The organism is Azonexus fungiphilus (assembly GCF_003634965.1).
Taxonomy (GTDB): Bacteria; Pseudomonadota; Gammaproteobacteria; order Burkholderiales; family Rhodocyclaceae; genus Azonexus; species Azonexus fungiphilus.
In genome coordinates, this window is record NZ_RBXP01000017.1 from 173,411 (window position 1) to 228,942 (window position 55,532).

The following is a 55,532-nucleotide window of genomic DNA, read 5'->3' on the forward strand; positions in this document are numbered from 1 at the left end:
AGCGCCATCTCGCTCTGCATCAGGCGGACATTGAAGTAGAGGTAGCGCGACTTGCCGTCGTCGATGACGAAGGGCCTGGGGTAGCTTTCGTCGAGCAACTGGGCGCGCAGTTCGCCGGCCCGCGCCCAGGCCGGTTCAAGCATCAGGACCGTGCCGGTCTCGATCTCGAACGGGCTGGGGAGTTCGTAGAGTTTCAAGCCCGCGTCTTAGTCCGGCAGGTCGGCGGCGTTGAGCATGAACACGTATTCGTCGCCGGCCGCGGTGTCGAGCCAGGTGAAGGGCAGCTCGGGGTAGGCGGCTTCGAGCGCGTCGCGGTTGTGGCCGATTTCGACGACGAGGATGCCGTCTTCGCTCAGGTGCTTTTTCGCTTCGGCAAGGATGATGCGGGTGAAGTCGAGGCCGTCGTCCCCCGAGCCCAGCGCCATTTCCGGCTCGTGCAGGTATTCCGGCGGCAGCGCGTCGACCGATTCGGCATCGACGTAGGGCGGGTTGGAGATGATCAGGTCGTAGCGACGGCCGGCGAGCGCCGCGAAGGCGTCGGAATGCACCGGATGCACGCGCTCGCCCAGGTGGTAGTCGGCGATGTTGCGTTCGGCGACGGCGAGCGCGTCCTTCGACAGGTCGACGGCATCGACCCGGGCGTTGGGGAAGTTGAGCGCCAGCTTGATCGCCAGGCAGCCGGAGCCGGTGCACAGGTCGAGCGCGTTTTCGACCGCCCACGGGTCGGCGACCCACGGCGTCAGCTGCTCGTCGAGCAGTTCGGCGATGAAGGAGCGCGGCACGATGACGCGCTCGTCGACGTAGAAGCGGTCCTCGCCGAGCCAGGCCTCGTGGGTCAGGTAGGCGGCCGGCAGGCGATCCTGGCAACGGCGGCTGTAGAGGTCGAGCAGGCGGACCCGCTCGTCCGGCAGCAGACGGGCGTCGAGGAAGGGTTCGAGGCGGTCGAGCGGCAGGTGCAGGGCGTGCAGCGTCAGGTAGACCGCTTCGTCCCAGGCATTGTCGCTGCCGTGGCCGAAAAACAGGTGGGCGGCATTGAAGCGGCTGACCGCGTAGCGGATGAAGTCGCGGACGGTGATCAGTTCGTGCTGGGCGTGGGCAGTCATGCGAGCAGGATCTTTTCCAGGATGCGGCGGTAGATCGCCGAGAGTTGCGCGGGGGCGTCGACGGCGATGCATTCGTCGATCTTGTGGCTGGTCGCGTTGGACGGGCCGATTTCCAGCAGCTGGCCGCAGATCGGCGCGATGAAGCGGCCATCCGAGGTGCCGCCGGTGGTCGACAGTTCGGTCTCGATGCCGCAAACCGCGCGGATCGCCTCGACCGCCGCGTCGGCCAGCGGGCCGCGGCCGGTCAGGAAGGGGCGGGCGCCGAGCGTCCATTTGATCCCGTACTCCAGGCCGTGCTGGTCGAGGATGGCGCACAGCCGTTGCTGCAGGCCTTCCGGCGTGCTGGCGGTGGAAAAACGGAAATTGAACTTGATTTCGAGTTGACCGGGAACGACGTTGGTCGCGCCGGTGCCGCCGTGGATGTTGGAGATCTGCCAGGTGGTCGGCGGGAAGTACTCGTTGCCCTGATCCCACTCGGTCGCGGCCAGCTCGGCGATGGCTGGCGCCGCCTGGTGGATCGGGTTGCGGCCCTTTTCCGGGTAGGCGATGTGGCACTGGATGCCCTTGACCTCGAGCACGCCGGAGAGCGAGCCGCGACGACCGTTCTTGATCATGTCGCCGAGCCTGTTGACCGAGGTCGGCTCGCCGATGATGCAGTAGTCGAGATGCTCGCCACGCGCCTGCAGGACCTCGGTGACGGCGACGGTGCCGTCGTTGGCGTCGCCTTCCTCGTCGGAGGTGAGCAGGAAGGCGAGCGAGCCGGGGTGGTCCGGATGTGCGGCGACGAAGGCCTCGACCGCGGTGACGGCGGCGGCGACGCCAGTCTTCATGTCGGCGGCGCCGCGCCCGTAGAGCTTGCCGTCACGGATTTCCGGGGCGAATGGCGGGCTGGTCCATTTTTCCAGCGGGCCGGTCGGCACGACGTCGGTGTGGCCGGCGAAGACGAACAGCGGTGCGGTCGTGCCACGGCGCGCCCAGAGGTTGCGGGTGCCGTTGCGGTCCAGCCATTCCAGCGTGAAACCGATGGCGGCCAGGCGGCCGCCGAGGATGTCCATGCAGCCGGCGTCGTCGGGCGTGACGGACGGGCACGCCATGATCTGCCGTGCCAGTTCGAGAGTGGGGTCGGTCATTGTCGGGGGTCTTCGTCGTCGGCGAGGCTGAGCTGGAATTCCTTGAACGAGGCACCGCCTTCGTTGGTGCTGTCGAATTCCAGGCTGATGTCGGGCTTCTTCTCTTCCTTGCCGTTATTGGTATTGAATTCGGAGTTGTTGATCAGCCACGACAGGTTGGTCGGCGAATCGGCGTTGGCCAGCGCTTCGTCGAGGGTGATCGTGCCTTCGTGGTAGAGCTTGAACAGGTCCTGCTCGAAGGTCTGCGATCCCGGTGCCAGCGTCTGTTCCATCGCGTCCTTGATGCCCTGGACTTCGCCGCGCTCGATCAGTTCGCTGATGTGGCGCGTGTTGAGCATGATTTCGCAGGTCGGCAGGCGTTTGCCGTCGGGTTTCTTGACCAGGCGCTGGGAGACGATCGCGCGCAGCGCCACCGACAGGTCGAGGAACAGCGCCGGCCGGTTTTCCAGCGGGAAGAAGCTGATGATCCGGTTGAGCGCGTGGTAGGAGTTGTTGGCGTGCAGCGTCGCCAGGCACAGGTGGCCGGTCTGGGCGTAGGAGATCGCCGCCTGCATGGTGTCGCGGTCGCGGATTTCGCCGATCAGGATGCAGTCGGGGGCCTGGCGCATGGCGTTCTTCAGCGCCGTTGCCCAGTCGTGCGTGTCCATGCCGATTTCGCGCTGGTTGACGATCGATTTCTTGTGCTTGAACAGGAATTCGATCGGATCCTCGACGGTCAGGATGTGACCGGTGCGCGTCGAGTTGCGGTAGTCGAGCATCGAGGCGATGGTCGTCGACTTGCCCGAGCCGGTGGCGCCGACGATCAGGATCAGGCCGCGCTTTTCCATGATCAGCTCGCCAAGCAGCGGCGGCAGGCCGAGCGTGTCGAGCGGCGGAATGTTGCCGAGGATGAAGCGGACGACGATGCCGATCGAGCCGCGCTGGCGGAAGATGTTGATGCGGAAGTTGCCGACTTGCGGCACGCCGAACGAGAGGTTCATCTCGTTGTTGGCTTCGAAGGTCTTGGCCTGATCCGGCGACATCAGTTCGTAGGCGATCTTCTCGATCATGTCGGGCAGCATGATCTGCTGATTCACCGGCATGGTGGTGCCCTGGATCTTGATGTGGATCGGCGTGCCGGCGGAAATGAAGATGTCCGACGCCTGCTTTTCCGACATCAACTGGAACAGTTTGTCGAGGATCATGGCAAGACCTTCGCGGGGAGGAGTTTAGGCGCGCAGCAGTTCGTTGATGCTGGTCTTCGAACGGGTCTGGGCATCGACCTTCTTGACGATGATCGCGGCGTAGAGGCTGTACTTGCCGCCATCCTTGGGCAACGAGCCGGAGATAACGACCGAGCCCGGCGGGATCTTGCCATAGGTGATTTCGCCGGTTTCGCGGTCGTAGATCGGGGTGCTCTGGCCGATGTATACGCCCATCGAGATCACCGAGTTCTCGCCGACGACGACGCCTTCGACGACTTCCGAGCGGGCGCCGATGAAGCAGTTGTCCTCGATGATCACCGGGCCGGCCTGGATTGGTTCGAGCACGCCGCCGATGCCGACGCCGCCGGAGAGGTGCACGTTCTTGCCGATTTGCGCGCAGCTACCCACCGTGGCCCAGGTGTCGACCATGGTGCCTTCATCGACGTAGGCGCCGATGTTCACGTAGGACGGCATGAGCACCGCGTTCTTGGCGATGAAGGCGCCCTTGCGCGCGAAGGCGCCCGGCACGACGCGGAAGCCGCCGGCCTTGAACTGCTCTTCGGTCCAGCCCTGGAACTTGGTGTCGACCTTGTCGTAGAAGTTGATGTCGCCGGCCTTCTGGACGCGATTGTCGCGGGTGCGGAAGGACAGCAGCACGGCCTTCTTGGCCCACTGGTTGACGATCCATTCGCCATTGACCTTCTCGGCGATGCGCAGCTTGCCGGCATCCAGATCGGCGATCACCGATTCGATGATCTTGATCGCGTCGGCGGATTGGGTCGTCAGTTCGGTGCGCTTTTCCCAGAGTTCGTCGATGGTGGCTTGCAGCGGATGGCTCATGTGTTTTTCTCTCTCAGAGTTGTTGGGTGAATTCACGGATGCGGCGGCTGGCTTCCAGGCACTCGTCGAGCCCGGCGACCAGCGCGATGCGGATGAAATTGGCGCCCGGGTTGACGCCCTGGGCTTCGCGGGCGAGGAAACTGCCGGGCAAGGCCACGACATTATAGTGTTCGAGCAGGCCGCGGGCGAACTCGGTGTCGGCGACCGGGGTCCTCGCCCACAGGTAGAAGCTGGCATCCGGCATGCCGGTGCCGAGGACTTCGCCGATCAGCGGGGTGCAGGCGGCGAACTTCTCGCGGTACTGGTTGCGGTTGTCGAGCACATGCGCCTCGTCGTTCCAGGCGGCGACCGAGGCGGCCTGGATCGGGGGCGCCATGGCGCAACCATGGTAGGTGCGGTAGAGCAGGAATTTCTTCAGGATCTTCGCGTCGCCGGCGACGAAGCCGGAGCGCATGCCCGGCACGTTGGAGCGCTTGGACAAGCTGGAGAACATCACCAGGCGATCGAACGAGCGACCGAGCAGCCGGGCCGCCTGCAGGCCGCCGATCGGCGGGTTGGCCTCGTCGAAGTAGATTTCCGAATAGCATTCGTCGGCGGCGATGATGAAACCGTACTTGTCGGAGAGCGCGAACAGGGTTTTCCAGTCCGCGAGCGACAGTACCTTGCCGGTCGGATTGCCCGGCGAGCAGACGTAGAACAGCTGCACGCGCGCCCATTCGGCTTCGCTCAGCTGGCTGTAGTCGAAGGCGAAGCCGTTGTCCGGCAGGTTGTTGAGGAAGCGCGGCTCGGCGCCGGCCAGGTAGGCGGCACCCTCGTAGATCTGGTAGAACGGGTTGGGGCTGACGACGATCGGGGTGCCGCCGGCGCGGCTGGGATCGATCACCGTCTGGGCGAAGGAGAACAGTGCCTCACGCGAGCCGTTGACCGGCAGGATCTCGCTCTCCGGGTCGACGGCGATGCCGTAGCGGCGTGCGCACCACTCGCCGATCGCATGCCGCAGCGCCGGGATGCCCTGGGTGGTCGGATAACTGGCCAGGCCGAACAGGTTGGCGTGCAGCGCGTCCATGATGAACTGCGGCGTCGCATGCTGCGGTTCGCCGATGGACAGCTTGATTTCCTTGTATCTGGGATTCGGCGTGACGCCGGCGAACAGTGCGCGCAGCTTTTCGAAGGGGTAGGGCTGGAGGTGGGCGAGATGGGGGTTCACGGGGCTACGGAGACGACGGTCGAAAGCCGCGATTATCGCCGAAATCCGCCGGGCCGGCGCGCTCCCTAGAAATGCGCCAGCGGGTCGATGGCGGGGATGTTTTCGCGGTGCTGCCGATGCCACTCGGGCGTCACCTCGGCGAAGAAATGCAGGCCGGCGTCGACCACCGCCGCATCGTAGATCGTGCCGCGGCCGCGCTGCAACTCGTCGAGTGCTTCCTGCAAGGCGCGCCCGGGGCGGTACGGGCGGTGCGAGATGATCGCGTCGAAGACGTCGGCGACCGCGATGATGCGCGCTTCCAGGCAGATTTCGTCGGCGCGCAATCCTTGCGGATAGCCGCTGCCGTCGAGTCGCTCGTGGTGCTGCCTGACCATGTCGGCGATCGGCCAGGGGAAATCGATGCCGCGCAGGATCTCGTGCCCGGTCTGGGCGTGCTGGCGGATGATCGCGTACTCGGGTTCGCTGAGCAGGCCGGGCCGGTTGAGGATTTCGGCGGGAACCGAGATCTTGCCGATGTCGTGGATGCTGGCGCCGAGATGCAGGGCGAAGCGGCGCTCGGGGTCGAGCCCCATGACCCGGCCTATCTCGCTGGCCAGCGCGGCGACCTGCCGCTGGTGGCCGGCGGTGTAGGGGTCGCGTTTCTCGATCGCCAGGGCGATCGATTCGACCGTGCTGGCAAACGATCCGGCCACCCGCTGTGCCTGCTGGCGGGTTCTTTCCTCGGCGAGCTTGAGCGCGGTGATGTTCTCGTGCGAGACCACGGCGCGAATCCGGTGTCCGGGGGCGAAAGGCGTCACCGTGAGCAGGAACCAGCGCCGTTCCTGCGGCGCGTGGCAGGGGTATTCGAGCTGGAAGCGCTCGCTGGTGCCGGTGAGGACGCTGCGCAAGCCGGCGACGACGGCGCCGGCGATGCGGCTGTCCTCGGGGGCGGCCGGGTTGTCTGACAGGGCGGCAAGCGGGGCGAGCAGCGCCAGGTAGTTGCAGCCGACCCCGTAGTTGGGCAGGCAGCAGCCGTTGCCATCGTAAAAGCGCCGCCAGGCCAGGTTGACCGCGACAATTTCTCCCTCGCCGTCGATCAGTGCGATGTGCGCGGTGAGCGCGTCGATGACCGAACGGGAATCCGCTGATAGTGCCTGCATGCTGTTCGCCGGGCCGGAGGCCGGTTGTCTTGTTATTGCCGTGAACATTACTACTAAAGTAATAGGAATAACAGCTTTGTCAGATTTTTGCCGTGGCTGGCGTTTTTTGCGTTGTCGCCGGTTCTGGGTGGCATGCGCTTTGCGTAGGGTCGGGCCAGATCATTCAATACAGGGAGTTGGCATGCTTTCGATCACCCAGCTTGGCGGCACCCGCGGACTTGCGGCCTATCTGGCGACGAGCCGCAGTAGCGTTGCCGCGACACCGGCGGTGACCACCGCCAGCGCCGCTGCGAGCGGCGAAAAGGTCAGCCTGTCGGCGGCAGCGATGGCCGCGCAGCAAGGCGAGGCGGCGGCAAAATCCGCCGGCATCGCCTTGCCGCAGTCGGTCCGCGACTGGTTCGACAAGGATTTCTCCGAGGCAGTACTGAGCGAAGCCCGGTCGCGGCTGGCGGCGATTCGCGAGGTGGGCCGCTTCGGTGCGGAAGGCCCGCTCGGGCTGCCGCTACTGCCCGAAAGCCAGGCCCTGCTCGACGATTTCCGCGCCGAGATGCGCAGCCTCTCGGCCGGCGGCCACGCCGCCATGGACGAGAACGCTTCGGCCCGCTACAACCTGCTGCTCAACCTGTCGATGCGCGTCCAGATGCAGGGCTGGCGGACGCCGATGGCGAGCGAGGCCGATGCCCAGCACGAATTCGATGTCGCCAATGCGATGGCGGCCCTGGTTCGCGATGACCCGACCCTGGCGCCACCGGTCGATCCGGCGGCGGAGGCTCCGCTCGAGAGCTGGCCGCAACGCTGGCAGGCAGCCGGGCTGGAGATGCCCTCGTTCGAGCCGCTGGCGACGCGTTCGCTGTGGCTGCAGATGGCCGATGCCGCAGGTTTTGCCGAATCCGAGTTCGTCACCGCGGCGCGCGAACTGGCCAGCCGTTTCGACGGCCATGCGCTGACCCGCCAGGTCGAGCAGTTGATCGCCGAACGCTACGCACAGACGCTGGCGGCTGCCGGCTGAGCCTCATCCGGTTATCATCGGGTTCCGTTCCGCGCCGGAGTTCCCGATGTCGCCGCCGCTCGCGCGCCTGTTGTCCTGCCTGCCGTTGCTCGCCCTGCTGGCCTCGCCGCCGGCGGTCGCCGACCAGTGCCCGGAACGCCAGCACTGGTCGCTTGCCCTGCGCGTCGACAACGATCTCTTCGGCGGACGCGGCCAGGATCAGGGGTACAGCAACGGCCTGCAGCTGACCGCAGTGTCGCCGAACATCGCCGATTACGCCGGCGATCCCTGCCTGTCTGCGCCGGCGCGCGCGCTCAACCGCTACCTCGACTGGCTGCAGCCGGGCGCCTTCCACCAGCGCAACATGGTCGTCGGCGTCCAGCAGGCGCTGTACACGCCGGCCGACAAGCTGCCGCGCACGGTGATCGCCAACGACCGGCCCTATGCCGCGGCGCTGCTCTTCAACATCGGCTACAACGCCCGCGCCGGCGACAGCCTGCGCGCCAGTCACCTGCGCCTCGGCGTCGTCGGTCCGGCGGCGCTCGGACACCAGGTCCAGGATGCCTGGCACGACCTGATCGGCGTCAGCCGCTTCCACGGCTGGGACAACCAGCTGCACAACGAGCCGGTCTTCCAGCTTATCCACGAGCGCCTGCACAAATACCGTTTCGCCCCGTTGCCCGCGGCTGCCGGCCACGACCTGATCGTCCACTGGGGCGGCACGCTCGGCAACTTCGGCACGCATGCCAACGCCGGTTTCGAATGGCGCCTCGGCTGGCACCTGCCCGATGACTTCGGCAGCGCCCCGCTGCGTCCGGCCGGCGAGAACGCGGCGCCGCGCGGCGCGCACGATGCCGGCTGGGGCGGCCACCTGTTCGTCAATCTCGACAGCCGCTGGGTGTGGCGCGACATCACCCTCGACGGCAACAGCTTTCGCGACAGCCACCACGTGGACAAGCGCAAGTTCGTCACCGACCTCGGCTTCGGCATGGCTTTCACGCACGGCGAATGGAAATTCGCCTTCGCCCGCTATTTCCGCAGCCGCGAATTCGACGGCCAGCGCGAGCGGCCGGTGTACGGCAGTTTCACCATCGGGCGGCGCTTCTGACGCGGCGGGGCGGGGCGACGATGCTATCATTCGCCCCCACCCATGCGGCATCCGCCGCGCCGCTGACCGCGCATGCGCCTGATCAAACTCAAACTCGCCGGCTTCAAGTCCTTCGTCGATCCGACCCAGGTGTCCCTGCCCGGGCAACTGGTCGGCGTCGTCGGTCCGAACGGCTGCGGCAAGTCGAACATCATGGACGCGGTGCGCTGGGTGCTCGGCGAGTCGAAAGCCTCGGAACTGCGCGGCGAGTCGATGATGGACGTGATCTTCAACGGCTCGACCAACCGCAAGCCGGTGTCGCGCGCCTCGGTCGAGCTGATCTTCGACAACTCGCTCGGCCGGGCCATGGGCCAGTGGTCGCAGTACGCCGAGCTGTCGGTCAAGCGGGTGCTGACGCGGCAGGGCCAGTCGGATTACTTCATCAATAACCTCAAGGTCCGGCGCAAGGACATCACCGATCTCTTCCTTGGCACCGGGCTGGGGCCGCGCGCCTACGCGATCATCGGCCAGGGGATGATCTCGCGCATCATCGAGGCCAAGCCCGACGACCTGCGCGTCTTCCTCGAGGAAGCCGCCGGCGTCACCCGCTACAAGGAGCGGCGCAAGGAAACGAACGGCCGGCTGGAAGACACGCGCGAAAACCTGCTGCGCGTCGAGGACATCCGCGAGGAGCTCGGCCACCAGATCGAACGCCTGGCCTCGCAGGCCGAGGTCGCCCGCCGCTACCACGCGCTCAACGAGCAGCTGGTGCAGAAGCAGCAGCTGCTCTGGCTGCTGAAAAAGCGCGAAGCCGAGGCCGAGCGCCAGCGGCTGGCGCTCGAGGTCGAACGCGCGACGACCGAGCTGGAAGCGCAGAGTGCCGCGCTGCGCGAGACCGAGGCGCGCGCCGAGGCCACCCGCGAAGCGCATTTCGCCGCCGGCGACGCGCTGCACAACGCGCAAAGCGAGATGTACGCGGCCAATGCCGAAGTTGCCCGGCTGGAAGCGGAAATCCGCCATCGCCGCGAATCGCGCAGCCAGCTCGAGGCGCGGCTGGTGCAGCTGGAAGACGAGCTGGCGCGGTGGACGCAAAATGCCGAAAAACTGACGGTCGACCGTGAACATTGGGAAGAAATGCAGGAAGTCACGCGCTTGCGCGTCGACGAGGCCGAGGAGCGCCTGCATGCCCAGATGAACCTGGCGCCGCAGGTCGAGGAAGACCACGCGCAGGCGCTCGAGGAGCTGCAGCGGCTGAAGACGCGTACCGCCAACGGCGAGCAGAAGCTGGAAGTCGAGCTGACCAACAAGGCGCACGCGCAGCGTTCGCTGCAGGCGGTGATCCAGCGCCGCGAGCGGCTGCGCGACGAGACCTTCGGCGAAGCGCCGGACGAACTCGAGGTCGCCGAGAAGGAAGAGGAGCTCGAGCTGCTGCGCGAGGAGCTGGCCGGCGATCAGGAACACCTGCAACAGTTGCAGGAGGAAATTCCCCAGCTGGAAGCCAAACGCAAGGCCGTGCACGGCGAACTGCAAAGGCTGGAGCGCGAACTCGCCGCCGGCCAGGCCCGCCGCGCCGCGCTCGAGCAGATGCAGGCGAAGACCGCCGGCAGCGGCAAGCTGCCGGAATGGCTGGCCCGGCACGGCCTGACCGATGCGCCGGCGCTGTGGCAGCGGATCCATGTCGAGGCCGGCTGGGAAGAGGCGGTCGAAGCGGTGCTGCGCGAGCGCCTCTCGGCGATTCCCGGCGACGATCCGGCAAAGCTCGCCGAATGGCTGCACGACCGGCCGGACGCCCGCTTGTCGGTGATCCTCGGCGATGTCACGGTCGACCTGCCGAATCGGGCAAAAACGCTGCTCGAGCAAGTGCGCTGCGACGATCCGCGCATCGCCGCGGCCCTCGCCGACTGGCTCGGCAACGTCGCCACCGCCGCAACGCTGGCCGAGGCGCTGGCCCTGCGCGAGACGCTGGCGCCCGGCGCCGTCGTCGTCACCCGCGGCGGCGACCTGCTCACCCGCAGCAGCCTGACCTTCTTCGCGCCCGACCAGGGCGAGCACGGCCTGCTCGAACGCCAGCGCGAGATCGAGGCGCTCGCCGAGGGCATCGCGCTGGCCGAGGAAAAAAGCGAGAACCTGCGCGAACAGGCGGCGATGTTCGACGAGCAGTACGCCGACAAGCAGGAAGAAATCGACGAGACCCGCCAGTACGTCACCGACCGCCAGCAGCGCGTGCACCACGTCCAGCTCGAAGCGCTCAAGCTGAGCCAGGCGCTGGCCCGCTACAACGAGCAGAAGGAACGCATCGCCGAGCAACTCGCCGAACTGGCCGAGGAAGAAGAGGGCGAGCGCGAGCGCGAGATGGCCGCCGACGAGCGGATCGAGGAAATCCGCGACGGTCTCGGCCGCATCCGCGTGCTGGTCGCCGGCGCCCAGGCCCGGCTCGACGAGTGCGAACGCGCCGTGCGCGCCGAACGCGAGCGCAATGCCGATTTCGACCGGGCGCTGCGCGAGGCGCAATTCTCGGCCCGCGAGGCCGAGGGCAAGCTGCAGGACATCTTCGCCCAGCAGGCGATCGCCCAGCGCGAACTGGCCCGCATCGAGCGCGACCGCGCCGCCTGCGCCGAGCAGGTCGAGGCGGCACCGGCCGACGTCATGGAAGAACAGCTGCAGCAGGCGCTGGCCGCCCGCCAGCAGGCCGAACTGACGCTGGCGGCGAAGCGCGACGCGCTGGAAACGGCGACCAACGCGCTGCGCGCGCTGGAAGAGCAGCGGCTGAAGATCGAGCAGGGACTGGAGCCGCTGCGCACCCGGATCGGCGATCTCAAGCTCAAGGAACAGGCGGCGGCGCTCAACGCCGAGCAGTTCGCGCTGCAGCTGCTCGAAGCCGGCGCCGACGAGGCGGCGCTGCTGCCCTTGCTCGGCGAGGCGCGGCCGCCGTCGCTGCAGGGCGAGATCACCCGGCTGGGCAACGCCATCGCCGAACTCGGCGCGGTCAACCTGGCGGCGCTGCAGGAACTGGAGACGGCGAGCGAGCGCAAGGGCTACCTCGACATGCAGGCGGCCGACCTGACCGAGGCGATGGAAACCCTGGAAAACGCCATCCGCCGCATCGACCGTGAAACCCGCGACCTGCTGCAGAACACCTTCGACACGGTCAACGGCCATTTCGGCAAGCTTTTCCCCGAACTCTTCGGCGGCGGCCGCGCCGAGCTGGTGATGACCGGCGAAGAGATTCTCGATGCCGGCGTCCAGGTCATCGCGCAGCCGCCGGGCAAGAAGAACTCGACCATCCACCTGCTTTCCGGCGGCGAGAAGGCCTTGACCGCGATCGCGCTGGTCTTCTCGATGTTCCAGCTCAACCCGGCGCCGTTCTGCCTGCTCGACGAGGTCGATGCACCGCTCGACGACTCGAATACCGAGCGTTTCTGCAGCATGGTCAAGAAAATGTCAGGGGCAACGCAGTTCCTGTTCATTTCCCATAATAAAATCGCGATGGAAATGGCCGAACAGCTGGTCGGCGTCACCATGCAGGAAAGCGGCGTCTCGCGCGTGGTGGAAGTGGACATCGAGGAAGCCTTGAAGATGAGGGATGCGTGACTGAACTTCAAATCGGACTGATCGGCCTGAGCCTGACCGTGGTGGCCGGCGTATACGCCTACAACAAGTGGCAGGAATACCGGCACCGCAAGGTCGCCGAGTCGGTGCTGCGGCCGCATCCCGACGACGTCCTGCTCGACCCGGTGCGGCGCCCCCCGGCCGAGCCCGTGGCCGAGCCGGCGCGGCCGGCGGTCGAGCGGGTCGAACCGATGTTCGTCCGCGACGAGCCGGTCTTCGTCGAGCCGCCGGCAGTCGCCGAGCCGGTCTTCGTCAATCCGCCGGCGCAGCCCGACGACCTGCCGCCGCCCTGGGAGGCGCCGGTGGTGGTCGAGGAAATCACGCTGGCGCCGGTGGTCGATGCGCGCGAGCCGGACCTCGGCATCGCCGCCGCACCTGAACCCGAGCCCGAACCGGAGCCCGAGCCCGAGCCCGAGCCGGTCGTCGCCGTGCCGGCGCCCCCGGTCGCTGCCGTCGAAACCCCGCCGGAGCAGCCGGCCGGCCCGCTGCCCGAGGCGCTGCTCGATCCGCGCATCGAATTCATCGTCGCCATGGAACTGGTCGAGCCGGTTTCCTCGCACCAGATACTCAATTCGCAGCGCGACGTCCTCCAGCGCCTGGCCAAGCCGGTGCACTGGATCGGCTTCAACGAGCGCACCCGCGAGTGGGTCAGGTTGCGCGGCGACCACGACGTTGCCGTGCGCAGCCTGCGTGTCGGCCTGCAGCTGGTCAATCGCCTCGGACCGGTCGCCGACGGCGACCTGGCGCTGTTCACCGGCGCCATGCAGGCGCTCGCCGACGAACTGATGGCGGTCGCCGACATGCCGTCGACCCGCGTCCTCGACCAGGCCGCCGAAATCGACCGCTTCTGCGCCGCCGTCGACCTCGAGATCGGCCTCAACCTGGTCAGCCGCGGCAACGCCTTCCCCGGGACCAAGATCCGCGCGCTGGCCGAAGCCGCCGGCATGGTCCTCGGCCTCGACGGGATGTTCACCCGCTACGACGACGACGGCCGCCCGCAGTTCAGCCTGCAGAACTACGAAAGCACGCCGTTCACCGCCGAAGGCCTGCGCACGCTGACGACGCACGGGCTGACCTTCCTCCTCGACGTGCCGCGCGTCGATCACGGCGAGCGCGTCTTCATGCAGATGACCGAGCAGGCCCGGCGCTTCGCCGAAACCCTGCAGGGCGCGCTGGTCGATGACAACCGCCAGCCGCTCGGCGACAGCCAGCTCGAGCACATCCGCCGCGAGTTCATCGGCAAGCCGCAGGCGACCATGCTGTCGTTCGGCATGCCCGCCGGTTCGCCGCAGGCACTGCGCCTGTTCTCGTGATGGCGGCAGCGGAAATCGCCGCGCGCGCCGCCTGGCTGCGCGCCGAACTGGAACGTCACAACCACGCCTACTACGTCCTCGACGCACCGACCATTCCGGACGCCGATTACGACGCGCTGTTCCGCGAGTTGCAGGGGCTGGAAAATGCCCATCCCGAGCTGTCGACCGTGGACTCCCCGACACGACGCGTCGGCGGCAAGCCGCTGGCGCAGTTCGCACCGGTGGTGCATGACGTGCCGATGCTGTCGATCCAGACCGAGACCGACACCGAGTCGAGCGGCGCGCTCAACTTCGATGCCCGCGTCCGCCGTGAGCTCGAACTGCCGGCCGACGCCCCGGCCATCGCCTACGCTGCCGAGCTCAAGTTCGACGGCTTGGCCGTCAGCCTGCGCTATGAGAACGGCGTGCTGGTGCGCGGCGCGACGCGCGGCGACGGCGCCACCGGCGAGGATGTCACCCAGAACCTGCGCACCATCGGCCAGATACCGCTGCGCCTGCAAGGCGAAGCGCCGCCGCTGCTGGAAGTGCGCGGCGAGGTGTACATGCGCCGCGACGATCTCGAGCAATACAACGCGGCGGCCGCGGCGCGCGGCGAAAAGACCCTGGTCAATCCGCGCAACGCCGCCGCCGGCAGCGTTCGCCAGCTCGACCCGGCGATCGCCGCCAGCCGGCCGCTGAAATTCTTCGCCTACGGCATTGGCGCGGTCGCCGGCTGGGACGAGCCGAAGACGCACAGTGGTTTGCTCGACGCGCTCGCCGCCTTCGGCCTGCCGGTTTGCGAGCACCGCGCCGTGCTTGCCGGTGGCGAGGCGCTGGCCGGCTTCCACGCACGCATCGCCGAATTGCGCGAGCGCCTGCCTTTCGACATCGACGGCGTGGTGTACAAGGTCGACGACCGCGAACTGCAGCGCCGCCTCGGTTTCCGCTCGCGCGAGCCGCGCTGGGCGGTGGCGCACAAATATCCGCCGCAGGAGGCGTCGACCGTGGTCGAGGCAATCGACATCCAGGTCGGCCGCACCGGCGCGCTGACGCCGGTGGCGCGGTTGCGGCCGGTCTTCGTCGGCGGCGTCACGGTGACCAACGCGACGCTGCACAACGCCGACGAAGTCGAGCGCAAGGGCGGCATCTGCGTCGGCGACACGGTGGTCGTGCGCCGTGCCGGCGATGTCATCCCGGAAGTCGTCGGCGTCGTCGCCGAACGTCGGCCGGCCGACGCGCAGCCTTTCGCCATGCCCGACGCCTGCCCGGTGTGCGGCGCGCACACGCTGCGCGAGCCGGGCGAGGCGGTGACCCGCTGCTCCGGCGGCTTCTCGTGCAGCGCCCAGCGCACCCAGGCGATCCTGCATTTCGCCGGCCGCCGCATGATGGACATCGAAGGCCTCGGCGACCGCTACGTCGAGCGCCTGGTCGAATTCGGCTACGTGCATGGCGTTGCCGACCTGTACCGGCTGACGCTGGACGATTTGCTGGAAATGAAGCGGCGCGCCGACGAGCGCGATGGCACGGTGCCGGAAACGGTCAAGGCCGGCCAGACGCCGACGCGCTGGGCCGAGAACCTGCTCGCCGGGATCGCCGCGAGCAAGACGCCGAAACTGGCGCGACTGCTTTTCGCTCTGGGCATCCGCCACGTCGGCGAGACCACCGCCAAAACCCTGGCCGACTGGCTGGGCAGCCTCGAACGCGTGCGCCGCGCGCCGGCGCCGCTGCTCGCCGTGCTGCCCGACATCGGCGCGACGGTGGCGGCGGCGATTGCCGATTTCTTCGCCGAGCAGCGCAATCTCGACGCCGTCGATGCCTTGCTTGCCGCCGGCGTCACCCCGGCCGACGAACATCCGCCGCATCCCGGCCTGGCCGAACGCCTGGCCTGGGCCGACATCTACACGGCGCTGGTGGTGCCCAAGCTGACCGCCAAGCGCGCCGGCCAGCTGGCCGCCGTCGCCGACGGCGCAGCGCTGGCCGACGGCAGCGTCGACGCCGCCACGCTGTCGGTCGCCGGCCTGCCCGGCGAGGTGATCAGTGCCTTGTTCGCCTGGCTCAATGAGAGCGGCCGGCGCGGCCTGCTCGCCGCCGTCGCCCGTCGCCGCCAGGAACTGCTCGACGCCTTGCCGCAGGGCGTCACGGCCGCTGCACCGGCACCGCTGGCGGGTAAGACGCTGGTGCTGACTGGCACGCTGCCGACCTTGAAACGCGACGAAGCCCAAGCCATGATCGAGGCAGCAGGCGGCAAGGTTTCTGGCTCGGTGTCGAAGAAGACCGACTACGTGGTCGTCGGCGAGGAAGCCGGCAGCAAGCTCGACAAGGCGCGCGAACTGGGCGTCGCGGTGGTCGATGAGGCCGGCCTGCTGGCGCTGCTTGAAATGCGATGAACAGGGGTCTACCATGCCGGCCCCCGTCGGATTGACCGAACAACAGGGAGAGAGAGAATGAATACCCAACAAGCCCGGGCCATGCTGGCCGATGCCGAAGTGATCCACAGCGCCGAAGCGGTCAATGCCACGCTCGACCGGATGGCGGCCGAGATCCGCGACCGTCTGTCCGAGAGCTACCCGCTGGTGCTCTGCGTGATGACCGGCGGCGTCGTCTTTTGCGGTCAACTGCTGACCCGCCTCGATTTTCCGCTCGACTTCGACTATCTGCACGCCACCCGCTACGGTCCGGAAACCCAGGGCGGCAAGATTTCCTGGCGAACGGCGCCGTGGACCCCGGTCAAGGGGCGCAAGGTGCTGGTCGTCGACGACATCCTCGACGAGGGCGTGACTCTCGCCGCGGTCAAGGAAAGCCTGCTCCGCCTCGGTGCCGAGGAAGTGCTGACGGCGGTCTTCTCGGACAAGCTGAACGGCAAGAACAAGCCGCTGGCCGCCGATTTCGTCGGCCTCACCGTGCCCGACCGCTTCGTCTTCGGCTTCGGCATGGATGCCGGCGGCGCCTGGCGCAACCTGCCGGCGATCTACGCCAAGAAGGACGAGGCTTGAGCGCTGCCACGGTCGCCGGCTTCGTCGGCTACTGGCAGGCCGAGGGCGAAGCCTACGCGCGCGCCGGCGACTACGCCTGGATGGCGTCGCTGGTGCCCGGTCGGCGGGTTCTCGAGATCGGTTGCGGGCCCGGTTTTGGCACCCGCGCGCTGGTCGACCGTGGACTTTCCGTACTCGTCGTCGACAGCCTCGACGACTGCCTGCAGCTGGCCGCCGCCCAGGCGCCGGCGGCGGAATGCCTGGCCGCCGACGTCGCCGCACTGGCTGACGGTCAACGGCAGAAAATCGCCGATTTTGCCCCGGACAGCGTCGTCTGCTGGCTGATGGGCGCGCCCGCCGCGGTCACCGGCGCTGCCGACGGCGATGGCGGGCGGGCGGTGATCGCCTACCGCGAACGCATCCACCGCGCCGTGGCCGAACTCGCCGCCAGCCTCGCCGGCGTGCGTGCGCTGCACCTCGTCGATCGCACCGCGATCGCCTGGCAGGCCAAGGACATCGGCCGCGACACGCTGTGCCGCTACCATCTCGGCAAGACGCTGGCCGGCCTGCCGTTTGCCGCCACGCGCGCCGACGCGCTTTACCGCAAGCTGGCCTGGGCCGGCACCTCATCGTCCGGCGCGCTGCGCGGGGCGGTTCCCACGCTGGCCTCGCTGCTGGCACACCGGAGTCAATAACATGCTGGCAATCATCGGCGGCAGCGGTCTGACGACCCTGTCCAACCTCGACGTCTCGCACCGCGAGGTCGTTCGCACCCCCTTCGGCGAGCCGTCCGGCGCCCTCGTCTTCGGCCAGATCTGCGGCCGGCCGGCGGTCTTCCTGCCGCGCCACGGCTACGGCCACAGCATTCCGCCGCACATGGTCAATTACCGCGCCAACCTGTGGGCACTGCATCACCACGAAGTCACCGGCATCATCTCGGTGGCCTCGGTCGGCGGCATCCGCGATGACCTGCAGCCGGGCGACATCGTCCTCCCCGACCAGATCATCGACTACACCTGGGGACGCAAGTCCACCTTCTTCGACGGCGTCGGCTCGCCAGTCACCCACGTCGACTTCACCGAACCCTACGACGCCGCGCTCACCGACCGCATCGCCGACGCGGCGACGGCGCTGAGCATCCCGTTCAAGCGCGGCGCCGTCTACGCCGCGACGCAGGGGCCGCGCCTCGAGACCGCCGCCGAGATCAACCGCTTCGAGCGCGACGGCGCCGACATCGTCGGCATGACCGGAATGCCCGAAGCCGTGCTGGCGCGCGAACTGGGCGTGCCTTACGCGGCGATCAGCGTCATCGCCAACCACGCCGCCGGGCGCGGTAGCAGCGCCCACGGCATCCGCTTCGAGAGCCTCGACTACGTCCTCCAGGAAGCGATGGGACGCGTGCGCAGCATCATCGAGCGCGTCGTCGGTTGCCAGGACAACTGCCAGCCGATGGGCATCTCGGTATAAGCGGTAACATGACGCCTTCACGTAACTGAGGAGGCGTCACCCATGAGCAAGGCCCTGCGCTGGTCGGAACGCTGGTTCCGTTTCGGGTTGTGGATCGTCGCCCTGGTCTTTGCCAGCTTCCTGATCGGGCTGGGCGGCAACATCGTCGAGAACCTGCCGCGCGTCGAGCAGCAACTGACGCTCGAGGACTTCCTCGACCGCGATGCCGCCGCTGCCCTGCGCGCCGAGATCGAGGCGGCGCGCCTGGCGCGCCAGGCGGCCCAGGAAGCGCACGACCAGGCGCAGCTGAAACTGAATATCGCCCGTTCCGACGCGTCGACCGCCAGAGACACCTTCAACAACTGGCTGGCCACCCGGCGCGCCACCCAGCTGGCCGAGCAGGACCGCGAACTGGTCGCGCGCAGCGCCCAGCTCGACACGCTCAAGGCGGCCGAGCGCCAGGCGCTGGCGGCGGTGCAGGCGCAGCAGCAGGCGCTGCTCGACCAGCAGCAGGCGGAAAGCCGGGCCGAGACCCGGCTCAACGACATGCGCGCCGCCGCCGGCGGGCGCTACCGCGACGAACTGCGCAGCCAGGAACTGCGCGTCTTCGCCTATCGCCTGGCCCTGACCCTGCCGCTGCTCGGCGTCGCCGGCTGGCTCTTCGCCAGGCAGCGCAAGAGCACCTGGTGGCCGTTCGTCTGGGGCTTCATCTACTTCGCGCTGTTCGCCTTCTTCGTCGAGCTGGTGCCCTACATCCCGAGCTACGGCGGCTGGATCCGCTACAGCGTCGGCATCGTCCTCACCGTGCTCGTCGGCCGCTACGCGATCCTGGCGCTGAACCGCTACCTCGAGCGGCAGAAGCAGGCCGAGGCGCTGCCCGACGTCGAACGGCGCAAGGAACTGTCCTACGACGTCGCCCTGGCGCGCCTGGGCAAGAAGGTCTGCCCGGGCTGCGAACGCGGCGTCGACCTGGCCAACACGGCGATCGACTACTGTCCGCATTGCGGCATCTGCCTGTTCGACCACTGCACTGCCTGCAACGAACGCAAGAGCGCCTTCGCCCGCTTCTGCCACGCCTGCGGCGCGGCAGCGAAAAGCTAGAGCAGCAGCGCCCCGGCCAGCGCGCAGCCGGCGACGACGCGCCACGGCGGCTGTCTGCCCCAGGTCAGCGCGGCCAGCGCGACGGCGGCTAGCGCCAGTTCGCGCGGGCCGTGGATGGCGCCGGTCCAAACCGGGTCGTAAAGCGCGGCGAGCAGGATGCCGACCACCGCCGCGTTGATCCCGGCCAGCGCCGCCCGGGCGCGGGCGTTGGCGCGCAGCGCGTCCCAGAAGGGCAGAGCGCCGGCGACCAGCAGGAAGGCCGGGGCGAAGATCGCCAGCAGCGCCAGCAGGCCGCCGGCCCAGCCGTTCGGCGTGGTACCGCCGGCGGCGCCGAGGAAGGCGGCGAAGGTGAACAGCGGGCCGGGCACCGCCTGGGCGACGCCGTAGCCGGCCAGGAAGCTTGCACTGTCGCCCCGGCCAAGGTCGTTCATCGCCGTCTGCAGCAAGGGCAGGACGACGTGGCCACCGCCGAAGACCAGTGCGCCCGCGCGGTAGAAGGCATCGACCAGGGCCAGCGCCGGCGCGGCGAAGGTCGTGGCCAGCCAGGGCAGGCCGAACAGGCCGGCGACAAAGAGCGTCAGCCAGAGCAGCGCGCCGCGCCGGCTGATGCTGGCGGCGAGCCGTTCCGGGCCGGCGGCCGGGACTGCTGCACCGAGGGCCAGCCCGCCCAGCGCGCCGCCGGCGATCACCGTCAGTTGCCCGGCGACACCCGGCCAGGCCAGCAGCAGTGCGGCGCCGAGCAGGGCAAGCAGGCGCCGCGGCCAGTCCGGGCAGAGGCTGCGGCCCATGCCCCAGACGGCCTGGGCGACGACCGCCACGGCGACGCTCTTGAGGCCGGCGAGCAGTCCGTGGGGCAGGCTTTGGCCGAATTCGGCCAGGCCGAGTGCGAAAAGAATCAGCAGGATCGCCGACGGCAGCGTGAAACCGCACCAGGCGGCGAGCGCCCCGCGATAGCCGGCGCGCTGCAGGCCGAGCGCCAGCCCGACCTGGCTGCTTGCCGGACCGGGCAGGAACTGGCACAGGGCGACCAGGTCGGCGTAGGCGGCGTCGCTCAGCCAGCGGCGACGATGTACGAATTCCTCGCGGAAACAGGCGAGATGCGCGACCGGCCCGCCGAAGGCGGTCAGGCCAAGGCGCAGGAAGGCGACGAAGGTTTCACGGACGGCGGACATCGCGCCAGTCTAGCGCAGCGGTCTTCCGTTTACATTTCCGAACAGTTGCCGCCGCCGGCTTTTGCTAGGCTGCAGGCTGTTCGCCCACCCGGAGTCCCGCCCATGTCCATCCTGCGCAAACTCGCCGTCGCACTCGCCGTCCTCTCCGGCTTGCTGGTCGTTGCCGCCGGCATCGCCTACGCCATGTTCGACGCCGCCGCGATCAAGCGCCAGCTGATCGAGCAGGTGGCGGCGAAGACCGGACGCAGCTTGCGCATCGACGGCGAGGTCGGCTTGTCGCTGTGGCCCGAGGTCGCGGTCAGTGCCGGCCAGGTCGGGCTGTCGGAAGCCGACGGCAAGACCGCCTTCGCCTCGCTCGCGGCGCTGCGCGTCGCGGTGGCCGTGATGCCGTTGCTCGCCGGCCGGGTCGAGGCCCGCCAGATCGAGATCGACGGCCTGGCGCTGACGCTGGTCAAGCGCCGCGACGGCAGCCTCAACATCGACGACCTGCGCGGCGGCAGCGCCAAGCCCGCGTCGGCGGCCGCCGATTCCGCCGCCACCGGCGGCGGCAGTCAGCCGCTGCAGCTTGACATCGCCGGGCTGGCCCTGCGCGATGCCCGGATCACCTGGCGCGACGAAGCCGCCGGCAAGCTCAGCCAGTTGTCGGCCGTCGATTTCTCGACCGGCCGCATCCAGGCCGACGGTGCCGCCGGTCGGCTGAGCATCGCCGATGTCCGCCTGGCGCTGCGCGGCAGCAGCGGCGACGACCGCGTCGACGCCGGGATCGAACTGCCCAGCCTGCAGCTCGACGGCCAGCAACTGAGCACCGCCTTCGCCGGCACGCTGGCGCTGAGCAGTCCGGCGCTGCCGATGCGCAACATCAAGCTGCCGCTGGCCGGCAAGCTTGCTGCCGACCTCGGCAAATCGAGCGCCGCGCTGACGCTCCAGACCAGCCTCGATGCCTCGAAGATTGCGCTGAATGTCACGGTCGACCGCCTTTCGCCGCTGTTTTTCAATGCCGACCTGAAGATCGACCAGCTCAACGTCGATCATTACCTGCCGCCGGCCAGGTCCGGCGCGGCCCCGACGCCAGCCGGCCAGGGCAGCGCCGGTGCCGGCGGGGCCAAGCCGGCCGGCCGGATCGACCTGACGCCGCTCGAGGGGCTGAACTTCCGCGGCCAGGTCGCGGTCGGCCAGTTGCAGGTGCGCGGCCTGAAGCTGTCGGCGCTGGACATGAAGCTCGCCGCCGGCGCCGGTCGCCTCGACATCGTGCCGCTGCGCGCCAGGCTTTACGGCGGCAGCCTCGACGGCGCGCTCGGCGTCAGCGCCCGCGGCAACGTGTTCACGGTGCGCCAGAACCTGAACGGCATCGACATCCGGCCGCTGCTCGCCGACGTCCTCGGCAAGGAGCCGCTGGAAGGTCGCGGCAGCGTCGCCATCGACGTCAATACGCGCGGCCAGACGGTCGACGCGCTCAAGCGCGGGCTGGCCGGGCAGGCCTCGCTGGCCTTGCGCGACGGCGCCATCCGCGGCGTCAACCTGGCCAAGCAGCTGCGCGACGCGAAGGCCGTGCTGCGCGGCGGCAAGAGTGCGGCGAGCGCGGCCGAGGCGGCGGAAAAGACCGATTTTTCCGAGTTGACCGCCAGCTTCCGGATCGCCGGCGGCGTCGCCCACAACGACGACCTGGCGATGAAGTCGCCTTTCCTGCGCCTGGGCGGCGCCGGCGACATCGACATCGGCAACGGCCGCATCGACTACCTGGCCAGGGTCAGCGTCGTCGAAACCTCGAAGGGGCAGGCCGGCAAGGAGCGCGACGAGCTGCGCGGAATCACCGTGCCGGTGCGCCTGCGCGGGCCCTTCGACGATCTTTCCTATACGCTAGAGGTCGACGCACTGCTCAAGGACGCGGCGCAAGCCAAACTCGACGAGAAGAAGGCCGAGCTCAAGGAAAAGGCCGGCAGGAAGCTCGAGGAAAAACTCGGCGACAAGCTCAAGGGCCTGTTCGGCAAATGAGCCGCCGGCCTAGAATGCGACCTTTATCCGCCGGACCGACGCCATGCCCCGCATCAAGATCGCCTTGCCCGAGAAGTTCGTCTTCAGCACCGAAATCCCGATCTACATCCAGCACATCAACTACGGCCACCACCTCGACAACGCCGCGCTGCTGATGCTGGTCGCCGAGGCGCGGGTGCGCTTCTTCAAGCATTTCGGCTGGAGCGAGCTCGATGTCGGCGGGCCCGGCATCGTCGTCGCCGACGTCGCCGCCCAGTACCGTTCCGAAGCCTTCCACGGCGAGACGCTGGTGATCGCCTTCGCCGCCGCCGATTTCCACGATTACGGCTGCGACCTGGTCTGGCAACTGAACGACCAGGCGAGCGGCCGCGAGGTGGCGCGCGGCAAGCACGGCATCGTCTTCTTCGACTACGCGACGCGCAGCAAGGTCAAGGTGCCGGCGGTATTCGCCGAAAGGATGGCCGGCGCATGATCCCGATCCGCTACGTCGAGCCGGTGTTCCGGCCGCCGTCGGAAGCCGAATCGCTGATCCTGCCGGTGACCGACGGCTGTTCGTGGAACCAGTGCACCTTCTGCGAGATGTACACCGCGCCGCAGAAGAAATTCCGCGCCCGCGACGAGGCCGAGGTGCTGGACAGCATCCGCGCCACCGGCGAACGTTACGGCAGCGACATCCGCCGCGTCTTCCTGGCCGACGGCGACGCGCTGGTTTTGCCGACGAAACGGCTGTTGACCGTGATCGAGGCGATTCGCAGCCACCTGCCGGCGGTGCGGCGGATTTCCAGCTACTGCCTGCCGCGCAACCTGAAGAAGAAAAGCCAGTCGGAGATCGACGAACTCGCCGCCGCCGGGCTTTCCATGGTCTATGTCGGCGCCGAATCGGGCGACGACGCGGTGCTCGCCGCCGTCAGCAAGGGCGAAACCTTCGACTCCACCGTCGATGCGCTGAACAAGCTCGGCGCCGCCGGCATCAGCCGTTCGGTGATGATCCTCAACGGCCTCGGCGGGCGCGAACTGTCGCGCCAGCATGCGGAAAACTCGGCGCGCCTGGCCAACGCCACCCAGCCGGAATACCTGGCGACGCTGGTGGTCAGCTTTCCCAAGGGCGAACAGCGGCTGCGCGCCGGTTTTCCCGGCTGGGAGCCGTTGACCCAGCCTGAACTGTTCGCCGAGATGGAGACTTTCCTCAGCGGCCTGGAACTCAAGCGCACCGTCTTTCGTTCCGACCACGCGTCGAACTGGCTGATCCTCAAGGGCACGCTCGGCGCCGACAAGGATCGCCTGCTCGCCCAGGTGCGCCAGGCCATCGCCGGCGAGGCGAAGCTGCGCCCGGCCTGGGCGCGCGGGCTGTAATCTGACGGTCGACGCGGTTTTTGCCGGTTTTTTGCCGTCGACCGTGAACCTCAGACCTTGCCGACGCGCAGCGCGGTGAAGATGGCCAGCGCCTGGAAGATGGCGATGCCGAGCAGCACGCCGCTGAAATTGCCGCTGTCCATCAGCCGCCCGAAAATCAGCGGCGCCGTCGCCAGACCGAGGTCGAGCCCGGAATAGACGAAGCCGTAGATGCGCCCGAACGCCGCCTGGCCGAAGCGCGCCGTCGCCGCGCGGCGCACCAGCAGGTCGCGCGAGGGACCGGCGACGCCGGTGCAGAAACCGATCAGGCCCATCAGCGGCAGGATGCTCCAGGCCGGCGGCAGGCCGCTGGCGAGCAGCAGCGCGAACAGCGCGGCAAGGCCGAGAGCACCGGCGATCAGCCCGTCGTGCGCGTTCTTCTGCGCCAGGAAGCCGCCGAGGACGATGCCGGCGGCGCCACCGAGCAGGTAGGTGGACAGCGCCGTCGCCGCGCTGGCCAGGCTGAAGGCGTAGAGCGCCTGCAGGATCGGCGTGGCGAAGTTCTGGATGGCGCCGAAGGCGGCGGTGATCAGGAAGAAGAACAGGAAGCACAGCCAGACCGCCGGCACGCGCAGGAAGGCGAGCGGCGGCACGGCCTCGCCGCCGGGCTTGGCGGCGTGTTCGGCGAGCGGGTCGGCGATCGCCTGGCGGCGCCAGGTCAACACGCCGAGGGCGACGACGGCGACGACGCTGGCGCCGAGCGCCGCCTCGCGCCAGCCGGCAACGGCGGCGATGCCGGTCATGAACACCGGCGCCGCTGCCCAGCCGAGGTTGCCTGACAGCCCATGCACCGAGAAGGCGTGGCCGAGGCGCGGCTGCGAGACGCGCCGGTTGAGCACCGTGAAATCGGCCGGATGGAAGACGCTGTTGCCCAGCCCGGCGAGCGCCGCGGCGGCAATCAGCCAGGCCAGGCCGCTGGCGAAATGCAGCGTGATGCCGGCGAGCACGAAGCAGCAGATGCCGGCAAACAGCACGCGGAAGGCGCCGAAGCGGTCGACGAAGAAACCGGCGGCGGCCTGGCCGATCCCGGAAATCACGAAGAAGACCGTCATCGTCACGCCGACGGCGGTGAAGCTGAGGCCGAACTCGGCCATCAGCCACGGGAACAGCGGCGGCAGCAGGAGGTGGACGAAATGCGAAACGCCGTGTACGAAACCGATCAGCGCGATCGTCTCGAGGTCGCCGGCGGCGGGGCGGGGCAGGGTGTCGGTAGTCATCTCGGGGTCGGGGTGGATTTTGTTATGGCGACCAGTTTAAACAGCCGGCGCATTGACGCAAACGCGATATTCCGACAAAAATTATCGCAATGCTGACAACCCTGCCTTTCGACCCCCTGCCGCGGCGCGCCCCGACCGCCACCGAACCGCTCACCGTCAACCTGCGTCGCCTGCCGGCCGACGTCCACGTGCCGGCGCACAGCCACGACTGGGCGCAGCTCGCCTTTCCGCTGCGCGGCGCCCTGCGCATCGCTGCCGCCGGCATGGCCTGGCTGGTGCCGGCCTTCCGCGCGGTGTGGATTCCGCCGCACATTGAGCACGAGGTGGTGATGCTCGGCCAGGTCGAGACGCGCACCGTGAACATTACCGTCGACGCCGCGCCGCTACCGCTTGACGCCTGTTCGGTGGTCGAAGTCTCCGATCTGATGCGGGCGCTGATCGAGGCCCTGAGCGGGCTCGGCGAAGGCGAAAGCCTGCGCCGCCAGCAGATGATCGCGTTGCTGCTCAGCGAAATCGGCCGCGCGCCGCCACTCTCGCTCGGCCTGCCGCTGCCCCGCGACCGCCGCCTGCAGGCATTGTGCGGCGCGCTTTTCGACGATCCCGCCGACAACCGCCCGCTGGCCGACTGGGCGGCCCGCGTCGGCGCCAGCGAACGAACGCTGGCGCGCCTTTTCGCCGACGAACTGAAGATGAGCTTCGGTGCCTGGCGCCAGCAACTGCGCCTGGCCCGCGCCCTCGACCTGATCGGCCGCGGCCGCCCCAGTGGCGAAGTCGCCGCCGAACTCGGCTACGCCAGCCCGGCCGCCTTCTCGGCGATGTTCAAACGCGCCTTCGGCGTGCCGCCGGGGCAATTCATGCGGAGTCGGGAAAGGGCTGGGTAGGAGGTTGGGGCTGATTGACTGTTGTCGGCCAATACCTGTCATTGGAAATTCATGCTCAACAGCGGAAGTCGATTTGAATGGCATAATGGCATATAAATGGGACCCGGGAGACATTCTTCCGCACGGTGAAGCTGCAACGAAATCTTTACCTTTCCAAAATGACCATAGAAATGTTTTCGAGGGACTGGTTTTGTGTGGAAACCTAGTCATGGCAGCTCACGCTGCCTGCGGCTTTCGCCGCACTCTCGGGAAGGGGAAATCTCTTTTGTTCATTACCTTTTGGACAGCGACTTGACTTGTATGAAGCTCAATCCCATCGCACTACTTTTTTTCCTTGTTCTTCTATCTGGCTGTGTGACCACGTCAAATTTGCCAAAGAACGAACCAGCAATGGTTTCGCCCCAAGAAACTGTGTTCGTGATCGGTGTGCAGCCACGCTATCGTGTCGCGTTGGCTAAGGGCAGGGTAGACGGAACAAAGTGGAGCCGAGATTCTTTTTCGGTTGCCACCACAAACTCATTTCCAGACGATGGATACATAGTTGTGAAGGTTCCTTCTCTGTCTCCGCCGGAATGGTATGGAATTGCTCAGATACTTCCAGAAGGGATTGGCGTGTTGGCTCCCCGGTACATGCCTTGCATTGGACAAGGCGTTGTGGCATTCCAGGCGCCTTCGGGAAAAATTGTCTATGTCGGCGACATTGAATACAAGCGAGAGGGCGACAAGCTGAAGTTCAACTATGCCTGGAGACCTGAGGCGGCGAAGAAATTCGTTTCGTCTAGCTACAGTGCACTTTCTGATCGCCTGGAACTGTCGGAAGGAAGCATTTTCACCGAAAGTAGCACGACGTGTGATCCGACAACGATCTACGTACAAATCACTAGAACCTCGCGATAACCGGTCTATCCCGATTGAACGTCCACTTCACCAAGGCGGGAACTTCCGCTTTGGGTCGATAACTGCCCGTATCCTCCTTCGTCAGATGCAACGCCCCGCTCACTCATCCCGCGCCAGCGTCAGCGCTGCCGAGTTGATGCAGTAGCGCAGGCCGGTCGGGGCGGGGCCGTCGTCGAAGACGTGGCCGAGGTGGGCGCCGCAGCGGTGGCAGGTGACTTCGGTGCGGAGCATGCCGAAGCTGCGGTCGACGTGCTCGTCGATCAGGTTTTCGTCGTTCGGGCTGTGGAAGCTCGGCCAGCCGCAGCCCGAGTCGAACTTGGCTTCGGAGCGGAAGAGCGGCGCGTCGCAGCAGACGCAGCGGTAGGTGCCGGCCTCGTGGCAGTCCCAGTAAATGCCGGTGAAGGCGCGTTCGGTGCCCTTGCGGCGGGTTATCTGGTACTGGAGTTCGTCCAGTTGCTCGCGCCATTCGGCGTCAGTCTTGTCGATTCTGGTCATGGTTTTTCCTCGATTTTCCGGGTGGACCGTGAAACTGGGCTATGATTCAACCATTCCCGAGGAAGTGCAAATGAACCCGAATCCATTGACCGAGGCCGATCTCGACCGGCTTGAAGAATTGCTCGAGGCAGAAGTTTTCGGCGAGGAGGCGATGCGCCTCGACGAAGCGCAGGCGCTGATCTGCGCCGTGGTCAGCAGTCCCGAGCCGATCCAGCCGGCGCTGTGGCTGCCGGAAGTGCTCGGCCCCGGCGCCGAGAAGAGCAACGATCCGGTGGTCGGCGAGACGGTCGAACTGCTGATGCGCCTGAACAACGACATCGCCAAGTCGCTGTTCGACGACGAGACGGTGTCGCCGATGCTCTATCCGCTCGAGGAAGACTCCGAAGACTACGATTTCGCGGCCTGGGCCGATGCCTATGTCTATGGTGCCGGGCTCGGTGGCGACTGGTACGACCTCGCCGGCAAGCATGCCGACGACCTGTCCGAGCTGCTCGAGCCGATGTTCATGCTCAACGGCATGCTCAAGGAAGATGCCGAGAAGAACGGCGAGCGCTGGTTCAACCCGGCCGAGGAAGAGCGTCTGCTGGCCGACATCCAGGACAACCTGCCGGTGATCGTGCAGACGCTGTACAACTTCTGGCGCGCCAAGCGCGGCGGCGCCACGGTGCAGCGCGACGAGCCCAAGACCGGGCGCAACGATCCCTGTCCCTGCGGCAGCGGCAAGAAATTCAAGCAATGTTGCGGTCGACCGGACAAATTGAACTAAAACCGCCGACCGGCAACGAAACAAGGGCCAGCTTGCTGCTGGCCCTTGGCTTTTCTGGTGCCCGCGTCAGCGGCCGTAGCGCTGCTTCTGCTCGAAGGCGACGGCGCGCTTGAGGTAGCGGGTGAAGGCCTTCATCCCGTCGGGATTGTTGCTGTAGCCCTGTTCCTGGACTTCGGCGTCGAGGATGGCGTCGAGTTCGGGCGGGAAGGAGATGGCCGGGTAGCGGGTTCTGCGCTTGGCTGCTTTCATGGCTGCTATAACGAAAAGGGGAAAAGTTGCGGACTCTACCCCTTGCCGCCGGATTTTCCAATTCGTCCGATAGGCAGGCTTGATGATCATCATTGGATTAACCAAATGGAGATCGCGGTTTGATTTGCATAAGCTATCTTCACCGTAACAGCCCGTTAATCACGAAGAGAGAGGAAGAGCGTCATGAGCAACGAACAAAAGTGCCCGTTCCACACCATGCACGGTGCCCGCAGCACCGTCGGCACCCAGTCGAACCGCGACTGGTGGCCGAACCAGCTGAATCTCGGCATCCTGCACCAGCATGCTCCGGCGTCCAACCCGATGGACCCGGATTTCGACTACGCCAGCGAATTCAGGAAACTCGACCTGGCTGCGGTCAAGCACGACCTCTACGCGCTGATGACCACCTCGCAGGACTGGTGGCCGGCCGACTGGGGCCACTACGGCGGCCTCTTCATCCGCATGGCCTGGCATAGCGCCGGCACCTACCGCACTGCCGACGGTCGCGGCGGCGGCGGTACCGGCAACCAGCGCTTTGCCCCGGTCAACAGCTGGCCCGACAACGCCAACCTCGACAAGGCTCGCCGCCTGCTCTGGCCGATCAAGCAGAAATACGGCAACAAGCTCTCCTGGGCCGACCTGTTCATCCTCGCCGGCAACTGCGCACTCGAGTCGATGGGCTTCAAGACCTTCGGCTTCGGTGGCGGTCGCGTCGACATCTGGCAACCGGAAGAAGACATCTACTGGGGCGCCGAGAAGGAATGGCTGGCTACCAGCGACAAGCCGAACAGCCGCTACACCGGCGAACGCAACCTGGAAAATCCGCTGGCGGCGGTGCAGATGGGGCTGATCTACGTCAATCCCGAAGGCCCGGACGGCAATCCCGATCCGGTCGCTTCCGGTCGCGACGTGCGCGAAACCTTCGCCCGGATGGCGATGAACGACGAGGAAACCGTCGCCCTGGTCGCCGGCGGCCATACCTTCGGCAAGGCGCACGGCGCCGGCGATCCCAAGCTGATCGGGCCGGAACCGGAAGCCGCGGCGCTCGAGGAGCAGGGGCTCGGCTGGATCAACCGTTTTGCCAGCGGCAAGGGCGTGCACACCACGACCAGCGGCATCGAAGGCGCCTGGAAACCGAATCCGACGCAGTGGGACAACGGCTATTTCGACATGCTCTTCGGCTACGAGTGGGAACTGGTCAAGAGCCCGTCCGGCGCACACCAGTGGGTGGCCAAGGATTGCCAGCCGGAACACCTGATCCCGGACGCCCACGACCCGGCCCGGAAGCATCCGCCGATGATGACCACGGCCGACCTCAGCCTGCGCTTCGATCCGATCTACGAGCCGATTGCGCGCCGCTTCCACGACGATCCGGAAGCCTTTGCCGACGCCTTCGCCCGCGCCTGGTTCAAGCTGACGCACCGTGACATGGGCCCGAAGGCGCTCTATCTCGGCCCGGAAGTGCCGGCCGAAGACCTGATCTGGCAGGATCCGGTGCCGGCGGTCGATCACCCGCTGGTCGATGCTGCCGACATTGCTGCGCTGAAGGCGAAAATCCTCGCCGCCGGCCTGTCGACCGCGGAACTGGTGTCCACCGCCTGGGCCTCGGCCTCGACCTTCCGCGGCTCCGACAAGCGCGGCGGTGCCAACGGCGCGCGCATCCGCCTGGCACCGCAGAAGGACTGGGAAGTCAATCAGCCGGCGCAGCTGGCCCGCGTCCTCGGCGTGCTCGAAGGCATCCAGCGTCAATTCAACGCCGCTGCGGCCGGCGGCAAGAAGGTCTCGCTCGCCGACCTGATCGTCCTCGGCGGTTGCGCTGCTGTCGAAGTCGCCGCCAAGGCCGCCGGTGTCGCCGTCAGCGTGCCGTTCGCGCCGGGGCGTACCGATGCGACGCAGGCGCAGACCGACGTCGAGTCCTTCGCCGTGCTCGAACCGCAGGCCGATGGCTTCCGCAACTACCAGAAGGCACGCTACAGCGTGTCGGCCGAGCAGCTGCTGATCGACAAGGCACAGTTGCTGACGCTGTCGGCGCCGGAAATGACCGTGCTGGTAGGCGGCCTGCGCGTCCTCGGCGGCAACGCCGGCGCTTCACCGCAGGGCGTGTTCACCCGCCGGCCGCAGGTGCTGAGCAACGACTTCTTCGTCAATCTGCTCGACATGGGAACGGTGTGGAAGCCGGTGTCCGAGGCTGCCGACAGCTTCGAAGGCCGCGACCGCAAGACCGGTGCCGTCAAATGGACCGCCTCGCGCGTCGATCTGGTGTTCGGTTCGAACTCGCAGTTGCGCGCACTGGCCGAGGTCTATGCCCAGGACGACGGTCTGCCCAAGTTCATCCGCGACTTCGTCGCCGCCTGGAACAAGGTGATGACCCTCGACCGCTTCGACCTGAAGTGAGCGACGCCTGAACCGGCTGGGGCCTGCGCGATGCAGGCCCTTTTTTCTGGAGACGCCGCTTCAGAACTCGCGGACGATGCCGAGGCTGGCAACGCGTTCGCCGTCGCAGCGGCCGAGTGCAGCGGAGAGCTTGAGGCCGTCGGCAAGGCGGTAGCGCATCCCGGCCTGCCGTCCCGGGCGCTGGTGTTCGGCGCCGTAGGTTTCCAGCGTCAGGGTCAGCGTTTCCGCCAGCGGCAGCTCGCTGCCGAGGCCCCAGGTGTTGCGGCGCAGGTTCGGCCCGGCCTGGTGCACGTGGCTGCGGCCGAGATTGGCGTGTATCAGCGCGCCGCCGTCGAGCTGCCAGCTGAGCAGCAGGCCGAGCGTCTCGCCGCGGTTGCCGGGGGCATGCGCGGCATGTTCGCGCTGCCGGCTGTAAGCGAGGCCGGCCGAAACGCCGCTGGCGAGGACCAGCGGTACCCATTTCAGGGCCAGGCTGGTGCTGCGCAGGCTCTCGTCGGGCGAGGCCGCGTGGTCGCGGGTCCGCGCCAGACCGAGGGAAATCTCGACGTCGTCGACCGGCACGTAGCCCGCTGCCAGATCGAAACCGCGCGTGCGGCCGGCCCGGCTCCAGCCGAATTCGACCTTGCCGTCGCCGCGCGTCAGCGCGCCGGCGTCGTCCACCACCATCGGCCGCTCGGCCGCCGCCTCGCCCCCGAACAGCAGCGCCGGCAGCAGCAGGGCGAGCGCCGGCAGGCGCGGGCGCCGTTGTCCAGGATTCATGGTCACCCCCGTTGTTTTTTTGTTCGGGCGACATGCTAACACCGCACAATCCATTAAATGTGAAAAAAGCGTCAAAACGCCAGGTGGAATTTGCCCGGATTTTGCGGTCGACCGTCAAAAGCTTGGGATAATCGCGCTTTCCCGTTTTTTCGACGCCACCGATGACTTCCATTGCCACCCAGCTTGTCGACGCCGCGCGCACGCTTTCCGCGCAGGTCGATGCGATGCGCTTCGCCGCCCCGGCCAGCCATGTTTACAACCCGCTCGACTACGCCTGGCCGGTGCATCGGGCCTACCTGGAACGCTATGGCGACGGCAGGAAGAAGGTCGTTTTCCTGGGCATGAATCCGGGGCCCTTCGGCATGGCGCAGACCGGTGTGCCCTTTGGCGAGATCGCCGCGGTGCGCGACTGGCTGGGCTTGTCGGGGGCGGTCGGCAAGCCGGCCCGGGAGAATCCGCGCAAGCCGGTGGACGGCTTCGCCTGCAAGCGCGGCGAGGTCAGCGGCCAGCGCCTGTGGGGCCTGTTCCGCGAACGTTTCGGCACACCCGAGGCCTTCTTCGCCGAGCATTTCGTGGCCAACTACTGTCCGCTGGTGTTCTTCGACGACGGCCGCAACCTGACTCCGGACAAGCTGCCGGCGGCCGAGGCCGGTCCCTTGCAGGCGGCGTGCGATGCGCACCTGCGGCGGATGGTCGAGGCGCTGCAGGCGGAATGGGTGATCGGGGTCGGTGCCTGGGCCGAGAAGCGGGCGATGCTGGCGCTGGCCGGTCTGCCGGTGCGCTTCGGCCGCATCCTGCATCCGAGTCCGGCCAGCCCGGCGGCGAACCGCGGTTGGGCGCCGGCGGCGAGCCGGCAGCTGGCCGAACTGGGAATCTGGCCGGCGGCCTGACGGCCGCCGGTAGTTGCCGGTCAGCCGAGGTCGACCGGCACGAACAGGCGGGCGTTGTCGCGTTCGACGAGCAGCGCCGCCTTCTTGCCCGACTTGCCGATGGCGGCGCGCAGCTTGTCGATGTCGCCGACCGCTTCGCCATTGACCGAGAGGATCAGGTCGCCGGGACGGATGCCGGCGCGGGCGGCGGCACCGCCGACCTGCTCGACGACGAGGCCGCCGGCAATGCCGCGGCGACGGCTTTCCTCCGGCGTCAGCGGGCGTACGGCGACACCCAGGCGGCCCTTGTCGGCGCTCGGCGTTTCGGCGGCGGCACTGCGGGCTTCCTGGAAGGCGCCGACCTTGACCACGATGTCGCGCATCGCCTTGTTGCGCCAGACCTGCAGGCGCACCGTCTCGCCCGGCCGCTTGGCGGCGACGACGGCGGGCAGCTCGCCGGAGGCGTTGACCGGCTGGCCGTCGATGCCGAGGATGACGTCGCCGGCTTCGAGGCCGGCGCGGGCGGCCGGGCCGTCCTTGTCCACCGACGAGACCAGCGCGCCGGCCGGCCGCGGCAGGCCGAAGCTGTCGGCCAGCGACTGGTTGACCTCCTGGATGGCGACGCCGAGGCGGCCGCGCTCGACCTTGCCGTGAGCGACGATCTGCCGTTCGACGTTCATCGCGACCTCGATCGGGATGGCGAACGACAGCCCCTGGTAGCCGCCGCTGCGCGAGTAGATCTGCGAGTTGATGCCGATCACCTCGCCCTGCAGGTTGAACAGCGGACCGCCGGAGTTGCCCGGGTTGACCGCGACGTCGGTCTGCAGGAAGGGCACGTAGCTGCCGTCCGGCAGGCTGCGCGACTTGGCCGAGATGATGCCGGCGCTGGCGCTCGATTCGAAACCGTAGGGCGAGCCGATCGCCAGCACCCATTCGCCGACCTGGGCCGACTTGCTGTTGCCGATGCGCACCGTCGGCAGGTTGCGGGCTTCGATCTTGAGCACGGCGACGTCGCTGGCCTGGTCGAGGCCGAGGATCTTGGCGGTGTATTCGCGCTTGTCGTTGAGCTTGACGATGACTTCGTCGGCGTCGGCGACGACGTGGGCGTTGGTCAGGATGGTGCCGTCGGCGCTGACGATGAAGCCGGAGCCGACGCCGCGGCTCGGTTCGGCGTCTTCCGGAATCAACCCGCGGAACTGGCGGAAGAACTTGAAGAAAGGATCGCTCGGGTCGATCTGCGGGCCGCCGTAGGTCGCCTTGCGGTTGGCGGTGACGGCAATGTTGACGACCGCCGGCGCATTCGCGGCGACGATGCTGCGCAGGTCGGGAAAGCCGGCCGGGGCGGGCGCGGCGACCGGCGTGGCAACAGCCACCGGTGCGGCGGCCGGGGCCGGGGCGTTGCCGGACGGATGCTGACCGAGGGCATAGGCACCGCCGACGGCGGCGGAGACGGCGAGGGCGGCGACGGTGAGCTTCAGTCGGTTGAGAGGCATGCGGATCTCCTGCGGGAAATGAGGTGATCCGTATATTTGTTCACCCCCGCGATTTTTCCATCAGCGGTTGTGCGACGATTTGTTACGAAGTTTTGCGGTCGACCGTCAGATCCATGAAAAAAGCCGCCCGTGGGCGGCTTTGCCGGGTTGCTACGGGGCTCAGGCCTTGACCGGAATCTTGCCGATCTTGACCTGCCATTCCTTCGGACCGGTTTCATGGACGCTGGTGCCGGCCGAGTCGACGGCGACGGTGACCGGCATGTCCTGGACGTCGAACTCGTAGATCGCTTCCATGCCGAGGTCGGCGAAACCGACGACCTTGGCCGTCTTGATCGCCTTGGCCACGAGGTAGGCGGCGCCGCCGACGGCCATCAGGTAGGCCGACTTGTTGTCCTTGATCGCCTCGATGGCGACCGGGCCGCGCTCGGACTTGCCGACCATCGAGATCAGGCCGGTCTTCTCCAGCATCATCCGGGTGAACTTGTCCATGCGCGTGGCGGTGGTCGGGCCGGCCGGGCCGACGACTTCGTCGCGCACCGGATCGACCGGGCCGACGTAGTAGATGACGCGGTTGGTGAAGTCCACCGGCAGTTGCTCGCCCTTGGCCAGCATGTCGGCGATGCGCTTGTGCGCGGCGTCGCGGCCGGTCAGCATCTTGCCGTTGAGGAGCAGCTTCTGGCCCGGCTTCCAGGAGGCGACTTCTTCCTTGGTCAGGGTGTCGAGATTGACGCGGGTCGCCGACTTGAGGTCCGGCGTCCAGGTCACGGCCGGCCAGTCTTCCAGCTTCGGCGGCTCGATCCTGGCCGGCCCGGAACCGTCGAGGTGGAAGTGGGTGTGACGGGTGGCAGCGCAGTTCGGCACCAGCGCCACCGGCAGGTTCGCGGCGTGGCAGGGGTAGTCGAGCACCTTGACGTCGAGCACGGTGGTCAGGCCGCCGAGGCCCTGGGCGCCGACGCCGAGGGCGTTGATCTTCTCCATCAGCTCGAGGCGCAGCTCTTCCGGACGGGTCAGCTTGGCACCGCTGGCGGCCTTGGCCTTCAGCTCGTGGATGTCGACCGGCGCCATGATCGATTCCTTGGCCAGCAGCATGGCCTTTTCCGGCGTGCCGCCGATGCCGATGCCGATGATGCCGGGCGGACACCAGCCGGCGCCCATTTCCGGGATCTTCTTGAGGACCCAGTCGACCAGGTCGTCGGACGGGTTGAGCATGGCGAACTTGGACTTGGCTTCCGAGCCGCCGCCCTTGGCCGCGCAGATGACCTCGACGTGATGGCCTTCGACGATCTCGAAATGCACCACGGCCGGGGTGTTGTCCTTGGTGTTCTTGCGGGCGCCGGCCGGATCGGCGAGCACCGAAGCGCGCAGCGGGTTGTCCGGGTTGGCGTAGGCGCGACGCACGCCTTCATTGATCATTTCCTGGATGCTCATCGTCGCATCCGGCCAGGTGACCTGCATGCCGACCTTGATGAAGACCATGCCGATGCCGGTGTCCTGGCAGATTGGGCGATGGCCTTCGGCGGCCATGCGCGAGTTGGTCAGGATCTGGGCGATGGCGTCCTTGGCGGCGGGGTTTTCCTCGCGCTCGTAGGCTTCACCCAGCGCCTTGATGTAATCGAGCGGGTGGTAGTAGCTGATGTACTGGAAGGCATCGGCGATCGACTGGATCAGGTCTTCCTGCTTGATGGCGGTCATGCGCAACTCCGGGTCAGTGGTTGTTATGTTGAAGAATCAGGGTCTGGGTCATCAGCTTGTCGACCATCGCCATGGCCAGCGCCGAGACGATGAAGACGACATGGATCACGACCTGCCAGAGCAGCGTGTGCTCGGCCAGGTTGCCGGCATTGATGAAGCTTTTCAGCAGGTGAATCGACGAAATGCCGATGATCGCCGTCGATAACTTGATCTTGAGGACGCCGGCATTGACGTGGTTGAGCCACTCCGGCTGGTCCGGGTGCTCGTCGAGGTGGAGGCGCGAGACGAAGGTTTCGTAGCCGCCGACGATGACCATGATCAGCAGGTTGGCGATCATGACGACGTCGATCAGGCCAAGCACGATCAGCATGATGTCGGCTTCGGTCATCTTCTGTTCGCCGAAGATGCCATGCACCAGGTGGCCGAGTTCGATCATGAACAGCCAGACATAGACGGCCTGGGCGATGATCAGTCCGATGTAGAGCGGCGCCTGGATCCAGCGGCTGGCGAAGATGAAGGAGGGCAGCAGTTTGGTCGGGTTCATGCGTGTTTTCGGATCAAATCGGGGCCCGCAGTTTAGCACGCTGTCCCGGGCCTGCCCGAGATCGCCGTATGTTGCGCCGCAGCGTGATTTCGTAAGGCCTTTGTAAGAATATCGTCGTGTAATGAGTGCTTGCCGCCGGCCTGGGGAGTGAGACGGTTTCGGCGCGTACGGCTTGGTTACATCCCGGGGTTCGACCCCGCGGCCCGATCGGTTGTTTCAACATAAATGCGAAGTACCGCAGAGGAGAAAAATATGTCGAATGAGTCCGTGCAGTTCTACTATCCGTCTGACGAAATCGTCAAGAATGCGGCGGTTTCCGGGATGGACGCCTACAAGGCGCTGTGCGCGGAAGCAGAAGCCGACTACGAAGGTTTCTGGGCCAAGCGGGCCCGCGAACTGGTCAGCTGGAAGGAACCCTTCACCCAGGTCCTGGACGAATCGAATGCTCCGTTCTTCAAGTGGTTCGCCGACGGCAAGCTGAACGTCTCCTACAACTGTCTCGACCGCCAGGTCGAAGCCGGCAAGGGCGACAAGGTCGCGATCATTTTCGAAGCCGACAACGGCGACGTGACCAAGGTCACCTACAAGGAACTGCTGGCCAAGGTCTGCAAGATGGCCAACCTGCTCAAGGCCAAGGGCGTCAAGAAGGGCGACCGCGTCGTCATCTACATGCCGATGACCATCGAAGGCGTCGTCGCCATGCAGGCCTGTGCCCGCATCGGCGCCACCCACTCGATCGTGTTCGGCGGCTTCTCCGCCCAGGCCCTGCGCGACCGCATCAACGACGCCGGCGCCGTCCTGCTGATCACCTCCGACGGCCAGTTCCGCGGTGGCAAGGCGCTGCCGCTCAAGGCCATCGCCGACGAAGCCATCGCCCTCGGCGGCTGCGACACGCTCAAGGGCGTCGTCGTCTTCAAGCGCACCGGCATGGACGTGACCATGGTTGCCGGCCGCGACGAGTGGCTGCACGAAGGCCTCGCCAGCCAGGCCGATACCTGCGAACCGGAATGGGTCGGTGCCGAGCACCCGCTGTTCCTGCTCTACACCTCGGGTTCGACCGGCAAGCCGAAGGGCGTCCAGCACTCGACCGGCGGCTACCTGCTGCACGCCATCCTGACGATGAAGTACACCTTCGACATCAAGGACAGCGACGTCTTCTGGTGCACCGCCGACATCGGCTGGGTCACCGGCCACACCTACATCGCCTACGGCCCGCTCGCCTGCGGCGCCACCGAGATCGTCTTCGAAGGCGTGCCGACCTACCCGGACGCCGGCCGTTTCTGGAAGATGATCCAGGATCACAAGGCCACCATCTTCTACACCGCACCGACCGCGATCCGTTCGCTGATCAAGGCGGCCGACAACAACCCGGCGGTGCATCCGAAGAGCTACGACCTGTCGTCGCTGCGCATCCTCGGTTCGGTCGGCGAGCCGATCAACCCGGCCGCCTGGGAGTGGTACCACGCCAACGTCGGCGGCGGCCGCTGCCCGATCGTCGATACCTTCTGGCAGACCGAAACCGGCGGCCACATGATCACTCCGCTGCCGGGCGCGACGCCGCTGATCCCCGGTTCCTGCACGCTGCCCTTCCCGGGCATCCAGTTCGCCGTGGTCGATGAGACCGGCGCCGAACTGCCGTGGGGCCAGGGCGGCATCCTCGTCTGCAAGAAGCCGTGGCCGTCGATGATCCGCACCATCTGGAACGACGACGAGCGCTTCATCAAGTCGTACTACCCGGCCGACTTCCAGGGCAAGTACTACCTGGCGGGCGACGGCGCGATCCGCGACAAGGACACCGGCTACTTCACCATCACCGGTCGTATCGACGACGTGCTCAACGTTTCCGGTCACCGCATGGGGACCATGGAAATCGAATCGGCGCTGGTCGCCAACCCGCTCGTCGCCGAGGCTGCCGTCGTCGGCCGTCCGGACGACCTGACCGGCGAGGCCATCGTCGCCTTCGTCGTGCTCAAGGGCCAGCGTCCGACCGATCCGGAAGCCGTCAAGAAGATGGTCAAGGAGCTGCAGGACTGGGTCGGCAAGGAGATCGGGCCGATCGCCAAGCCGAAGGACATCCGTTTCGGCGACAACCTGCCCAAGACCCGTTCCGGCAAGATCATGCGGCGTCTGCTGCGTGGCCTGGCCAAGGGCGAGGAACTGACGCAGGACACCTCGACCCTCGAGAATCCGGCGATCCTCGAGCAACTGAAGGGCTGAGCGGTAATCACGGTCGACCGGCGGTCGACCGCAAAATTCACGGAGCGGCGCGCTTGCCAGGCCGCTCCGACAGACTAAAAAGGGCAAGGAGGAGACAATGGTCGCCCATAAGGTGGCCTCCCGTGTGGTCGCATCAGACTGCATGCCTACAACGGCCGGCACGCTTGGCGTGTCGGCCGTTTCCATTTTTCCGGAGGGGTTGCGGTGAAACGCGGTAGTCCGACGCGCCAGCGCCTGACCGCGCTCGGCCTGCTCGGCATTCCCCTGCTCAGCTATCCGCTGGTCGGCCTGCCCGGCGGCACGCTGGCCGACCTGCCGGCGATCTTCCTCTACCTGTTCGGCGTCTGGGGCGGCCTCATCGCGCTTGCCGCGCTGGTCGCCGAGCGGCGCGGCAAGTGATGCTCTCCGGCTGGTTCGTCGTGCTCCTCTCGGTGGCCTACGGCGGACTGCTCTTCGCCGTCGCCCGCTTCGGCGACGCACGTGCCGACGCCGGCCGTTCGATCATCGGCGCCAACGTCTATGCGCTGTCGCTGGCGGTCTACTGCACGTCGTGGACCTTTTTCGGCAGCGTCGGCCGGGCCACCTCCGGCGGCCTGTCCTTCCTCACCATCTACCTCGGGCCGACGCTGATGCTGTTGTGCGTCGGCGTCATCGTCAAGATGATCCGCATCGCCAAGGCGCAGCGGATCACCTCGATCGCCGATTTCATCGCCGCCCGCTACGGCAAGAGCCAGTTGCTCGCCGGGCTGGTGACGGTGATCGCGGTGGTCGGCATCGTTCCCTACATCGCGCTCCAGCTGAAGGCGGTGGCCGCCAGCCTGGACGTGCTGTTCGACCGTTCCGGCCACGCCATCCAGCTCTGGGGCGTCGATTCGACCTTGCTGGTGGCGGCGGTGCTGGCGCTGTTCACCATCCTCTTCGGCACCCGCCACCTCGACGCCACCGAGCGCCACGAGGGCATGGTCGCGGCGGTCGCCTTCGAATCGGTGGTCAAGCTGCTCGCCTTCGTCGCCGTCGGCGTCTTCGTCACCTGGGGCATCTACGACGGCTTCGCCGACCTGTTCCGGCGGGCGGCGGCGCAGCCCGAGCTGCTTCGCCTGATGCAGCCTGATCCCTCGCGCGCCGGCGCCTGGGCGGCGATGATCCTGCTCTCGGCGCTGGCCATCGTCTTCCTGCCGCGCCAGTTCCAGGTAATGGTCGTCGAGAATGTCGACGAGTCGCACCTCAAGCGCGCGGTCTGGCTGTTTCCGCTCTACCTGCTGCTGATCAACATTTTCGTGCTGCCGGTGGCGCTCGGCGGGCTGATGCACTTTGCCGGCCAGGGCGCCAATCCCGATACCTTCGTGCTCACCCTGCCGCTGTCACAGGGGGCGCAGGCGCTGGCGCTGCTCGTCTTCATCGGCGGCCTGTCGGCGGCGACCGGGATGGTCATCGTCGAAACCATTGCCCTGTCGACGATGGTCTGCAACGACCTGGCGATGCCGGCACTGTTACGGTCGACCTGGCTGCAACGGCAAAAACGCGGCGACCTGTCGCGCCTGCTGATCGGCATCCGCCGGCTGGCCATCGTCTTCATCCTGCTCCTCGGCTATGCCTACTTCAAGGCTGCCGGCGAAGCCTACGCGCTGGTCGGCATCGGCCTGATCTCGTTCGCCGCGGTCGCCCAGTTCGCGCCGGCGCTGTTCGGCGGCATGTACTGGAAGCAGGGCACCCGTGCCGGGGCGCTGGCCGGGTTGCTCGCCGGCTTCGCCGTCTGGCTGTACACGCTGCTGCTGCCGTCGTTCGCCAAGTCGGGCTGGATCGACAGCGGCTTCGTCGAAGTCGGGCCGTTCGCCATCGACTGGCTGCGCGCCCAGGCGCTGTTCGGCCTCGACGGTCTCGACGAGATCTCGCATTGCCTGTGGTGGAGCCTGCTCGCCAACCTCGGCGCCTACCTGGCGGTGTCGCTGGCGACCGTGCCGGATGCGCTCGAGGCCAGCCAGGCCGAGCGCTTCGTCGATGTCTTCCGGCACGCCCAGCGGGCGCCGGACGTCCGGCTGTGGCGCGGCAACGCCTCCTTGCAGGAACTGGTCGAACTGCTCGAGCGCTTCCTCGGTCCGGCGCGCACCCGCCAGCAACTGGCGGCGCATGCCCGCAGCCGCGGCCGTAGCGACTGGCGCGAACTGGCGCCCGATGCCGAGTTCGTGCATTTCGCCGAGGCCGAACTGGCGGCGGCGATCGGCTCGGCCAGCGCGCGGGCGATGGTGTCCAGCGTCACCCGCGAGGAAGACCTCGGCCTCGAGGAAGTCCTCGACATCCTTGACGAGGCCAGCCAGGTCCGTGCCTACAGCCGCGAGCTGGAAGCCAAGCAGCGGGCGCTGGAAGCGGCGACCGGCGAACTGCGCGCGGCCAACGCGCAACTGCGCGAGCTCGACCGGATGAAGGACGATTTCATCTCGACGGTGACGCACGAACTGCGCACGCCGCTGACCTCGATCCGCGCCCTGTCCGAAATGCTGCACGACGATCCGCGGCTGGAACTCGGCGAGCGGCGGCGCTTCCTCGGCATCATCGTCGGCGAGGCCGAGCGGCTGACCCGGCTGATCAACCAGATCCTCGACCTGGCCCGGCTCGAATCCGGGCGCGCCGAGTGGACCGCCGTCGCCGTCGATGTCGGCGCCGTCGTGCGCGAGGCGATGGCGGCGCTCGAACCGCTGTTCCGCGAGAAGGGCGTGCGCCTGAGCGGCGAGATCGCCGCCGGGCTGCCGAGCGTGCTCGCCGACCGCGACCGGCTGACCCAGGTCGTCGTCAACCTGCTTTCGAACGCGGTCAAGTTCGTTCCCGGCGGCAGCGGCGAGGTCCGCGTCGGTGTCGCCTGCAGCGACGGGGCGGTGCGCGTCAGCGTCGCCGACAACGGGCCGGGGCTGACCGCCGACGAATGTGTCAGTGTTTTCGAGAAGTTCCGGCAGGGCGGCAACACGCTCACCGACAAGCCCCAGGGGACCGGTCTGGGGCTGCCGATCAGCCGGCAAATCGTCGACTACTTTGGTGGTAAGCTTTGGGTTGAAAGTGCGCCGGGCGCCGGCGCCACCTTCATTTTCACGGTTCCCCTGCGAGAGCCGGATGCATAAGACGGGAGACTAAACGGATGTCCAAGAAGATACTGATCGTCGACGACGAGCCCAACATCGTCATATCGCTCGAATTCCTGATGAAGAAGGAGGGGTTCGAGGTGGTGGTGGCCTGCGACGGCGAGGAGGCGCTGGCCAAGGTCGCCGAATTCGCGCCCGACCTGGTGCTGCTCGACGTGATGATGCCGAAAAAATCCGGCTACGAGGTTTGCGAGGCGCTGCGCGCCGATCCGGCGCAGGCTGCGCTGAAGATCGTCATGCTCACCGCCAAGGGCCGCGACACCGAGGTCGCCAAGGGGCTGGCGATCGGCGCCGACGTGTACATGACCAAGCCGTTCTCGACCAAGGAACTCATGCTCCGGGTCCGGGAAACGCTCGGCCAGGCCTGATCCGGCGAACGCAACGCCACCGCCCGCGTTGACGGTCGACGCCGCCGAACGCGCAAAAACCATCCGCCAGGGGTTGTCGCCATGAAGGCCAAAGTCCGCTTCCTGCTCGCCATCGTCGTCCTCGGTCTGCTGATGACCGGGCCGTTCATCGTCACCTCCTTCCTTGTCTGGGTGGACATGAAGGACGCCGAGCGCGAGATGCTCACCGAACTGCTGCTGTCGCGCCTGCCGATCGGCACGCTGATGACGCTGTTCGGTTTCGCCATCGGCGTCGCCGTGCTGCACAAGCTGTTCAAGCAGTACGTCGAGGGCCTGCTCGGCATGGCCGAGCAGTTGCGCCTGATGCTCGGCGCCAACCGCAATTTCCGCGTCCGCCTCGACGGTCCGCCGGAAGTCCAGCAACTGGCGCAGGCCGCCAACGACCTGGCCGCCCAGCGCGACGCGCTGCTCGACGACGTCGATTCGCGGATCGCCCAGGCCAACGCCTCGGTCGAGGAAGAGAAGAACCGCCTGGCGGCGCTGATGTCGGAACTGGCGCAGGCCGTCGTCGTCTGCAATCTCGACGGTCGCATCCTGCTCTACAACAACCGCGCCCGGCTGCAGTTCAAGGCCCTGTCGCAGGGACCGACGACGGTCGCTGGCGGGGCGCTGATCGGACTCGGCCGCTCGATCTTCTCGATCCTCGAGAAGAACCAGGTCGAGCACTCGCAGGAAATCATCCGCCAGCGGCTGGCCAACGGCAAATCGGCGCTGGCCAATTTCGTCACCACCACGCGCGGCGGCCAGCTGCTGCGCGTGCAGATGGTGCCGGTGCTGTCGGCGGCGCTCGAGCCGGCCGAGGCGCAGATGACCGGCTACGTGCTGACCGTGGACAACATCACGCGCACGCTCGAGGAAGAGGCGCGCCGCGACCAGGCGCTGCATTCGCTGACCGAAGGCAGCCGGGCGGCGCTCGGCAGCATCCGGGCGGCGGTCGCCAACCTGATCGACTACCCGGAGATGGACAGCGAGCTGCGCGAGCGCTTCGTCAAGGTCGTCGACGACGAGGCGGCGCGGATGAGCCAGCGTCTCGACCAGACGATGCACGAGTTCTCCGATTCGATGAAGACGCGCTGGCCGCTCGAGGACGTGCTGGCCACCGACATCATCAGCGCCGCCCAGCGCCGGATCGAGGACAAGCTGAAACTGCCGACCAAGACCGAGGACGTCGATGCGGCGCTGTGGATCAAGGCCGACAGCTTCTCGCTGGTCTTCGCGCTGGTCTTCATCGCCGAGCGGCTGCAGGATCACTACCAGGTCCGCGACCTGCGCTTCCGTACCGTCAGCGAGGGCAAGCTGGCCTACCTCGACCTGATCTGGGTCGGCCAGGCGATCTCCTCGGAGACCTTCTACACCTGGGAAATGGAAACCATGCAGGCGCTTGGCGAGACCTCGTCGCTGTCGCTGCGCGACGTCATCGACCGCCACGGCGGCGAGATCTGGTACCAGCGCGAGAAGGCCGCGCACCGTGCCTTCTTCCGCTTCGTGCTGCCGGTGGCGACGCCGGCGGCCGAGCTGGTCGACGAGCGGCGCAGCACCGGCCGGCCGGAGTACTACGACTTCGACCTGTTCAAGTTCGAGGACAAGTCGATCGACCTCGACCGCAAGCTGTCCGAGCTGACCTACACCGTCTTCGACACCGAGACGACCGGCCTCGAGCCGTCGAAGGGCGACGAGATCATCCAGATCGGCGCCGCCCGCATCGTCAACAACCGCCTGCTCAAGCAGGAAATCTTCAACCAGATCGTCGACCCCGAGCAGCCGCTCAAGCCGGAGTCGATTCCGATCCACGGCATCACCGAGGACATGGTCCGCGGCCAGCCGAACATCGACATCGTGCTGCCGGCCTTCCACGCCTTCTGCGAGGAAACCGTGCTGATCGCCCACAACGCCGCCTTCGACATGCGCTTCCTGCAGTTGAAGGAAGCGCGCACCGGCCTGCGTTTCACCCAGCCGGTGCTCGACACCTTGCTGCTCTCGGCGGTCGTCCATCCCAATCAGGAGTCGCACAAGCTCGACGTCATCCTGGAGCGCCTGGGGATCAGCATCGGCAGCCGGCACAACGCGCTCGAGGACGCCATCGCCACCGGCGAGGTCTTCCTGCGCCTGCTGCCGCTGCTTGAGGAAAAGGGCATCGTCACCGTCCGCCAGGCGCTGGCGGCGGCCGAGAAAACCTACTTCGCGCGCATCAAGTACTGACATGGAAGCGCTGCCGCTGCCCGGATCGTCGTACCCGGCGCTGCTCGCCGAACTGGCCGCGGTCGACGACCCGGCCCGCTTGCCGGCGCTCGCCGCCAGCGTGCACCAGCGCCTCGGCGAAGTGGCCGACGGCCGCCTCGACGGCGAAACGGCGACGCGGCTGATTTCCACGGTCAACGACCGGTTGACCGCAAAAACCATTGCCCTGGTCGCCCGCCGCCAGCGCCTGCCGCCGGCCGCCTGGTGCTGGCTGGCGATGGGCTCGGAAGGGCGCGACGAACAGACCCTGGCCGGCGACCAGGACAACGGCCTGGTCTTCGCCGCCAGCGACGGGCGCGAGGCGCAGGCGCTGCGCGAGCGTTTCCTGCCGTTTGCCGAAGCGGTCAACGCGGCGCTCGCCGACTGCGGCTTTCCCCGCTGCCCGGGCGGCATCATGGCCGGCAATCCGGCCTGGTGCCTGTCGCTCGCCGAATGGCGCGAGCAGTTCTTCGACTGGGTGCGCTGCCCGGAACCGGCGGCGCTGCTCAACGCCAGCATCTTCTTCGACCTGCGCCCGCTGGCCGGCAGCTTCGCGCTCGGCGATGCGCTGCGCGACGAGATCGCCCGCCTGTGCGCCGACGCGCCGGCCTTCCAGCACCTGATGGCGGCCAATGCGCTGCAGGCGCAGCCGCCGCTCGGCTTTCTCGGCGATGTCACGGTCGACGACCCGGAAGGCATCGATTTGAAGAAATTCGGCAGCCGCATCTTCGTCGATGCCGCGCGCATCTTTGCGCTGGCTAACGGCTGCAAGGCGGTCAACAGCTTTGCCCGGCTGCGCCAGGCCGGGCCGGCAGCCGGCATGCAGGCGCGCGAGATCGCCGCCGCCGCTGCCGCCCTCGGCCACCTGCTGCGCCTGCGCCTCGCCGCCCAGCAGGGCGGGGCGGTGCTGCTGCAACCGGCGGCACTGCACGACGTCGATCGCGCGATCCTGCGCGAGTCGCTGCACCAGGCGCGCCATCTGCAGCAACGCCTCAAGTTAAACTATTCCTTATAACAGCCATCGAGCAGGGGGAGCCATGAGTACAGAACAGGAAAGCATCGACGTCGGCCAGGTCGAAGCCATGCTGCGCCAGGAAGGGCAGCGGCGGGCGGCCGGCAACACCCAGGCCTTTCTCGCCCGGCACGCGCCGTTCAACAAGATGGCGCCGGCGGCGCTGCAGTTGTTCGCCGAGAAGGCGCACATCGCCTTCTACCCGGCCGGCAGCCTGATCGTCGGGCCGGATTCGGGCAATGTCCGCTTCTTCTACCTGATCGAGTCGGGCAAGGTGCAGGCGCGCCAGGCCGGCGAGGTCACCGTCACCGAGTACTCGATCCTCAGCCTCGGCGCCGGCGAGAGCTTTCCGATCGGCGCGGTCACCGCCGGCCGGCCGTCGACCAACATCTATACCGCCGTCGAGGATACCTTCTGCTACCACCTGCCGGCCGAGGACTACCTGCGGCTGATGGCGAGCAGCCCGGAATTCAACCTGTTCTGCACGCAGTACATCGCCAGCCTGCTCGACCAGTCGCGGCGGCAGCTGCAGGCCCAGTTTGCGCAGAAGGCGAGCGAGCAGCAGACGCTGAACTCGCCGCTCGCCGGCATCGGCGCCCGCAATCCGGCCGCGGTGCAGCCGCAGACGCCGCTGCGCCAGGCGCTGGAAAGCATGTCGCAGCTGGGCATCGGCTCGATGGTGGTGACCGACGCCGAGCTCAAGCCGGTCGGCATCTTCACCCGCAGCGACCTGCTCGACCGCGTCGTCCTCGCCGGCCTGTCGCTCGACGCGCCGATCAGCGAGGCGATGTCGGCGACGCCCTTCATGCTCGACGAACATGCCACCGCCTACGATGCGATGCTGGCGATGGCCACCCACGGCATCCGCCACGTCCTCGTCACCGACCATCTCGGCCGGCTCTCCGGCGTCGTTTCCGAGCGCGACCTGTTCGCGCTGCAGCGCGTCGGCCTGCGCCAGATCCGCCAGGCCATCGAGTCGGCGCCCGACGTTGCCGCGCTCAAGGCGTCGGCCGCCGACGTCCGCCAGCTGTCGTTCAACATGCTCGCCCAGGGCATCGGCGCCGAGCAGCTGACGCAGTTCATCTCGGCGCTCAACGATGCGCTGACCCGGCGCGTCATCCAGCTCAACCTCGAGCGCCACGATTTCGCCGGCATCGACTGGGCGTGGCTGGCCTTCGGCTCGGAAGGCCGCGACGAGCAGACCTTCAGCACCGACCAGGATAACGGCATCGTCTACCTGGTGCCCGATGGCGGCGACCAGGAAGCCCTCAAGCAGCGCTTCCTGGCGTTCGCCCTCGACACCAACAAGGATCTCGACCAGGTCGGCTTCCCGCTGTGCAAGGGCAACATCATGGCCAGCAACCCGCAGTGGTGCCTGACCCTGGACGAGTGGCGCGCCCAGTTCAGCAAGTGGATCCGCACGCCGGAGCCGGTGGCCCTGCTCAACGCGACGATCTTCTTCGACTTCCGCCCGCTCCACGGCAAGAGCGAACTCGCCGACAGCATGCGCCGCCATCTGCTGTCGCAGGCTTCGGCGACGCCGGTCTTCCTCCAGGCGATGGCGCGCAATGCGCTCGAGGTCGGGCCGCCGCTGGGCAAGATCCGCGATTTCGTCACCGATCTCGAAGCCGACCATCCGGGCAAGATCGACCTCAAGAAGTACGGCTCGCGGATCTTCGTCGACGTCGCCCGCATCTACGCGCTCGCCGCCGGCGTGCACGGGACCAACACGATCCAGCGCCTGCGCCTGTCGGCGCAGAAGATGAACATCCGCGGCGAGGAGATCAATGCCGTCCTCGACGGGCTCAACTTCATCCAGCTGCTGCGCCTGCAGCACCAGTACCTGGAGGGCGAGCCGGGGCGCCAGGGCGACAACCTGATCGACCCGGAAAAGCTCAACGAGCTCGATCGCCGCATCCTCAAGGAATCCTTCCGCCAGGCGCGCAAGATCCAGTCGCGCCTGAAGCTCGACTACCAGGTGAACAACTGATGATCTCCGGCCTGAGGAAATTCCTGTTCGGCGCGGGGCCGGGCGAACATCTCCCCGACGACGTCAAGGCGGCGCTCGCCGCCTGGCAGGAGAGCGACGCCGGGGCGCTCGAGTCGTCGCATTTCATGACCCGCTATGTCGTCGTCGACATCGCCACCGACGGCCAGAACCCCGACAGCGACCGGATCACCGGCATCGCCGCGACGCTGGTGCACCAGGGCGTGGTTTCGCCGGAGCAGAGCATTTTTGTCGATCTGGCCGGGTCGACCGTGGACGATGCGACGGTCGACCGCCAGCTGGCGGCATTTTTGCGTTTCGTCGGCAAGTCGCCGCTGGTGTCGTACCACGTCGCTTACGTCAGCGGCTTTCTCCAGCAGTTGCTGAAGAAACGCCTGGGCATCGGCTTCGCGCCGCGCTGGGTGGACCTCACCTGGCTGCTGCCGGCGATGTTCGGCGAGACCAGCCACAAGCCGATGCCGCTCGACGACTGGCTGGTCGCCTTCGGCCTCGACGTCGGCGAGGGCCGGCGCAGTCCGACCGCGAACAGCCTGGCGCTGGCCCGGCTGCTGCAGATGACGATCGTCCGTGCGCACGCCAAGGGCGTCGATACCGTCGACCAGCTGATCGACGAATCGAAGGCCAGCAGTCACCTGCGCCGGACCCACTGAGCCGCCGATGTTCGCCTCGCTGACCCGCCTGCAGCGCTACTACCTGTACTACACGGCGGTCTTCCTCGGCTTCGTCGGCCTGCTCGCGCTGCTCGAGCGCAATGGCATGCCGCCGCGCTGGGTCGGTTACGCCTTCCTGGTGTTCACCGTCACCATGTACGCGATGATCGGCGTCTTCAGCCGGACCACCGACGTTTCCGAGTACTACGTCGCCGGCCGCCGGGTGCCGGCCTTCTTCAACGGCATGGCCACCGGCGCCGACTGGATGAGCGCCGCTTCCTTCATGGGCCTGGCCGGCACCCTCTACCTGCAGGGTTTCCAGGGCCTGGCCTACGTCATCGGCTGGACCGGCGGCTTCGTGCTGGTGGCGCTGCTGCTGGCGCCCTACCTGCGCCGCTTCGGGCAATACACGATTCCCGATTTCCTGTGCGCCCGCTACGGTGGCAACACCATCCGGCTGATCGCCGTGTTTGCCGCCATCCTCGCTTCCTTCGTCTATGTCGTCGCCCAGATCTACGGCGTCGGCGTCATCACCAGCCGCTTCGTCAGCCTGCAGTTCGAGGTCGGCGTCTTCGTCGGCCTCGCCGGCATCCTCGTCTGCTCCTTCCTCGGCGGCATGCGCGCGGTGACCTGGACGCAGGTCGCGCAATACCTGATCCTGATCGTCGCCTACCTGACGCCGGTCGCCATCCTTTCCTTCAACGTCACCGGCAACCCGGTGCCGCAGATGGTCTATGGCCAGGTGCTGGAGAAGGTGAGCGCGCTCGAATCGCGGCTGTTCAAGTCCGAGGCCGAACTGGCGGTGCGCGAACTGTACCGCGAGCGTGCCGATCTCTACGCGCAGAAGATCATGCAGCTGCCCAATTCGCTGATGATCGAGCGCGAGCGGCTGGGCGCCGAGATCAACGCGCTCAAGTCGAGCGACGTGCAGATGCGCGAGATCATCGCCCTCGAGCGCCAGCGCCGCGAGTTGCCGCTCGATCCCGAACAGGCGCGCGAGCGCTGGGAAAAAGAGATGTTTGCGGCGGTCGACCGTAGCAAGCCGCCGATTCCGCACGCCGAGGCCTTTCCCGGCGACACCCAGGCCGAGCGCGACGCCCAGCGCATCAACTTCCTGGCGCTGATCTTCTGCCTGACCGTCGGCACCGCCGCGCTGCCGCACGTGCTGATGCGCTACTACACCACGCCGACGGTGGCGCAGGCCCGCCATTCGGTGTTCTGGTCGCTGCTCTTCATCGTCATCCTCTACGTCACCGCGCCGGCCTACGCGGTCTTTGCCAAGTTCGAGGTGCTCTCCAACCTGACCGGCATCCCGATTGCCAAGCTGCCCGGCTGGGTCGCCGCCTGGGCCAAGGTCGGGCTGGTCTCGATCGAGGACATCAACGCCGACGGCATCCTGCAGTTCGCCGAACTCTCGCTCAACCCCGACGTGATCGTGCTGGCGACACCGGAAATCGCCGGCATGCCCTACGTCGTCTCCGGGCTGGTCGCCGCCGGCGCGCTGGCAGCGGCGCTGTCCACCGCCGACGGCCTCCTGCTGACGATCACCAGCGCGCTGTCGCACGACGTCTATTACCGGATCTTCCGGCCGCAGTCGTCGACGCAGTTCCGCCTGGTCATCGCCAAGTCGCTGCTGCTGGTCGTTGCCGTCTTCGCCGCCACCGTCGCCGCGCAGAAACCCGGGACCATCCTGTCGATGGTCGCCTGGGCCTTCTCGATCGCCGGCTCGGCCTTCTTCCCGGCACTCGTGCTCGGCATCTTCTGGGCCCGCGCGACGCGCGCCGGCGCCGTCGCCGGCATGGTCGTCGGCCTCGGCCTGACCCTCTACTACATCCTCCGCCTCGAATTCGGCGGCTATGCCTGGCTCGGTTTCGGCGACGGCAGCCTCGACCCGTGGTTCCACCTGCAATCGACCTCGGCCGGCGTCTTCGGCATTGCAGCCGGTTTCCTCACCAACATCGCGGTCAGCCTGGTCACCCGGCCAGCACCGGGCGCCGCCGATTTCCTCGCCCGGATCCGCCGGCCGGGCAGCCGTCCGGAGGCCCCATGAGCGAGATTTCCCCGTACTGGCGCAAGACCCGCGCGCTGACCGCCTGGCTGCTGCTGCTGTGGGTGATCCTGACCTTCGGCGTCAGCTGGTTCGCGCGCGAGCTCAACGAATACCGCTTCTTCGGTTTTCCCTTCGGTTTCTATTTCGCCGCCCAGGGCATCCTGCTCTGCTATCTCGGCATCATCGTCCATTACAGCCGGCGGATGAACCAGCTCGACGCCGAATACGACGACGGCGAGGCCTAGGCCGATGCTGCCGTTCGCCATCGGCGCGCTGCGGGCGATTGTCGAGATGCTCGGCCTGTGCCTGCTCGGGATGGGGGCGATGGCCTTGCTCGCCGGCGCCGGACGCCAGGGCAACCCGGTCTATCGCCTGTTCGAGCTGATCACGCGGGCGCCGCGCCAGCTCGTCGCCCGGCTGCTGCCGGGACGCGAACGCCCGCTGCTTGCGGGCGTTCTCTGTTTCCTGCTGTTGTTCCTGCTGTGGCTGGCGCTGGCTGCCTGGCGTGCCGCGCTCGCCTGAAAACTAGCGCAACTGGTCGAGCGCCGCGGCCAGCTGGTGCTCGGCCTCGTTGAGTTCGGGCAGCAGCAGGTCGGCCGAATCGCTCAGACCGTTGTTGCTGAGATCGACGATCTCGTCGGCAAGCAGGTGGAAGCGCCGGTCAAGTTCGAGCACGGCGGCCGGCAACTGGCCGGCGGCGCAGGCGAGGGTGCAGCTGCGATGCTCGGAGAGCGGCATGTCGGCGTAGCTGCCGCCGGCAAAGGCGTTGAGAAACTGGCGGCGCCACTTGTGGTGCAGGCGTATGGCTTCGTCGATGTCGATACGCGTCATGAGTGCTTTTCCCCGGTGTGTGATGGCCGCTGTCGGCGGTTCTGTTCTGCCAAGGCGCCATTATGCCGCAGCCGGCTGTCGGCGCGGCGACAGGGAAAAGCGGCCGGCGAAAATCAGCCGCGCCGGCTGCGCACATGCACCGGCCGCCGCCAGCAGGCCGGCTTGGCCAGTTCGGCGAGGTCGGGACCGCGACTGCCGAAGATCGCGTGCGCCATCGCCAGGCGCTTCTGTTCGTCTTCCGAAATGCCGGCGATCAGGTCGAACCATTTTTGCAGCTGTTTCATGGCGAATCTCCTTGAACGAGTACTGTATGAATGATCAGGTGTTCGAAGATTAGCCAATGACTGGTGTTTTGTACAGTACTTTGTTCAGGTCTCGCGGAAAGCGGCTTGGCCGGTGCATGGCCAATGCGTATAATCAAACGCTTATATTATTGCCCGGAGGGCATCATGCACGGTCTACTGGCCAAATTGTCGAAAAACCTGATCCTGGCGATCCCGGCCGCGATGCTGCTCGGTTTTGCCGCCGGCCTGCTGGCGCCGAGCGCCTGGATGAAATCGCTGATCGTCCCGCTGACCTTCCTGATGGTCTATCCGATGATGGTCAGCCTGAAGCTCGCCAAAGTCCTCGAAGGCGGCGACGGCAAGGCGCAATGGCTGGCGCAGGCGATCAACTTCGCGATCATTCCCTTCATCGCCTACGCCATCGGTCGCGTCTTCTTCCCCGAACAACCGTACTACGCCATCGGCCTGCTGCTGGCGGCGCTGCTGCCGACCTCGGGCATGACCATCTCGTGGACCGGCTTTGCCGGCGGCAACCTCGGCGCCGCCGTCAAGATGACCGTGCTCGGCCTGATCCTCGGTTCGCTGGCGACACCCTTCTACGTCCAGTGGCTGATGGGCGCGACGGTGCCGGTCGACCTCGTCGCCGTCTTCCTGCAGATTGTCTTCATCGTCTTCCTGCCGATGCTCGCCGGCCATGTCACCCAGTCGCGACTGATCGCAAAATACGGCCAGAAAGCCTTCCAGAGCGACTGGGCGCCGCGCTTCCCGCCGTTCTCGACGCTCGGCGTGCTCGGCATCGTCTTCGTCGCCATGGCCCTCAAGGCCGAACAACTGGTTGCCCGCCCCGGCGAACTGCTGCAGCTGCTGCCGCCGCTGCTCGCGCTCTACGCCATCAACTACCTGCTCAGCAGCATCGTCGCCCGCAGCCTGCTGCCGCGCGGCGACGCCATCGCCCTGGTGTACGGCACGGTCATGCGCAACCTTTCAATCGCCCTGGCACTCGCCATGAACGCCTTCGGCCCCGCCGGCTCCGATGCCGCGCTGGTGATCACGCTGGCCTACATCATCCAGGTACAGTCGGCGGCCTGGTATGTGAAGCTGACGGATCGGTTGTTCGGGGAGAGGGTGGGGTGACAGGGCCGCGTAGCTTGGAGAACATTGACTGAAGAAGAGCCTTCATCGGCGGCGACACTCCTTACTTCCTGTGCTTGAAGCCAAATTCGGCATCACTTGCGCTATACATCGGGCCGGCAGGAGCACGATGGGGTTGAAGCGGCGGAACATTGATCACAAGTGTCCTCGAGACGAGATCTGAAAGCGTCTGCCGCGAGGGCAAGGTGAACATCATTCCGAGTTCAACGATGATGGGTGTAAGGAAAAGACTCGCCCGCCAAGCTCCGGGGGGGGGCATAGTCGAGAGCGGCCCAGCCGGTGAGAAATAGCAGGGCTGGCCGAAAAACTGCCCGTAAAACGGCTTGGCGAGCACTTAGGAGCGTGCTGCTCGAAGCACTGACGAGTCGCATATCCATGTAACGCAGGCCAAGCGTTACCCCGTTGAAAGATGAGTAACACAGGGCGTGGTAGAAGCCGTAGACGACTAGCCCCGCCGATGCAATAACCTTGAACTTGTTGAGATCCAAGAAATGAACGACAAGCCCGAGGAGACATATCGATATGAATAGATCGACGAAGCCGGCGGTCACACGGCTAAATGGACGGGCCATGAAGGGCGCGCTATTGGCCATTGCTGTTTAGGTAAAGGGTGGCCCGCTTGCGGGACGTAGAGCGATCGAAGGGAACGTTTTTGACCGTAATGTCAGGCGGCATAGGCATGCGGATAAACCTCAAGGTTGCCGAGTGCAATAGCGCTGCTGAATGCGGCCAGAATTTCCTTGGTGACTTGCTGCTGATCCGAACAAACAACCGCGTCGCGGTAAGGAACACGAAAACATAAAACAGCCAGTTGGCCATTATCTAGTTGATAGCCCCACCAATCCTCCTCACCGCCATAGGTCGCGAACGAGTTGGACTCTGTGAAATGCGGAGCACCCAAAATTGTGTGCAGTGCGATTCGCTCAATATCGTGAACACAAGCCACCTGCCATAATTTTGATTGAATAGCTGGTAAGAGTGGTGTCATCGTTTTGTTGCCGTATAACGTGCAGCTCTAGTTATCGCCGGAGCGCGCAGTGGGGATCGTCAGATCGTCAAAAAATGCTCCGGCGTGGGCGAGGTGCATCTCAGCGGCTAGGGTAATGTCAGAAGAAGCTGAATGCACTCGTCCATGCTTAGCGCGCTGACTGGGCTGGGCATTCATCAGAGGATACAAACCTCGGATAGGTTGGTCGAGACGACTCGAATATCCTGACACATTGGCCAATATGGCTGAAAGGGTAGTCTGAGATGGCAACAATATCTCTTCCGTCTTGCGAAATTATTCGGTACTCGAATACCGATACGGTTGTCTTTTTCTGAAGTACATCACCAAGTATCAGTCCGACAGGACCGATGGCAGTAGCTATTGCCGGCCCCGTGTTTGGTGAATCGGCACGCGCTTGGATTTTTTCACCGATTTGCTTCTTGGACACGATTCGTCCAAATGACTCCAGTGCATTTGGATCATAACTCGGTGCTTGACTTGCGCAACCGCAGAGAAATAAAAAGACGACCGTGGCAGTGCTGGTGCTGCTTATCTTTCTGGATGATGGATTAGCTATTTTCGACATGAAGACGCCATTCTGGTGAATAAGAAGAATACCCGCTGGATTCCGAATAATCGGAAATATAGCTATATCCCTCGCCTCTGCTAGACAGATTGAACAGAAAGGCCGAAAGCTCCCCTAGTTGGGACTCCGAGCCCGAGATCCTTAAAACGTTACGGGATAGCCAGTCCTGCATTGACGAATATTCATTCCTTGAATTTTGCAGGGAGGTGAACAAATCGACAGATGCGTTGTTTTTTGATATCTCAAGGTTAATTGACGAATCATTATTCAATGCAACTGCTTCGGATGACGATATGGCGACGCTGACCTGCTCGGCAAACAATCGATAGTCTTCGGAAGTTCCATAAATAACAATGTCATCAATAAGTCCGTTGGAACGAAACATTTGGCGAAGCTCGATTCGCAGCATGGATTGACCTTGTAGCGATGGCTAGGGTTGTTGCGCGTTGTAGTGCAGAGTGCGGCAACCGAAAAGACAGAGGTTAATCGTCAGTCAGATCAGGAGTTGAATAGACACTGCGAGTGTTTTTGAGATGGTTTCAGAGCGACGAGCATGCTCGAATCCTTGAGTGTTGCAGGTAAGGGGAAACGGCTTGCGAGACGGTCCTACAGCTTTAAGCTGCTCGTTGAGCGGGATATCAGGATTGGCGCGGTTCATTATTTTAGCCTTTATTACGAGGAGATCTTATTAGCTCAATTATTCCAGTGACAACCAGAATGAAGCCAAGAGGAGCGGTGCCTGCGAGGCCGAAATCCGACAAGTAATGCCACATAAGAATTGTGTTGCCACTGAAGAATCCAGGAAATGCCGAAACGAAGGTGAATATTGCAATTGGTCCGAGTGGCAGGAAGAAACCTAATGCAATTCTTGCTTTGGGCATAAACCTCCCCGATTCAGTGGGCGCTCTGAGCGCGGTGTATAAGACAACCCATCGCCATATATCCTCTCAGGCAAGACACGCGCAGCGACAGGATTGATGACGAAATGATTGTGCCATCGGCATTGGCTGTTGTCATTCTGGGATGCTTTTGCTCTGGAATCTGCCTGCTGGAATTCCCTCGAATTTGACGGTCGACCGTCAGATCGGCAAAAAAATGCCCGGCGCGCGGCCGGGCGAAGGCGTGAAGGCGGAGGTGGGTTGCCTAGACGTTTCTAAGGGCCAGCGTCCAGGCTTCCATGGCCTGGTTGGCGGGTTGCATCGGGGCTTCCATGAAGCTGATGACGAATTTGTCGCCGATGTCGGCGATGCCGATCGAGCGCGGGCGGACGGCGAGGACCTGCGGGTTGGGGATGGCGAAGCCGAAGCAGAAGACGATGTCCACGGCGGCGATCAGGCCGGGCATGATCTCGCCGCCGATCTTGGTGGTGTGGGCGAGATGGTCGAAGACGGCGATGAACTGCACCTTCGGGTTCTCGGCGATCTTGGCCTTGTAGTAATCGACCAGCGCCGGGACGGACTGAAAGCTGGTTTCGTGCTTGCCGATCTCGGCGACGAAGACCGGGTATTTGTCGTTGAACAGGGTGTGTTTCATCGCGGGCTCCTGGGGTCAGTGCGGGTGGTGTTCGTCGTCGCAGGCGTAGGCCGGGCTGCGCGTGAGCAGGCAGCCGGCGAGAAAGTCGGCGATGGCGCGGTCGGGGTCTTCCTCGCAGGCGAGCAGCGGCTGCACGCCGAGATCGATCAGGCGGCGGAAAAGGTGGCTGCCCATGCTGCCGGTGATCAGCGCGTTGATCCCGGCCAGCGGGGCGGGCAGGCCGCTGCCGCTGGCGTGGAAGCTTTCCGCGAGCGGCAGTTCGACCAGGCGCTTGCCGGCGACGCGGTTGGCGTCGATGTCGTAGAGCCAGAAGTTGCGGCATTTGCCGGCGTGTTCGGTGATCGTCCGGCGGTTCTGGCTGGTGATGGCGATTTGCATGATGTTCCTCAGAAATTGATCAGCGGGTGGCCGATGGCGTCGAGGCGGGCCAGCGCCAGGAGCAGGGCGGCGATGCTGGCGCTCCCAGAGAACAGCCAGCGCGGCAGCCAGTGCAGCGGGACGAAGCCGACGCCGCGGACGAAGCCGGCGCTCATCGACCAGAACAGCAGCATGGCCG

Annotated in this window: 53 protein-coding genes (2 of these 53 running past the window's edge); 29 read left to right on the forward strand and 24 right to left on the reverse strand. The window is 66.4% G+C overall.

What is annotated here, in order from left to right:
- The 7 genes from DFR40_RS13455 to DFR40_RS13485 all read right to left on the reverse strand — a co-directional run.
- On the reverse strand, positions 1-197 hold the start of the coding sequence (locus tag DFR40_RS13455; protein WP_121459013.1) for a spermine/spermidine synthase domain-containing protein. Its footprint begins 670 nt before the window's first position; the window shows 197 of its 867 coding nt (coding positions 1-197); it begins with the start codon at positions 195-197; its stop codon lies beyond the left edge, outside the window.
- A gap of 9 nt (positions 198-206) precedes the next feature.
- Positions 207-1,103 (reverse strand): 50S ribosomal protein L3 N(5)-glutamine methyltransferase, encoded by an 897-nt coding sequence (prmB, locus tag DFR40_RS13460; RefSeq protein WP_121459014.1) that lies wholly within the window; start codon positions 1,101-1,103, stop codon positions 207-209.
- Positions 1,100-2,233, reverse strand: a complete 1,134-nt coding sequence (gene dapE, locus DFR40_RS13465; RefSeq protein WP_121459015.1) for a succinyl-diaminopimelate desuccinylase — start codon at positions 2,231-2,233, stop codon at positions 1,100-1,102. The genes prmB and dapE overlap by 4 nt, the downstream gene beginning before the upstream one ends.
- Positions 2,230-3,417, reverse strand: coding sequence for a PilT/PilU family type 4a pilus ATPase (locus DFR40_RS13470; RefSeq protein WP_121459016.1), 1,188 nt, complete (start codon positions 3,415-3,417; stop codon positions 2,230-2,232). Before DFR40_RS13470 ends, dapE begins: the two co-directional genes overlap by 4 nt.
- A gap of 24 nt (positions 3,418-3,441) precedes the next feature.
- Positions 3,442-4,257 (reverse strand): 2,3,4,5-tetrahydropyridine-2,6-dicarboxylate N-succinyltransferase, encoded by an 816-nt coding sequence (gene dapD / locus DFR40_RS13475; RefSeq protein ID WP_028995446.1) that lies wholly within the window; start codon positions 4,255-4,257, stop codon positions 3,442-3,444.
- Positions 4,258-4,270: 13 nt separating this feature from the next.
- Complete coding sequence (dapC, locus tag DFR40_RS13480) at positions 4,271-5,464, reverse strand: succinyldiaminopimelate transaminase (protein WP_121459017.1); 1,194 nt, start codon at positions 5,462-5,464, stop codon at positions 4,271-4,273.
- A gap of 65 nt (positions 5,465-5,529) precedes the next feature.
- Entirely contained in the window at positions 5,530-6,603 is a 1,074-nt protein-coding gene (locus DFR40_RS13485; protein WP_211329807.1) for an HD-GYP domain-containing protein, read from the reverse strand.
- Between the two features lie 181 nt (positions 6,604-6,784).
- Here DFR40_RS13485 and DFR40_RS13490 point away from each other — a divergent pair, with 181 nt between their 5' ends.
- The 9 genes from DFR40_RS13490 (at position 6,785) to DFR40_RS13530 (ending at position 19,098) form a co-directional block, all read left to right on the forward strand.
- Positions 6,785-7,612 carry a hypothetical protein gene (locus DFR40_RS13490; protein WP_121459019.1) on the forward strand — a complete coding sequence of 276 codons (828 nt, stop codon included), beginning with the start codon at positions 6,785-6,787 and terminating at the stop codon, positions 7,610-7,612.
- A gap of 46 nt (positions 7,613-7,658) precedes the next feature.
- On the forward strand, positions 7,659-8,699 hold the full coding sequence (locus DFR40_RS13495; RefSeq protein WP_121459020.1) for a lipid A deacylase LpxR family protein: 1,041 nt from the start codon (positions 7,659-7,661) through the stop codon (positions 8,697-8,699).
- Positions 8,700-8,771: 72 nt separating this feature from the next.
- On the forward strand, positions 8,772-12,269 hold the full coding sequence (smc, locus tag DFR40_RS13500; RefSeq protein WP_121459021.1) for a chromosome segregation protein SMC: 3,498 nt from the start codon (positions 8,772-8,774) through the stop codon (positions 12,267-12,269).
- Positions 12,266-13,600 carry a cell division protein ZipA C-terminal FtsZ-binding domain-containing protein gene (locus DFR40_RS13505; RefSeq protein ID WP_121459022.1) on the forward strand — a complete coding sequence of 445 codons (1,335 nt, stop codon included), beginning with the start codon at positions 12,266-12,268 and terminating at the stop codon, positions 13,598-13,600. The genes smc and DFR40_RS13505 overlap by 4 nt, the downstream gene beginning before the upstream one ends.
- On the forward strand, positions 13,600-15,966 hold the full coding sequence (gene ligA, locus DFR40_RS13510; RefSeq protein ID WP_121459023.1) for an NAD-dependent DNA ligase LigA: 2,367 nt from the start codon (positions 13,600-13,602) through the stop codon (positions 15,964-15,966). Before DFR40_RS13505 ends, ligA begins: the two co-directional genes overlap by 1 nt.
- Positions 15,967-16,023: 57 nt before the next feature.
- A complete protein-coding gene (locus DFR40_RS13515; RefSeq protein WP_121459024.1) occupies positions 16,024-16,572 on the forward strand; it encodes a hypoxanthine-guanine phosphoribosyltransferase in 549 nt (182 codons plus the stop codon).
- Positions 16,569-17,246 (forward strand): class I SAM-dependent methyltransferase, encoded by a 678-nt coding sequence (locus DFR40_RS13520; RefSeq protein WP_121459025.1) that lies wholly within the window; start codon positions 16,569-16,571, stop codon positions 17,244-17,246. Before DFR40_RS13515 ends, DFR40_RS13520 begins: the two co-directional genes overlap by 4 nt.
- Position 17,247: 1 nt before the next feature.
- The gene (locus tag DFR40_RS13525; protein WP_121459026.1) at positions 17,248-18,018 is read left to right on the forward strand and encodes an S-methyl-5'-thioinosine phosphorylase; all 771 of its coding nucleotides are present in this window, start codon (positions 17,248-17,250) and stop codon (positions 18,016-18,018) included.
- A 42-nt stretch (positions 18,019-18,060) separates the two neighbouring features.
- Positions 18,061-19,098, forward strand: coding sequence for a zinc ribbon domain-containing protein (locus tag DFR40_RS13530; RefSeq protein WP_121459027.1), 1,038 nt, complete (start codon positions 18,061-18,063; stop codon positions 19,096-19,098).
- Here the strand turns inward: DFR40_RS13530 and chrA are convergent.
- On the reverse strand, positions 19,095-20,270 hold the full coding sequence (chrA, locus tag DFR40_RS17060; RefSeq protein WP_147431335.1) for a chromate efflux transporter: 1,176 nt from the start codon (positions 20,268-20,270) through the stop codon (positions 19,095-19,097). The two genes, DFR40_RS13530 and chrA, sit on opposite strands and share 4 nt — an antisense overlap.
- A 102-nt stretch (positions 20,271-20,372) precedes the next feature.
- On the opposite strand from chrA, the gene DFR40_RS13535 reads away from it, so the two are divergent.
- The 3 genes from DFR40_RS13535 to DFR40_RS13545 are packed head-to-tail and all read left to right on the forward strand — an operon-like array spanning position 20,373 to position 23,615.
- Complete coding sequence (locus tag DFR40_RS13535; protein ID WP_170160227.1) at positions 20,373-22,262, forward strand: AsmA family protein; 1,890 nt, start codon at positions 20,373-20,375, stop codon at positions 22,260-22,262.
- Positions 22,263-22,305: 43 nt separating this feature from the next.
- Complete coding sequence (locus tag DFR40_RS13540; protein WP_121459029.1) at positions 22,306-22,734, forward strand: acyl-CoA thioesterase; 429 nt, start codon at positions 22,306-22,308, stop codon at positions 22,732-22,734.
- On the forward strand, positions 22,731-23,615 hold the full coding sequence (locus DFR40_RS13545) for a radical SAM protein (RefSeq protein ID WP_121459030.1): 885 nt from the start codon (positions 22,731-22,733) through the stop codon (positions 23,613-23,615). Before DFR40_RS13540 ends, DFR40_RS13545 begins: the two co-directional genes overlap by 4 nt.
- A 50-nt stretch (positions 23,616-23,665) precedes the next feature.
- Here DFR40_RS13545 and DFR40_RS13550 read toward each other — a convergent pair whose 3' ends face one another.
- Complete coding sequence (locus DFR40_RS13550; RefSeq protein ID WP_121459031.1) at positions 23,666-24,871, reverse strand: MFS transporter; 1,206 nt, start codon at positions 24,869-24,871, stop codon at positions 23,666-23,668.
- A gap of 89 nt (positions 24,872-24,960) precedes the next feature.
- Between DFR40_RS13550 and DFR40_RS13555 the strand changes: the two genes are divergently transcribed.
- Both DFR40_RS13555 and DFR40_RS17065 read left to right on the forward strand, forming a co-directional pair.
- A complete protein-coding gene (locus DFR40_RS13555; protein ID WP_121459032.1) occupies positions 24,961-25,752 on the forward strand; it encodes an AraC family transcriptional regulator in 792 nt (263 codons plus the stop codon).
- Positions 25,753-26,052: 300 nt separating this feature from the next.
- Positions 26,053-26,649: a hypothetical protein gene (locus DFR40_RS17065; RefSeq protein WP_147431337.1), complete on the forward strand. Its 597-nt coding sequence runs from the start codon at positions 26,053-26,055 to the stop codon at positions 26,647-26,649.
- Positions 26,650-26,748: 99 nt separating this feature from the next.
- On the opposite strand, the gene msrB is transcribed toward DFR40_RS17065, so the two are convergent.
- Entirely contained in the window at positions 26,749-27,144 is a 396-nt protein-coding gene (gene msrB / locus DFR40_RS13560) for a peptide-methionine (R)-S-oxide reductase MsrB (RefSeq protein WP_121459071.1), read from the reverse strand.
- 70 nt (positions 27,145-27,214) lie between these two features.
- On the opposite strand from msrB, the gene DFR40_RS13565 reads away from it, so the two are divergent.
- Entirely contained in the window at positions 27,215-27,910 is a 696-nt protein-coding gene (locus tag DFR40_RS13565) for a YecA/YgfB family protein (RefSeq protein ID WP_170160228.1), read from the forward strand.
- 66 nt (positions 27,911-27,976) lie between these two features.
- On the opposite strand, the gene DFR40_RS13570 is transcribed toward DFR40_RS13565, so the two are convergent.
- Entirely contained in the window at positions 27,977-28,159 is a 183-nt protein-coding gene (locus DFR40_RS13570) for a hypothetical protein (protein ID WP_121459034.1), read from the reverse strand.
- A gap of 183 nt (positions 28,160-28,342) precedes the next feature.
- On the opposite strand from DFR40_RS13570, the gene katG reads away from it, so the two are divergent.
- The gene (gene katG, locus DFR40_RS13575) at positions 28,343-30,553 is read left to right on the forward strand and encodes a catalase/peroxidase HPI (RefSeq protein ID WP_121459035.1); all 2,211 of its coding nucleotides are present in this window, start codon (positions 28,343-28,345) and stop codon (positions 30,551-30,553) included.
- Between the two features lie 60 nt (positions 30,554-30,613).
- Here the strand turns inward: katG and DFR40_RS13580 are convergent, their stop codons facing one another.
- Positions 30,614-31,312, reverse strand: coding sequence for a hypothetical protein (locus tag DFR40_RS13580; protein ID WP_121459036.1), 699 nt, complete (start codon positions 31,310-31,312; stop codon positions 30,614-30,616).
- Between the two features lie 161 nt (positions 31,313-31,473).
- On the opposite strand from DFR40_RS13580, the gene DFR40_RS13585 reads away from it, so the two are divergent.
- Complete coding sequence (locus DFR40_RS13585) at positions 31,474-32,202, forward strand: uracil-DNA glycosylase family protein (RefSeq protein ID WP_121459037.1); 729 nt, start codon at positions 31,474-31,476, stop codon at positions 32,200-32,202.
- Between the two features lie 20 nt (positions 32,203-32,222).
- Here DFR40_RS13585 and DFR40_RS13590 read toward each other — a convergent pair whose 3' ends face one another.
- The 3 genes from DFR40_RS13590 to DFR40_RS13600 form a co-directional block, all read right to left on the reverse strand.
- The gene (locus tag DFR40_RS13590; protein WP_121459038.1) at positions 32,223-33,674 is read right to left on the reverse strand and encodes a DegQ family serine endoprotease; all 1,452 of its coding nucleotides are present in this window, start codon (positions 33,672-33,674) and stop codon (positions 32,223-32,225) included.
- Positions 33,675-33,833: 159 nt separating this feature from the next.
- Positions 33,834-35,366 carry a fumarate hydratase gene (locus DFR40_RS13595; protein ID WP_121459039.1) on the reverse strand — a complete coding sequence of 511 codons (1,533 nt, stop codon included), beginning with the start codon at positions 35,364-35,366 and terminating at the stop codon, positions 33,834-33,836.
- A 13-nt stretch (positions 35,367-35,379) separates the two neighbouring features.
- The gene (locus DFR40_RS13600; protein ID WP_121459040.1) at positions 35,380-35,910 is read right to left on the reverse strand and encodes a TIGR00645 family protein; all 531 of its coding nucleotides are present in this window, start codon (positions 35,908-35,910) and stop codon (positions 35,380-35,382) included.
- A 252-nt stretch (positions 35,911-36,162) separates the two neighbouring features.
- Here DFR40_RS13600 and acs point away from each other — a divergent pair, with 252 nt between their 5' ends.
- The 11 genes from acs (at position 36,163) to DFR40_RS13655 (ending at position 50,124) form a co-directional block, all read left to right on the forward strand.
- Positions 36,163-38,127, forward strand: a complete 1,965-nt coding sequence (acs, locus tag DFR40_RS13605) for an acetate--CoA ligase (protein ID WP_121459041.1) — start codon at positions 36,163-36,165, stop codon at positions 38,125-38,127.
- A gap of 204 nt (positions 38,128-38,331) precedes the next feature.
- On the forward strand, positions 38,332-38,526 hold the full coding sequence (locus DFR40_RS13610; protein ID WP_121459042.1) for a hypothetical protein: 195 nt from the start codon (positions 38,332-38,334) through the stop codon (positions 38,524-38,526).
- Positions 38,526-41,237 (forward strand): sensor histidine kinase, encoded by a 2,712-nt coding sequence (locus tag DFR40_RS13615; protein WP_121459043.1) that lies wholly within the window; start codon positions 38,526-38,528, stop codon positions 41,235-41,237. The genes DFR40_RS13610 and DFR40_RS13615 overlap by 1 nt, the downstream gene beginning before the upstream one ends.
- 17 nt (positions 41,238-41,254) lie before the next feature.
- Positions 41,255-41,626, forward strand: a complete 372-nt coding sequence (locus DFR40_RS13620; protein WP_121459044.1) for a response regulator transcription factor — start codon at positions 41,255-41,257, stop codon at positions 41,624-41,626.
- Between the two features lie 81 nt (positions 41,627-41,707).
- Positions 41,708-43,864 (forward strand): 3'-5' exonuclease, encoded by a 2,157-nt coding sequence (locus tag DFR40_RS13625; protein ID WP_121459045.1) that lies wholly within the window; start codon positions 41,708-41,710, stop codon positions 43,862-43,864.
- A 1-nt stretch (position 43,865) separates the two neighbouring features.
- Positions 43,866-44,897: a DUF294 nucleotidyltransferase-like domain-containing protein gene (locus tag DFR40_RS13630; RefSeq protein WP_121459046.1), complete on the forward strand. Its 1,032-nt coding sequence runs from the start codon at positions 43,866-43,868 to the stop codon at positions 44,895-44,897.
- 67 nt (positions 44,898-44,964) lie between these two features.
- A complete protein-coding gene (locus DFR40_RS13635) occupies positions 44,965-46,884 on the forward strand; it encodes a DUF294 nucleotidyltransferase-like domain-containing protein (RefSeq protein WP_121459072.1) in 1,920 nt (639 codons plus the stop codon).
- Positions 46,884-47,552: a PolC-type DNA polymerase III domain-containing protein gene (locus tag DFR40_RS13640; protein WP_121459047.1), complete on the forward strand. Its 669-nt coding sequence runs from the start codon at positions 46,884-46,886 to the stop codon at positions 47,550-47,552. The genes DFR40_RS13635 and DFR40_RS13640 overlap by 1 nt, the downstream gene beginning before the upstream one ends.
- Before the next feature lie 7 nt (positions 47,553-47,559).
- Positions 47,560-49,602, forward strand: a complete 2,043-nt coding sequence (locus DFR40_RS13645) for a sodium:solute symporter family protein (RefSeq protein ID WP_121459048.1) — start codon at positions 47,560-47,562, stop codon at positions 49,600-49,602.
- Positions 49,599-49,847, forward strand: a complete 249-nt coding sequence (locus DFR40_RS13650; RefSeq protein WP_121459049.1) for a DUF4212 domain-containing protein — start codon at positions 49,599-49,601, stop codon at positions 49,845-49,847. Before DFR40_RS13645 ends, DFR40_RS13650 begins: the two co-directional genes overlap by 4 nt.
- A 4-nt stretch (positions 49,848-49,851) precedes the next feature.
- Positions 49,852-50,124: a hypothetical protein gene (locus tag DFR40_RS13655; protein ID WP_121459050.1), complete on the forward strand. Its 273-nt coding sequence runs from the start codon at positions 49,852-49,854 to the stop codon at positions 50,122-50,124.
- Between the two features lie 3 nt (positions 50,125-50,127).
- On the opposite strand, the gene DFR40_RS13660 is transcribed toward DFR40_RS13655, so the two are convergent.
- Both DFR40_RS13660 and DFR40_RS17180 read right to left on the reverse strand, forming a co-directional pair.
- Entirely contained in the window at positions 50,128-50,433 is a 306-nt protein-coding gene (locus DFR40_RS13660) for a CZB domain-containing protein (RefSeq protein WP_121459051.1), read from the reverse strand.
- A 113-nt stretch (positions 50,434-50,546) separates the two neighbouring features.
- Positions 50,547-50,717, reverse strand: coding sequence for a hypothetical protein (locus DFR40_RS17180; protein ID WP_170160229.1), 171 nt, complete (start codon positions 50,715-50,717; stop codon positions 50,547-50,549).
- 165 nt (positions 50,718-50,882) lie between these two features.
- Here DFR40_RS17180 and DFR40_RS13665 point away from each other — a divergent pair, with 165 nt between their 5' ends.
- Positions 50,883-51,851, forward strand: a complete 969-nt coding sequence (locus tag DFR40_RS13665) for an arsenic resistance protein (protein ID WP_121459052.1) — start codon at positions 50,883-50,885, stop codon at positions 51,849-51,851.
- A gap of 221 nt (positions 51,852-52,072) precedes the next feature.
- Here the strand turns inward: DFR40_RS13665 and DFR40_RS17600 are convergent, their stop codons facing one another.
- The 7 genes from DFR40_RS17600 to DFR40_RS13685 all read right to left on the reverse strand — a co-directional run.
- The gene (locus DFR40_RS17600; protein ID WP_121459053.1) at positions 52,073-52,462 is read right to left on the reverse strand and encodes an RDD family protein; all 390 of its coding nucleotides are present in this window, start codon (positions 52,460-52,462) and stop codon (positions 52,073-52,075) included.
- Between the two features lie 71 nt (positions 52,463-52,533).
- The gene (locus DFR40_RS17070) at positions 52,534-52,857 is read right to left on the reverse strand and encodes a hypothetical protein (protein ID WP_147431338.1); all 324 of its coding nucleotides are present in this window, start codon (positions 52,855-52,857) and stop codon (positions 52,534-52,536) included.
- A gap of 569 nt (positions 52,858-53,426) precedes the next feature.
- Complete coding sequence (locus DFR40_RS17075; RefSeq protein WP_147431339.1) at positions 53,427-53,852, reverse strand: hypothetical protein; 426 nt, start codon at positions 53,850-53,852, stop codon at positions 53,427-53,429.
- Positions 53,853-53,936: 84 nt separating this feature from the next.
- On the reverse strand, positions 53,937-54,101 hold the full coding sequence (locus DFR40_RS17185; RefSeq protein WP_170160230.1) for a hypothetical protein: 165 nt from the start codon (positions 54,099-54,101) through the stop codon (positions 53,937-53,939).
- A gap of 485 nt (positions 54,102-54,586) precedes the next feature.
- Positions 54,587-54,976: a DUF6858 family protein gene (locus tag DFR40_RS13675; protein ID WP_121459054.1), complete on the reverse strand. Its 390-nt coding sequence runs from the start codon at positions 54,974-54,976 to the stop codon at positions 54,587-54,589.
- Positions 54,977-54,991: 15 nt separating this feature from the next.
- Positions 54,992-55,354 carry a NifB/NifX family molybdenum-iron cluster-binding protein gene (locus DFR40_RS13680; RefSeq protein ID WP_121459055.1) on the reverse strand — a complete coding sequence of 121 codons (363 nt, stop codon included), beginning with the start codon at positions 55,352-55,354 and terminating at the stop codon, positions 54,992-54,994.
- Positions 55,355-55,362: 8 nt separating this feature from the next.
- Positions 55,363-55,532: the 3' portion of a cyd operon YbgE family protein gene (locus DFR40_RS13685; protein ID WP_121459056.1), read on the reverse strand. The gene runs 142 nt beyond the window's last position; 170 of the gene's 312 nt are visible here — the last part of the coding sequence; the start codon falls outside the window, past its right edge; the stop codon is at positions 55,363-55,365.

What these genes read in the sequence shown, in the direction of transcription:
- DFR40_RS13580 (WP_121459036.1), bottom strand. Translation starts at nt 31,312, where the DNA reads ATGAATCCTGGACAACGGCGCCCGCGCCTGCCGGCGCTCGCCCTGCTG.
- DFR40_RS13495 (WP_121459020.1), top strand. Translation starts at nt 7,659, where the DNA reads ATGTCGCCGCCGCTCGCGCGCCTGTTGTCCTGCCTGCCGTTGCTCGCC.
- DFR40_RS13630 (WP_121459046.1), top strand. Translation starts at nt 43,866, where the DNA reads ATGGAAGCGCTGCCGCTGCCCGGATCGTCGTACCCGGCGCTGCTCGCC.
- DFR40_RS13595 (WP_121459039.1), bottom strand. Translation starts at nt 35,366, where the DNA reads ATGACCGCCATCAAGCAGGAAGACCTGATCCAGTCGATCGCCGATGCC.
- DFR40_RS17185 (WP_170160230.1), bottom strand. Translation starts at nt 54,101, where the DNA reads ATGAACCGCGCCAATCCTGATATCCCGCTCAACGAGCAGCTTAAAGCT.
- DFR40_RS13525 (WP_121459026.1), top strand. Translation starts at nt 17,248, where the DNA reads ATGCTGGCAATCATCGGCGGCAGCGGTCTGACGACCCTGTCCAACCTC.
- DFR40_RS13675 (WP_121459054.1), bottom strand. Translation starts at nt 54,976, where the DNA reads ATGAAACACACCCTGTTCAACGACAAATACCCGGTCTTCGTCGCCGAG.
- DFR40_RS13485 (WP_211329807.1), bottom strand. Translation starts at nt 6,603, where the DNA reads ATGCAGGCACTATCAGCGGATTCCCGTTCGGTCATCGACGCGCTCACC.
- DFR40_RS13615 (WP_121459043.1), top strand. Translation starts at nt 38,526, where the DNA reads ATGCTCTCCGGCTGGTTCGTCGTGCTCCTCTCGGTGGCCTACGGCGGA.
- DFR40_RS13565 (WP_170160228.1), top strand. Translation starts at nt 27,215, where the DNA reads ATGAACCCGAATCCATTGACCGAGGCCGATCTCGACCGGCTTGAAGAA.
- smc (WP_121459021.1), top strand. Translation starts at nt 8,772, where the DNA reads ATGCGCCTGATCAAACTCAAACTCGCCGGCTTCAAGTCCTTCGTCGAT.
- acs (WP_121459041.1), top strand. Translation starts at nt 36,163, where the DNA reads ATGTCGAATGAGTCCGTGCAGTTCTACTATCCGTCTGACGAAATCGTC.
- DFR40_RS13625 (WP_121459045.1), top strand. Translation starts at nt 41,708, where the DNA reads ATGAAGGCCAAAGTCCGCTTCCTGCTCGCCATCGTCGTCCTCGGTCTG.
- DFR40_RS13650 (WP_121459049.1), top strand. Translation starts at nt 49,599, where the DNA reads ATGAGCGAGATTTCCCCGTACTGGCGCAAGACCCGCGCGCTGACCGCC.
- DFR40_RS13540 (WP_121459029.1), top strand. Translation starts at nt 22,306, where the DNA reads ATGCCCCGCATCAAGATCGCCTTGCCCGAGAAGTTCGTCTTCAGCACC.
- prmB (WP_121459014.1), bottom strand. Translation starts at nt 1,103, where the DNA reads ATGACTGCCCACGCCCAGCACGAACTGATCACCGTCCGCGACTTCATC.
- DFR40_RS13620 (WP_121459044.1), top strand. Translation starts at nt 41,255, where the DNA reads ATGTCCAAGAAGATACTGATCGTCGACGACGAGCCCAACATCGTCATA.
- DFR40_RS13490 (WP_121459019.1), top strand. Translation starts at nt 6,785, where the DNA reads ATGCTTTCGATCACCCAGCTTGGCGGCACCCGCGGACTTGCGGCCTAT.
- DFR40_RS13530 (WP_121459027.1), top strand. Translation starts at nt 18,061, where the DNA reads ATGAGCAAGGCCCTGCGCTGGTCGGAACGCTGGTTCCGTTTCGGGTTG.
- DFR40_RS13635 (WP_121459072.1), top strand. Translation starts at nt 44,965, where the DNA reads ATGCTGCGCCAGGAAGGGCAGCGGCGGGCGGCCGGCAACACCCAGGCC.
- DFR40_RS13585 (WP_121459037.1), top strand. Translation starts at nt 31,474, where the DNA reads ATGACTTCCATTGCCACCCAGCTTGTCGACGCCGCGCGCACGCTTTCC.
- DFR40_RS13545 (WP_121459030.1), top strand. Translation starts at nt 22,731, where the DNA reads ATGATCCCGATCCGCTACGTCGAGCCGGTGTTCCGGCCGCCGTCGGAA.
- msrB (WP_121459071.1), bottom strand. Translation starts at nt 27,144, where the DNA reads ATGACCAGAATCGACAAGACTGACGCCGAATGGCGCGAGCAACTGGAC.
- DFR40_RS13555 (WP_121459032.1), top strand. Translation starts at nt 24,961, where the DNA reads ATGCTGACAACCCTGCCTTTCGACCCCCTGCCGCGGCGCGCCCCGACC.
- DFR40_RS17065 (WP_147431337.1), top strand. Translation starts at nt 26,053, where the DNA reads ATGAAGCTCAATCCCATCGCACTACTTTTTTTCCTTGTTCTTCTATCT.
- DFR40_RS13570 (WP_121459034.1), bottom strand. Translation starts at nt 28,159, where the DNA reads ATGAAAGCAGCCAAGCGCAGAACCCGCTACCCGGCCATCTCCTTCCCG.
- DFR40_RS13550 (WP_121459031.1), bottom strand. Translation starts at nt 24,871, where the DNA reads ATGACTACCGACACCCTGCCCCGCCCCGCCGCCGGCGACCTCGAGACG.
- DFR40_RS13665 (WP_121459052.1), top strand. Translation starts at nt 50,883, where the DNA reads ATGCACGGTCTACTGGCCAAATTGTCGAAAAACCTGATCCTGGCGATC.
- katG (WP_121459035.1), top strand. Translation starts at nt 28,343, where the DNA reads ATGAGCAACGAACAAAAGTGCCCGTTCCACACCATGCACGGTGCCCGC.
- DFR40_RS17070 (WP_147431338.1), bottom strand. Translation starts at nt 52,857, where the DNA reads ATGACACCACTCTTACCAGCTATTCAATCAAAATTATGGCAGGTGGCT.
- DFR40_RS13660 (WP_121459051.1), bottom strand. Translation starts at nt 50,433, where the DNA reads ATGACGCGTATCGACATCGACGAAGCCATACGCCTGCACCACAAGTGG.
- DFR40_RS17600 (WP_121459053.1), bottom strand. Translation starts at nt 52,462, where the DNA reads ATGGCCAATAGCGCGCCCTTCATGGCCCGTCCATTTAGCCGTGTGACC.
- DFR40_RS13680 (WP_121459055.1), bottom strand. Translation starts at nt 55,354, where the DNA reads ATGCAAATCGCCATCACCAGCCAGAACCGCCGGACGATCACCGAACAC.
- ligA (WP_121459023.1), top strand. Translation starts at nt 13,600, where the DNA reads ATGGCGGCAGCGGAAATCGCCGCGCGCGCCGCCTGGCTGCGCGCCGAA.
- chrA (WP_147431335.1), bottom strand. Translation starts at nt 20,270, where the DNA reads ATGTCCGCCGTCCGTGAAACCTTCGTCGCCTTCCTGCGCCTTGGCCTG.
- DFR40_RS13515 (WP_121459024.1), top strand. Translation starts at nt 16,024, where the DNA reads ATGAATACCCAACAAGCCCGGGCCATGCTGGCCGATGCCGAAGTGATC.
- DFR40_RS17180 (WP_170160229.1), bottom strand. Translation starts at nt 50,717, where the DNA reads ATGAAACAGCTGCAAAAATGGTTCGACCTGATCGCCGGCATTTCGGAA.
- DFR40_RS13535 (WP_170160227.1), top strand. Translation starts at nt 20,373, where the DNA reads ATGTCCATCCTGCGCAAACTCGCCGTCGCACTCGCCGTCCTCTCCGGC.
- dapE (WP_121459015.1), bottom strand. Translation starts at nt 2,233, where the DNA reads ATGACCGACCCCACTCTCGAACTGGCACGGCAGATCATGGCGTGCCCG.
- DFR40_RS13640 (WP_121459047.1), top strand. Translation starts at nt 46,884, where the DNA reads ATGATCTCCGGCCTGAGGAAATTCCTGTTCGGCGCGGGGCCGGGCGAA.
- dapD (WP_028995446.1), bottom strand. Translation starts at nt 4,257, where the DNA reads ATGAGCCATCCGCTGCAAGCCACCATCGACGAACTCTGGGAAAAGCGC.
- DFR40_RS17075 (WP_147431339.1), bottom strand. Translation starts at nt 53,852, where the DNA reads ATGCTGCGAATCGAGCTTCGCCAAATGTTTCGTTCCAACGGACTTATT.
- DFR40_RS13590 (WP_121459038.1), bottom strand. Translation starts at nt 33,674, where the DNA reads ATGCCTCTCAACCGACTGAAGCTCACCGTCGCCGCCCTCGCCGTCTCC.
- DFR40_RS13600 (WP_121459040.1), bottom strand. Translation starts at nt 35,910, where the DNA reads ATGAACCCGACCAAACTGCTGCCCTCCTTCATCTTCGCCAGCCGCTGG.
- DFR40_RS13470 (WP_121459016.1), bottom strand. Translation starts at nt 3,417, where the DNA reads ATGATCCTCGACAAACTGTTCCAGTTGATGTCGGAAAAGCAGGCGTCG.
- DFR40_RS13655 (WP_121459050.1), top strand. Translation starts at nt 49,852, where the DNA reads ATGCTGCCGTTCGCCATCGGCGCGCTGCGGGCGATTGTCGAGATGCTC.
- DFR40_RS13645 (WP_121459048.1), top strand. Translation starts at nt 47,560, where the DNA reads ATGTTCGCCTCGCTGACCCGCCTGCAGCGCTACTACCTGTACTACACG.